Origin of the sequence: Celeribacter sp. (genome assembly GCF_048261515.1) — a bacterium.
Classification (GTDB): Bacteria; Pseudomonadota; Alphaproteobacteria; order Rhodobacterales; family Rhodobacteraceae; genus Celeribacter.
Window position 1 is genome coordinate 115344 of the sequence record NZ_JBLXFZ010000002.1, and the last position, 57671, is coordinate 173014.

Annotated in this window: 46 protein-coding genes and 3 pseudogenes (2 of these 49 cut by a window edge); 29 read left to right on the plus strand and 20 right to left on the minus strand. The window is 57.1% G+C overall.

Annotation, left to right across the window (positions count from 1 at the left end; all coding sequences use genetic code 11):
* The 3 genes in view from ACN0SC_RS05465 to ACN0SC_RS05475 are tightly spaced (at most 14 nt apart) and all read right to left on the minus strand, a layout consistent with a single transcriptional unit that may run on beyond the window.
* Nucleotides 1-1406 carry the 5' portion of an indolepyruvate oxidoreductase subunit beta family protein gene (locus tag ACN0SC_RS05465; protein WP_417248655.1) on the minus strand. 148 nt of this gene lie to the left of the window's left edge, so the window shows 1406 of its 1554 coding nt (coding positions 1-1406); its start codon is at nucleotides 1404-1406; its stop codon lies beyond the left edge, outside the window.
* 10 nt (nucleotides 1407-1416) lie between these two features.
* Entirely contained in the window at nucleotides 1417-3561 is a 2145-nt protein-coding gene (locus ACN0SC_RS05470) for a thiamine pyrophosphate-dependent enzyme (RefSeq protein WP_417248656.1), read from the minus strand.
* Between the two features lie 14 nt (nucleotides 3562-3575).
* The gene (locus ACN0SC_RS05475) at nucleotides 3576-4022 is read right to left on the minus strand and encodes a MarR family winged helix-turn-helix transcriptional regulator (RefSeq protein ID WP_417248657.1); all 447 of its coding nucleotides are present in this window, start codon (nucleotides 4020-4022) and stop codon (nucleotides 3576-3578) included.
* A 428-nt stretch (nucleotides 4023-4450) separates the two neighbouring features.
* Between ACN0SC_RS05475 and ACN0SC_RS05480 the strand changes: the two genes are divergently transcribed.
* Genes ACN0SC_RS05480 through ACN0SC_RS05490 form a run of 3 tightly spaced genes read left to right on the plus strand, consistent with a single transcriptional unit; the run spans nucleotide 4451 to nucleotide 6538 of the window.
* Nucleotides 4451-4876, plus strand: a complete 426-nt coding sequence (locus ACN0SC_RS05480) for a cupin domain-containing protein (protein WP_417248658.1) — start codon at nucleotides 4451-4453, stop codon at nucleotides 4874-4876.
* A 13-nt stretch (nucleotides 4877-4889) separates the two neighbouring features.
* Nucleotides 4890-5732 carry a fumarylacetoacetate hydrolase family protein gene (locus ACN0SC_RS05485; RefSeq protein WP_417248659.1) on the plus strand — a complete coding sequence of 281 codons (843 nt, stop codon included), beginning with the start codon at nucleotides 4890-4892 and terminating at the stop codon, nucleotides 5730-5732.
* Nucleotides 5729-6538, plus strand: coding sequence for an SDR family NAD(P)-dependent oxidoreductase (locus tag ACN0SC_RS05490; protein WP_417248660.1), 810 nt, complete (start codon nucleotides 5729-5731; stop codon nucleotides 6536-6538). Before ACN0SC_RS05485 ends, ACN0SC_RS05490 begins: the two co-directional genes overlap by 4 nt.
* A 54-nt stretch (nucleotides 6539-6592) precedes the next feature.
* Here ACN0SC_RS05490 and ACN0SC_RS05495 read toward each other — a convergent pair whose 3' ends face one another.
* The gene (locus ACN0SC_RS05495; protein WP_417248661.1) at nucleotides 6593-7060 is read right to left on the minus strand and encodes a MarR family winged helix-turn-helix transcriptional regulator; all 468 of its coding nucleotides are present in this window, start codon (nucleotides 7058-7060) and stop codon (nucleotides 6593-6595) included.
* 179 nt (nucleotides 7061-7239) lie between these two features.
* The gene (locus ACN0SC_RS05500; protein ID WP_417248662.1) at nucleotides 7240-8928 is read right to left on the minus strand and encodes an ATP-dependent acyl-CoA ligase; all 1689 of its coding nucleotides are present in this window, start codon (nucleotides 8926-8928) and stop codon (nucleotides 7240-7242) included.
* A 912-nt stretch (nucleotides 8929-9840) separates the two neighbouring features.
* Between ACN0SC_RS05500 and ACN0SC_RS05505 the strand changes: the two genes are divergently transcribed.
* The 7 genes from ACN0SC_RS05505 (at nucleotide 9841) to ACN0SC_RS05535 (ending at nucleotide 19833) form a co-directional block, all read left to right on the plus strand.
* Nucleotides 9841-11346, plus strand: coding sequence for an aldehyde dehydrogenase family protein (locus tag ACN0SC_RS05505; protein WP_417248663.1), 1506 nt, complete (start codon nucleotides 9841-9843; stop codon nucleotides 11344-11346).
* Nucleotides 11347-11382: 36 nt separating this feature from the next.
* Complete coding sequence (locus ACN0SC_RS05510) at nucleotides 11383-12369, plus strand: sugar ABC transporter substrate-binding protein (protein ID WP_417248664.1); 987 nt, start codon at nucleotides 11383-11385, stop codon at nucleotides 12367-12369.
* Nucleotides 12370-12460: 91 nt separating this feature from the next.
* Complete coding sequence (locus ACN0SC_RS05515) at nucleotides 12461-14098, plus strand: GMC family oxidoreductase (RefSeq protein WP_417248665.1); 1638 nt, start codon at nucleotides 12461-12463, stop codon at nucleotides 14096-14098.
* Nucleotides 14095-15711, plus strand: coding sequence for a GMC family oxidoreductase (locus ACN0SC_RS05520; protein WP_417248666.1), 1617 nt, complete (start codon nucleotides 14095-14097; stop codon nucleotides 15709-15711). Before ACN0SC_RS05515 ends, ACN0SC_RS05520 begins: the two co-directional genes overlap by 4 nt.
* The gene (locus ACN0SC_RS05525; RefSeq protein ID WP_417248667.1) at nucleotides 15708-17267 is read left to right on the plus strand and encodes a sugar ABC transporter ATP-binding protein; all 1560 of its coding nucleotides are present in this window, start codon (nucleotides 15708-15710) and stop codon (nucleotides 17265-17267) included. Before ACN0SC_RS05520 ends, ACN0SC_RS05525 begins: the two co-directional genes overlap by 4 nt.
* Nucleotides 17268-17277: 10 nt before the next feature.
* The gene (locus ACN0SC_RS05530) at nucleotides 17278-18300 is read left to right on the plus strand and encodes an ABC transporter permease (RefSeq protein WP_417248668.1); all 1023 of its coding nucleotides are present in this window, start codon (nucleotides 17278-17280) and stop codon (nucleotides 18298-18300) included.
* Between the two features lie 30 nt (nucleotides 18301-18330).
* A complete protein-coding gene (locus tag ACN0SC_RS05535; RefSeq protein ID WP_417248669.1) occupies nucleotides 18331-19833 on the plus strand; it encodes an aldehyde dehydrogenase family protein in 1503 nt (500 codons plus the stop codon).
* Between the two features lie 90 nt (nucleotides 19834-19923).
* On the opposite strand, the gene ACN0SC_RS05540 is transcribed toward ACN0SC_RS05535, so the two are convergent.
* The 6 genes from ACN0SC_RS05540 to ACN0SC_RS05565 form a co-directional block, all read right to left on the minus strand.
* A complete protein-coding gene (locus ACN0SC_RS05540) occupies nucleotides 19924-20388 on the minus strand; it encodes a MarR family winged helix-turn-helix transcriptional regulator (protein WP_417248670.1) in 465 nt (154 codons plus the stop codon).
* 148 nt (nucleotides 20389-20536) lie between these two features.
* A complete protein-coding gene (locus ACN0SC_RS05545; RefSeq protein ID WP_417248671.1) occupies nucleotides 20537-20908 on the minus strand; it encodes an acyl-CoA thioesterase in 372 nt (123 codons plus the stop codon).
* Nucleotides 20901-21329 (minus strand): RidA family protein, encoded by a 429-nt coding sequence (locus tag ACN0SC_RS05550; protein ID WP_417248672.1) that lies wholly within the window; start codon nucleotides 21327-21329, stop codon nucleotides 20901-20903. Before ACN0SC_RS05550 ends, ACN0SC_RS05545 begins: the two co-directional genes overlap by 8 nt.
* Complete coding sequence (locus tag ACN0SC_RS05555; protein ID WP_417248673.1) at nucleotides 21326-21760, minus strand: acyl-CoA thioesterase; 435 nt, start codon at nucleotides 21758-21760, stop codon at nucleotides 21326-21328. Before ACN0SC_RS05555 ends, ACN0SC_RS05550 begins: the two co-directional genes overlap by 4 nt.
* Nucleotides 21757-22500: an SDR family NAD(P)-dependent oxidoreductase gene (locus ACN0SC_RS05560; RefSeq protein WP_417248674.1), complete on the minus strand. Its 744-nt coding sequence runs from the start codon at nucleotides 22498-22500 to the stop codon at nucleotides 21757-21759. Before ACN0SC_RS05560 ends, ACN0SC_RS05555 begins: the two co-directional genes overlap by 4 nt.
* Entirely contained in the window at nucleotides 22497-24782 is a 2286-nt protein-coding gene (locus tag ACN0SC_RS05565) for a bifunctional salicylyl-CoA 5-hydroxylase/oxidoreductase (protein ID WP_417248675.1), read from the minus strand. The genes ACN0SC_RS05560 and ACN0SC_RS05565 overlap by 4 nt, the downstream gene beginning before the upstream one ends.
* Nucleotides 24783-25579: 797 nt before the next feature.
* On the opposite strand from ACN0SC_RS05565, the gene ACN0SC_RS05570 reads away from it, so the two are divergent.
* The 5 genes from ACN0SC_RS05570 to ACN0SC_RS05590 all read left to right on the plus strand — a co-directional run bounded on the left by ACN0SC_RS05570 (nucleotide 25580) and on the right by ACN0SC_RS05590 (nucleotide 29328).
* Nucleotides 25580-27046 (plus strand): amidase, encoded by a 1467-nt coding sequence (locus ACN0SC_RS05570; RefSeq protein ID WP_417248676.1) that lies wholly within the window; start codon nucleotides 25580-25582, stop codon nucleotides 27044-27046.
* Nucleotides 27047-27060: 14 nt separating this feature from the next.
* Nucleotides 27061-27675: a nitrile hydratase subunit alpha gene (gene nthA / locus ACN0SC_RS05575; RefSeq protein ID WP_417248677.1), complete on the plus strand. Its 615-nt coding sequence runs from the start codon at nucleotides 27061-27063 to the stop codon at nucleotides 27673-27675.
* The gene (nthB, locus tag ACN0SC_RS05580; protein WP_417248678.1) at nucleotides 27672-28355 is read left to right on the plus strand and encodes a nitrile hydratase subunit beta; all 684 of its coding nucleotides are present in this window, start codon (nucleotides 27672-27674) and stop codon (nucleotides 28353-28355) included. Before nthA ends, nthB begins: the two co-directional genes overlap by 4 nt.
* Complete coding sequence (locus tag ACN0SC_RS05585; protein ID WP_417248679.1) at nucleotides 28352-28816, plus strand: nitrile hydratase accessory protein; 465 nt, start codon at nucleotides 28352-28354, stop codon at nucleotides 28814-28816. The genes nthB and ACN0SC_RS05585 overlap by 4 nt, the downstream gene beginning before the upstream one ends.
* Nucleotides 28817-28902: 86 nt before the next feature.
* A complete protein-coding gene (locus ACN0SC_RS05590; protein WP_417248680.1) occupies nucleotides 28903-29328 on the plus strand; it encodes an acyl-CoA thioesterase in 426 nt (141 codons plus the stop codon).
* Nucleotides 29329-29530: 202 nt separating this feature from the next.
* Here the strand turns inward: ACN0SC_RS05590 and pbpC are convergent, their stop codons facing one another.
* Together pbpC and ACN0SC_RS05600 are read right to left on the minus strand one after the other, a co-directional pair.
* Complete coding sequence (gene pbpC / locus ACN0SC_RS05595; protein ID WP_417248681.1) at nucleotides 29531-31594, minus strand: penicillin-binding protein 1C; 2064 nt, start codon at nucleotides 31592-31594, stop codon at nucleotides 29531-29533.
* On the minus strand, nucleotides 31591-37068 hold the full coding sequence (locus ACN0SC_RS05600; protein ID WP_417248682.1) for an alpha-2-macroglobulin family protein: 5478 nt from the start codon (nucleotides 37066-37068) through the stop codon (nucleotides 31591-31593). Before ACN0SC_RS05600 ends, pbpC begins: the two co-directional genes overlap by 4 nt.
* Before the next feature lie 360 nt (nucleotides 37069-37428).
* Here ACN0SC_RS05600 and ACN0SC_RS05605 point away from each other — a divergent pair, with 360 nt between their 5' ends.
* The gene (locus ACN0SC_RS05605; protein ID WP_417248683.1) at nucleotides 37429-39645 is read left to right on the plus strand and encodes a sensor histidine kinase; all 2217 of its coding nucleotides are present in this window, start codon (nucleotides 37429-37431) and stop codon (nucleotides 39643-39645) included.
* Here ACN0SC_RS05605 and ACN0SC_RS05610 read toward each other — a convergent pair.
* Nucleotides 39642-40286, minus strand: a complete 645-nt coding sequence (locus ACN0SC_RS05610; protein WP_417248684.1) for a response regulator — start codon at nucleotides 40284-40286, stop codon at nucleotides 39642-39644. The genes ACN0SC_RS05605 and ACN0SC_RS05610 overlap by 4 nt on opposite strands.
* 166 nt (nucleotides 40287-40452) lie before the next feature.
* On the opposite strand from ACN0SC_RS05610, the gene ACN0SC_RS05615 reads away from it, so the two are divergent.
* The 3 genes from ACN0SC_RS05615 to ACN0SC_RS05625 all read left to right on the plus strand — a co-directional run bounded on the left by ACN0SC_RS05615 (nucleotide 40453) and on the right by ACN0SC_RS05625 (nucleotide 43428).
* Complete coding sequence (locus ACN0SC_RS05615) at nucleotides 40453-41316, plus strand: hypothetical protein (protein ID WP_417248685.1); 864 nt, start codon at nucleotides 40453-40455, stop codon at nucleotides 41314-41316.
* A gap of 58 nt (nucleotides 41317-41374) precedes the next feature.
* Nucleotides 41375-42649 (plus strand): surface lipoprotein assembly modifier, encoded by a 1275-nt coding sequence (locus tag ACN0SC_RS05620; RefSeq protein ID WP_417248686.1) that lies wholly within the window; start codon nucleotides 41375-41377, stop codon nucleotides 42647-42649.
* Between the two features lie 92 nt (nucleotides 42650-42741).
* Nucleotides 42742-43428: a hypothetical protein gene (locus ACN0SC_RS05625; protein WP_417248687.1), complete on the plus strand. Its 687-nt coding sequence runs from the start codon at nucleotides 42742-42744 to the stop codon at nucleotides 43426-43428.
* 379 nt (nucleotides 43429-43807) lie between these two features.
* On the opposite strand, the pseudogene ACN0SC_RS05630 reads toward ACN0SC_RS05625, so the two are convergent.
* The 3 genes and pseudogenes from ACN0SC_RS05630 to ACN0SC_RS05640 all read right to left on the minus strand — a co-directional run bounded on the left by ACN0SC_RS05630 (nucleotide 43808) and on the right by ACN0SC_RS05640 (nucleotide 45660).
* Nucleotides 43808-44573, minus strand: a pseudogene (locus ACN0SC_RS05630) (integrase core domain-containing protein).
* Nucleotides 44555-44719 (minus strand): annotated as a pseudogene (locus ACN0SC_RS05635) (helix-turn-helix domain-containing protein); the annotation flags it as partial. The pseudogenes ACN0SC_RS05635 and ACN0SC_RS05630, both read right to left, overlap by 19 nt.
* A gap of 56 nt (nucleotides 44720-44775) precedes the next feature.
* A complete protein-coding gene (locus tag ACN0SC_RS05640; protein ID WP_417248688.1) occupies nucleotides 44776-45660 on the minus strand; it encodes a LysR family transcriptional regulator in 885 nt (294 codons plus the stop codon).
* Nucleotides 45661-45797: 137 nt separating this feature from the next.
* On the opposite strand from ACN0SC_RS05640, the gene ACN0SC_RS05645 reads away from it, so the two are divergent.
* The 9 genes from ACN0SC_RS05645 to ACN0SC_RS05685 all read left to right on the plus strand — a co-directional run bounded on the left by ACN0SC_RS05645 (nucleotide 45798) and on the right by ACN0SC_RS05685 (nucleotide 53631).
* The gene (locus ACN0SC_RS05645) at nucleotides 45798-46214 is read left to right on the plus strand and encodes a RidA family protein (RefSeq protein WP_417248689.1); all 417 of its coding nucleotides are present in this window, start codon (nucleotides 45798-45800) and stop codon (nucleotides 46212-46214) included.
* Nucleotides 46214-46684, plus strand: coding sequence for a RidA family protein (locus ACN0SC_RS05650; RefSeq protein ID WP_417248690.1), 471 nt, complete (start codon nucleotides 46214-46216; stop codon nucleotides 46682-46684). Before ACN0SC_RS05645 ends, ACN0SC_RS05650 begins: the two co-directional genes overlap by 1 nt.
* 73 nt (nucleotides 46685-46757) lie before the next feature.
* The gene (locus ACN0SC_RS05655; RefSeq protein WP_417248691.1) at nucleotides 46758-47744 is read left to right on the plus strand and encodes a TAXI family TRAP transporter solute-binding subunit; all 987 of its coding nucleotides are present in this window, start codon (nucleotides 46758-46760) and stop codon (nucleotides 47742-47744) included.
* A 24-nt stretch (nucleotides 47745-47768) separates the two neighbouring features.
* Complete coding sequence (locus ACN0SC_RS05660; protein ID WP_417248692.1) at nucleotides 47769-49727, plus strand: TRAP transporter permease; 1959 nt, start codon at nucleotides 47769-47771, stop codon at nucleotides 49725-49727.
* A gap of 19 nt (nucleotides 49728-49746) precedes the next feature.
* Entirely contained in the window at nucleotides 49747-50601 is an 855-nt protein-coding gene (locus ACN0SC_RS05665; protein WP_417248693.1) for a fumarylacetoacetate hydrolase family protein, read from the plus strand.
* Nucleotides 50558-51814: an L-2-hydroxyglutarate oxidase gene (gene lhgO, locus ACN0SC_RS05670; RefSeq protein WP_417248694.1), complete on the plus strand. Its 1257-nt coding sequence runs from the start codon at nucleotides 50558-50560 to the stop codon at nucleotides 51812-51814. Before ACN0SC_RS05665 ends, lhgO begins: the two co-directional genes overlap by 44 nt.
* Nucleotides 51815-52582, plus strand: a complete 768-nt coding sequence (locus ACN0SC_RS05675; protein ID WP_417248695.1) for an SDR family NAD(P)-dependent oxidoreductase — start codon at nucleotides 51815-51817, stop codon at nucleotides 52580-52582.
* A 103-nt stretch (nucleotides 52583-52685) separates the two neighbouring features.
* On the plus strand, nucleotides 52686-53357 hold the full coding sequence (locus tag ACN0SC_RS05680; protein ID WP_417248696.1) for a glutathione S-transferase family protein: 672 nt from the start codon (nucleotides 52686-52688) through the stop codon (nucleotides 53355-53357).
* A gap of 121 nt (nucleotides 53358-53478) precedes the next feature.
* Nucleotides 53479-53631, plus strand: a complete 153-nt coding sequence (locus ACN0SC_RS05685) for a hypothetical protein (RefSeq protein WP_417248697.1) — start codon at nucleotides 53479-53481, stop codon at nucleotides 53629-53631.
* Here ACN0SC_RS05685 and ACN0SC_RS05690 read toward each other — a convergent pair.
* Both ACN0SC_RS05690 and ACN0SC_RS05695 read right to left on the minus strand, forming a co-directional pair.
* Nucleotides 53624-54100 (minus strand): hypothetical protein, encoded by a 477-nt coding sequence (locus ACN0SC_RS05690; RefSeq protein WP_417248698.1) that lies wholly within the window; start codon nucleotides 54098-54100, stop codon nucleotides 53624-53626. The two genes, ACN0SC_RS05685 and ACN0SC_RS05690, sit on opposite strands and share 8 nt — an antisense overlap.
* Before the next feature lie 87 nt (nucleotides 54101-54187).
* On the minus strand, nucleotides 54188-56065 hold the full coding sequence (locus ACN0SC_RS05695; RefSeq protein ID WP_417248699.1) for a hypothetical protein: 1878 nt from the start codon (nucleotides 56063-56065) through the stop codon (nucleotides 54188-54190).
* 648 nt (nucleotides 56066-56713) lie between these two features.
* On the opposite strand from ACN0SC_RS05695, the pseudogene ACN0SC_RS05700 reads away from it, so the two are divergent.
* Nucleotides 56714-56872: pseudogene (locus ACN0SC_RS05700) on the plus strand (IS3 family transposase); the annotation flags it as partial.
* Between the two features lie 535 nt (nucleotides 56873-57407).
* Here ACN0SC_RS05700 and ACN0SC_RS05705 read toward each other — a convergent pair.
* Nucleotides 57408-57671, minus strand: partial view of a helix-turn-helix domain-containing protein gene (locus ACN0SC_RS05705; protein ID WP_417248700.1) — the 3' portion only. 39 nt of this gene lie beyond the right edge of the window; only the last 264 of its 303 coding nucleotides appear in the window; its start codon lies beyond the right edge, outside the window — the gene reads right to left on this strand; it ends in the stop codon at nucleotides 57408-57410.

Genomic DNA, 57671 nt, shown 5'->3' on the forward strand with positions numbered 1-57671 from the left:
AATTTCGACAGGCCTCGCGCATGGGTGTCGGAGTAGCCTTTGATCAGGCGGTAGTTGGTCAGAAGCTCTGACGCTAGAGCGCGATCGGTTTTGGCGGTCGCCAAAACCTCGCCAAACCAAGCCGAGACATGGGCCATTTCGTTTTCGTGACGCAGCAGTTTGCGGCGCATCGGGCGCAGGGACGAGATGAACCAGAGCATGGCAAAGCCTGACAGGCTGTCGGTGCGAATACGGCGGCCTTTATCGAACCGCTTGGTGTACCAAGCTTCAAGCCCTTTACGCTTTGCCATCGACTTTCCCAGACCCGCGGGGAGCGTTGTCACAAGCTCTTCGAACCGCGGGTGGAAATATTCGGTCAGGTGCAGCACCTGATCGTCTTTGACCACAACTTCACCTTTGACCCGTTCCATGCGTGAGGCCCGCGTTTTTAGATCGGCCACGCGCAGGAGGTCATCATAGCACAGCGCACGGGCGCAGTATTTTGCGGCGTTGACGCTTAGATCAAAGGTGGCTTCGTCCAATGCGACAGCTTGCTCGACCATGTCGAGATACTCGGCTCCGTAATCGACGTCCTGATAGTCCACGACCTTTTTCAGACCAAGCGCCGCCATATCCTGCACCTCAGCGGGCAGGGCGGTCAGGCGGCTTTCGAGTGCGGACCATTTGGCGCGGAATTTCGCGGGCACCTGAAGCGCGGTGATCGGGCCGGCGGGTTTGGCCTCTTCCTCAACCGGGGCAGGTGCGGCCCCTGTGGCAATGTCGTAGGCGTCCCCGAAGGCCCGAAGCGAGGCTTCGACGCCGCGTCCGGACTTACGGATCACCTCTTCATAGCTTTCGCGGGGGAAAGGCAGAGCCCCGGACCCGGCTAACGCACCAAGCAGAGACGACGAAATCACGGACCCCGCACGTTTGGCAACGGTTTCCATGTCAAAGGCCACGACTGGATCGGCGGCGATACCCATCGCAGCCAGCACTTCGGCCCCATCGGAGCGACCATCACCGGGCGCGATCTTTTCAGACACCGCCGGGATGCGGTGGGTTGAGGCGATCATCGTGGTGCGGCCCGGCGTGACAAAGCCACGCATGATGGCTCGACCGCCTTCCATCAGTTCGGAGGCGATCATGATGTCCACGTCCCCCACGGCGGGCGACAGAGCAAAGACCGGTTGGCGGCCTGTGTCGCGACACATTTCGACGTAATAGATTGTGGCCCCGGTCCGTTGCGCCACACCGGCGACCGAGGTGGATTGGGCGTGGTAACCATTCGCCTCGGCCACATCGGTGATCCATTTGGTCAGGACGCCACCGCCCTGACCGCCGACCGCCAAAGCGGCTAGTGTGATGATTTTTTCCCCATCGGGGCCAGGCGAGCGGCGGGCGATGATCGGTTTGGTCTGCAAGTTCATTTGGATTACCTCAGGCAAAGACAACGCGTTTGGCGTCGCGGCGGCTTTGCAGCCAACCGATGATTTTCTGTCTCCGCGATGCGCGGCGTTTTTCCACGTGGGTCGGGTTCGAAATGATCTGAGCCTCATAGAAAGACGGGCACAGAACCGCCGCATCCGCGACTTCGCCACAGTTGCCGCAGCCAACACAGCTTTGGTCAATCGCCGCCACGGGATCATCGCGCAACGGGTCGCCTGTGTCCTTGACCGACAATGACGGACAGCCGGACAGTCGCATACAGGCGTGGTCACCCGTGCAGACGTCTTCGTCCACGCCAAAGCGCGGGCGCACCACGCGCTTGCCCTCTTTCTGAGCCTTGGCCAGTTCCGGTTTCACGCGGCGCTGTTTGTTCAACATACATTCCGACGAGGCGACGATGACCTTGGGGCCTTCTTCCTCGGTGGTCAGCGCCTCTTTCAACGTGTCGCGCACCTTGGTCACGTCATAGGTGCGGTCGATCTGCCGAACCCATTTGACGCCCATACCTTTTACCGCATCGACGATGGAGTTCTGGGTTTGCTTGGTCTTGTTGTTGGCGCGTGAGGACAGGATGTCCTGCCCGCCCGTTGCGGCGGAATAGAAGTTATCGACGATGACGATCACGTTATCCGATTTGTTGAACACCGCGTTGCCCACGGAGGAGGTCAGGCCGTTGTGCCAGAACCCGCCATCCCCCACGAACGAGATCGAACGTCGTCCTTTCTTGTTCTCGTTATGAAACGCCGCTGCGGACGCCGGGCCAAGCCCATAGCCCATCGTGGTCGCGCCTAGATCGAAGGGCGGCATAATCGAGAACAGGTGGCAGCCGATGTCAGATGAAATGTGGTGGTCGCCCAATTCTTCCTCGACCAGCTTGGTCGCGGCAAAGATCGGACGTTCCGGGCAGCCTGTGCAGAACCCCGGCGGGCGAGCCGGGAGGGTTTGCGACAGATCGGGGATCGCCGGAGTTTCCTCGTTGGTTGCCACCTTGGTAATGGGCAGCATGCCTGGGGCGTGTTCGGTCAGAAACGCGCCGATCCCATCGACCATCACCTGTCCGGTGTATTCGCCGCCCATCGGCAGCATGCCTTTGCCTTCAAGCTTAGTGGTCTTGCCTTGCTTGTATAGCATATGCGCGATCTGCTGTTCGATGTAATTCGGCTGACCTTCTTCGACGATGAGCACTGCATCCTTGTCGTCGCAGAACTCCATGATCTGACTATCGACCAGCGGGTAAACACAGTTCAGAACCAGCATATCCATGTCGGTGTCGCCATAAAGGTTGGCCAGATCCAAACGGTTCAGCGCGCGGATCACGGTGTTATAGGTGCCGCCCTGCACGATCAGGCCGACCTTGCCTTTGGGGTTCCCGAACCGTTCGTTGATGCCTTTCTCAAGGATGAAATCCTTGGCCGCAGGCATCCGTTTGGTAAGTTTTTCCTCTTCGTGCAGATAGGTCGCCGGGGGCAGCACGATCCGGTCGAGGTTTCGGGTCGGGTTTTCCAGCGCATCGGAAACGGTCATCTCAGGCCGCTTGTTGTCGGACGCGGTGAAATGGCCATGGACGTGGCACGACCTGATGCCGACTTGCAGCATCACGGGCGTGTTCGACACTTCGGACATCTCGAAGGCATCGCCTACGGTTTTCACGATGGCGGGCAGGTTCGGGCGCGGGTCCAACATCCAGACCGCTGATTTCATGGCAAACGCATAGGTGCGTTCCTGCATGATCGACGAGCCTTCGCCGTAATCCTCGCCCACAATGATAAGCGAACCGCCGGTCACGCCACCTGAGGCGAGGTTCGACAGCGCGTCCGAGGCCACGTTGGTGCCTACGACGGATTTATAGGTGACGGCACCTCGGATTGGGTAGTGAACCGACGCCGCAAGCATGGCGGTTGCGGTGGCTTCCGAAGCAGAAGCCTCAAAATGCACGCCCAGATCGCTCAGAATCTCCTCGGCATCGGCGAGCACGTCCATCAGGTGCGAAATCGGCGAACCCTGATAGCCGCCGACATAGCCGACCCCGTTTTCCAACAGTGCTTTGGTGATGGCGAGAATGCCCTCGCCAGTGAAGGTTTCGCCTTCACCCATCTTCAATTTCTGGACTTCCTTGGCGAAAGATCTTTCGGCCATTGGTGGCTCCCTGTTTAGAATTCGTGGTGTCGGATGTCGTAGAAGATGCTCAGAAGCATCTTGTTGAGTTGCATCCGTTCGTTGTCGTTCAATGCGCGCAGCATGGTGTCGCGCATGGTCAGCATCGCGGGCCAAGTCGCCTCATAGGTGGCGCGTCCGGCGTCTGTCAGAATAATGGTGCGCACCCGGCTGTCGGCATCCTGCGCCTCACGTCGGATCAGCCCCGCGCTCTCCATCGTATCGAGCGAGCGTGACAGGGTGGATTGTTTGATCACGGTCAGGACGGACAGATCGTTGATCGAGCAGGGGCCGCTTTCGGCCAAGGCCGCCAGCGTCCGCATCTGTGCCACGGTGATCCCGGCGTCCTTCAGCGCGGTCTCCACGCCTTTGTTGTACCGCGCCATGATGCGGTTCATCAGGTAAGGCGTGAACTCTTCCAGATTTTCGGGCCGGTCGATCATTCTTTGCGGTCCTTGGCTTTTGTGGGGCTGCGAGGTGCAGCGGGGCCACAGGGCTGTTTGGGTGCATAAATATGCAAACTCATATTTCTGTTTTGTTCAAGTCTAAAAGGTTGGGGTGCGAGAAATTTTCGGGTGGCGGCGGTGAAATTGTAATCACTGATCTCCTGATCTGACTGAAAAGTTGGCGCCGCAGGTCTGCGGCTTCGACTGTAGGGAGGGAAATATCCATGTTTTACGAGTTTAAATACTGCCCGAGGCAAAGGGGCGGTCAGATTCGTCCTTGTGTCCGAACGGGCGCTCTTCGTCTTGCCTGGCGAGTTGGGTTCGCTCGGCGGAATGCAAAACAACTTGAAATCTAAAATAAAATAAGTCTACAGTGCCAGGAACAGCCAATTCGGCTCATCGGCAATTCTTTTTAGGAGGCTCACATGACCACACCTGTCGTTCCTGTGGTAACCCGCTCTGGCGAGCTTGATGGTGGAACTTTGCAATCCGGAGATTGCGTGCGCTATTCTGGCGTCAGTCCGCAGCACACTCCGGCAACCAAAATCTGGTTCGGGCGCGTGTCCAACGAGCCGGGGCACCGTTCGCCGCCGCATCACCATCAGGAATGCGAAACGGGGGGCTATGTGCTCAAAGGACATGGCCGGATCTACTTTGGCGAGGACTACAAGGAATTCATGGACCTTTACGAAGGCGATTTTGTCTTTGTGCCGCCCTACATGCCGCATGTTGAGGCTAACATGAGTACCACGGAGGAGCTTGTTTGGCTGACCTGCCGGACGCCCGACAATCTTGTCTACAACCTCGAAGAAGTGCCGGATGAAAGCCTCGAAGGCTACCGTCGCCCCTAAAGAAGGACAGACCATGAAATTGCTTCGTTATGGCGAACCGGGCGCGGAACGTCCGGCCATTCTGGATGCCGACGGCCAGATGCGTGATCTGTCCGACGTTGTCTCGGACATCGACGGCGCGGCGTTGTCGCCCGAGGGGCTGGCGCGGATTGCGGCGCTGGATTTGTCCATGCTTGAGGTCGTCGCAGGCACGCCGCGGATCGGGTCCGCTATTGCACGCCCCGGAAAGTTCCTCTGCGTCGGTCTGAACTACGCCGACCACGCCCGTGAGACGGGCAAAGAACCGCCCGCCGAGCCAGTTCTTTTCGGCAAAGCCACAACGGCAGTTTGCGGTCCGAATGACGACATCGAGATCCCGCGCGGTTCGGATCGGACCGATTGGGAAGTGGAGCTGGGCATCGTAATCGGCACCCGCGCCAAATACGTTTCGGAAGCCGAAGCGATGGACTATGTCGCGGGCTACGCCTTGGTCAACGATGTGTCCGAGCGCCGGTTTCAGTCCGAGCGCAGCGGCCAGTGGATCAAGGGCAAAAGTCACGACACCTTTGGCCCCGTAGGTCCGTGGATGGTCACGAAAGACGAAATTGCGGATGTCCAGAACCTCGATCTGTGGCTCGACGTGGACGGCGAACGCCGCCAAACGGGCAACACCAAGACGATGATCTTTGGTGTCGCGCATCTTGTACATTACATCAGCCAGTTCATGACGTTGGAGCCGGGTGACATCATTGCCACAGGCACCCCGCCAGGTGTTGGGCTGGGGATGAAACCGCCGACTTTCCTGAGTGCTAGGCAGGTCGTTACGCTGGGGATCACTGGGCTTGGTGAGCAGTGCCAAAAGATGGTGCAGGCATGAGCGTGGATTTCAACGAATTGCTAGGCGCAATGAATGACCTGACCGGAAAAACCGCTATTGTCACCGGCGCAGCACGGGGGCAGGGCGCGGTTGAGGCAGAGTTATTGGCCACCGCTGGCGCCAGCGTTTTGATCTGTGATGTATTGGAAGAGGACGGCGCAGCACTGGCTGAGCGTTTGGACGGCGAAGGCCGCGACGTTCGGTTTCTGAAGTTGGACGTCACCGAAGAGGCCGAATGGACGGTGGCGCTGGACATGGTGCGCGACTGGACCGGGCGGCTCGATGTTCTCGTTAACAATGCGGGCATCATCAATCGCAAGATTATTGCGGATATGACCATCGCCGAGTGGCGCAAGGTGCAGGATGTGAATGTCACGGGCGCCTTCATTGGGGTCAAACTTGCCTCTCCGATGATGCAGGAAGCCGGCGGCGGGTCGATCATCAACATCTCTTCGAATAGCGCGTTTTCCGGGCATTACGATCCGGCCTATACGGCATCCAAGTGGGCGCTGCGTGGGTTAACGCGCTCTGCGGCGATGGAATATGCGGAACAGGGCGTTCGTGTAAATGCGATCTGTCCGGGTCTGATCGTCACCGATCTGAACCGAGAGTCGCCGCACTTGGGGCCGATGATTGGTATGACGCCGATGAACCGTCCAGGTGAAGCCCATGAGGTCGCCCAATTGGTGCTCTACCTGGCCTCGGATGCGTCAAGTTTTGTCACAGGCGAGGATTTCGTGATCGACGGTGGTTTCACGGCGGGCGCCGCGTATCGACGCGTGGCGCGCGAGACCGGGATTATCTAAGTCGACCCGACTGTAAAACTCTTTGAAAAGCCCTGCTGACCAATGTCGGTGGGGCTATTTCTTGTGGCGGATGTCCAACATGATCGATATCGCCCGCGCTGCATCAGCTTCGGACACATTCGCGAACAACTGGTCAATCCAACCTAAATGCGCAGCTGTCAGTTCGTCCATCAGGTCGCGTCCATTTTGGGAAATCTTGACCCGAAACGCGCGTCGATCTGATTTAAGTTTTTCACGTTCGGCCAGCCCGTCTTTGACAATTCTGTCAACCACGCCCGTGACATTGCCATTTGAGACGACGAGGTGTTTTGACAATTCGCTCATCGTCATGCCTTTGGGGTGGGCGTGCAGGGCAGCCAAAACGTCGAACCGGGGCAGGGTGGTATCGTATCCGGTCCGAAGATTTTCACGCAGTGTCGATTCCACATACCTTACGGCTTTAAGCATCTGTAGCCAAAGCCGGAGCCGATCACGGGCCAGATCGGGGTTGTCGATGCTGTGCTTTTCAGGTGCTGTGCTCACGCGCTATGCCTTAATTAATCTACTCCAACTCATTAAAAGTATTGGTGTGTGGTACAATTGGTAAAGACAAAATTTTCACCCTGCTGTGAAATGCTGTTCGATGATGCGGTTGCGGCGCAAAAAAAGAAAGGCCCGCATGGGGCCTTTCGAATTTATTTCGAAGCCGTAGGAATTCGCTGTCAGCGCTTGACCTTCACGCCCGCCTTTTCTCGATCCCACGCGGTGTCGGTAATCCCTTGTTCGCGCAGCTTGAATTTCTGGATCTTGCCGTTCTCGGTCGAGGGAAGCTCGGTGCGGATGTCCACAAACCGCGGAACGGCGAAATAGGGCATTCGGGTCTCGCAGTGGCGGATCAACTCGACTGGGTCGAGGTTGGCATTATCCTTTAGGATCAGCGCGACCATCACTTCGTCTTCGGCCAGTTCCGATTCCACGGGGAACACCGCAGCTGTGGCAACGGCGGGGTGGCTTAAAATGCCTTGCTCCACCTCATAGGACGAGATGTTCTCGCCCCGACGACGTATCGCGTCCTTGGCGCGGTCGATGAAGCGGAACGAACCGTCGGCGTCGCGGATTACGCGGTCTCCGGTGTGGACCCAAAGATTGCGCCACGCTTCCAAGGTTGCCTCGGGCATGCCGATATATCCGGAGGCAAAGGCATAAGGTGAATCTGCACGCAGAATCAATTCGCCGGGTGTGCCGTCAGGAACTTCGTAATCTTGATCGTCGACCACGCGCGCCTGAAAACCTTTGGTGACATAACCCATCGAGCCAGCCTTCAGGGTGTCGGCTTCGATCTGGATTACGTTGTTCGTTTCCGTCGAACCGAATGCGTCGAGCAGCAGAATGCCGGTCCGTCTTGTAAATTCTGCCTGAAAGTTGGCAGGAACGCCGGGGGCAAGGGCGATCCGGACATCGTGTTGGCGCTCTTCGGGGCTTTCTTCGCGGGACAAAAGCATCGGAACCATGGCTCCCAACAGATAAGTCACTGTTGCGCCGGATTGGTGGAGGGCTTTGTAAAAGCCCGAAACCGAGAAACGGGCAGAGAGGGATTGGGTGCAGCCGAACACCAGAGCTTGGAAGAAACAGTTCAGGGCGTTGGTGTGGAAGAGGGGAAGGGTCGTGTGCAGAACATCACCATCCGAAATCCCAAGCTGCCGACCCGTCGTGATTGACCACCAAAAGAACTGAGCATGGGAGCAGATGACGCCTTTCGAAAGGCCGGTTGTGCCAGAGGTATACAGAATGGCGAGTGGGTCCGAGGGGCGTACCGTCACGGCCTTGACCGGATCGGCAGGGGCGGGCAGAAGGGCAACATCTGCTGGCAGCTCTGGAGCCTTATCGCCGGGCAGAACAAATATGTCAGTCAGCCCGAGCTTGTCGCGTTCAAGTATGGAAATCGAGCTTAGAAACTCCGTATCCAAAATAAGTAGCTTTGCGCCCGAACTGCTTAAGATGTGTTGCAACTGCATGCCGCGCGAAGCGGTGTTGATCGGGACGGACACGGCGCCGATCCACGAAATCGCAGCAATCAGCGACATGAACTCGGGGCGGTTGCCGACGATAATGGCCACGGAATCGCCTGCAGTGATCCCTGCGTTCTGCAGCATTCCGCCCCAGCGAGCGGCGATATCTTGCAACTTGGGGCCGGTGATCAAAGTGTCGCCGAAGCGCAGGAGCGGCAAGTCTGGATTCTGCTCGGCGCGCCGCGCGAGCATGGCAAAGAACGTGCGATCCTTTTCGGAAATCTCCTGCTCCAAAGCGTCGGCACGAGCATGTGCGGCATCGCGATAGGTCTTCGCGGCTGTGGGGTTTGCAAGCGTGCAGAGGGTTTGATCGATGTTGGTGGTTTGAGGAATGGTGCTCAAGGTTAGTCTCCCCGTGTCGGACGGTCATGTTGGATGGAGAATTCCATTGCTTTAACTTTAAAGCATTCGAGTGACTGTGCAAGATGATGCTGTTTGGATTTGGGGCGCCGGCCCGTAATCACGCTAGCAGCGTATTCATCCTGCATGTATTAAAGGCGCTATCGCTTGGTTTCAGCTCACCCTGTCGACCTGTCTTGGATTTTGTGCTCCCAGAATTTGCGGGGGCTACATCCAATCGCCGCTGGGGGTAGGTGCCGATTCTGTTTGGCATTTCGTTGAAGGGAAATCCTTTGGTTGCAGATGGTATATTGCTTTATATGTCAAATTCATGGCCCTCAGGATTTTGCTGACCTCTATCGCGATGTCTTCGGTGGCGACTGACCTGGGCCTGATTGACAAGGGGTGGTTGGCGCCAGCGGATCCATTGCGCTTCGAGTTATGCGCGCCGCTTCGGTTCCGTCTATCATTGGTTGCGATGAATTGGTCGAGTGCGCAGAGGACAAAGGGCTATGCGGAGGCCTTAAGCGCTTCAATGAGTCCGACATTGCCGAGTCATTAGTGAGAAAAGTACCGAGTTCTACAGGATGGATCGCCGCTACTGATTCCGGGCGCACCGTCTGTGAGACGATGCGGCCGGTGTTGAAATTGACTGATCAATGCAACTTTGAGTTCTCGCCAGCAGGCGTATCTGTCATGAGAAGGTTTAATCTTAACACTTCATGGCGCGCTACGTGCCTAATTTTACAGCTAAATCTGGACGCTAATACTTTAAGGATAAAGTTTCTTGCAATCGCGCGGAACCGGTGCTCTTAATCATGCTCAACGGCCGGTGCAGACGCGGACGGCAAAAATGAACCGGTGATGACCCGCCTGTTTGCGGTGGGTGGGTCGAAAGCGACAGGGTGAATTTCTATGAACATGGCAGTTGCCGAATTTCCGAAGATCAACATTCCCGCGGGCAAGTTGCTTGTCGGCGGTGAGTGGATAGACAGCGCGAGCGGCGAGATGATCGATGTGATCAACCCGGCCACCGAACAGGTCTTTGCGCAAATCGCTGCGGGCAATGCTGAAGACGTAGAATGTGCTGTGGCTGCGGCGGATCGTTGCTTTGAGAGCGCTGAGTGGCAAAAGATGCGCCCGCTTGATCGTGGTCGTCTGCTTGAGAAACTGGCCCTGCTGATTGAGGCCGAGGCTGACGATCTGGCGAACCTTGAAAGCTGGGACAATGGCAAACCTTTTGCTGTGTCGCGCTATGTGGACCTCGCGTTCACCATCGACGCGCTGCGGTACTATTCCGGCTGGGCGACCAAGATGGCGGGTGAATATATTGCCTTGTCGCCGTTTGTAGATGATGGCGGCATGTACCGCGCCTACACCGAACGCCGCCCGATTGGCGTGGTGGCGGGCATTACGCCGTGGAATTTTCCCCTGGGCCAAGCCATTCAGAAACTCGCTCCGGCCATCGCGTTCGGCTGCACCATCGTGCTTAAGCCGTCCGAGATTACTTCCCTGACAACGCTGCGTCTGGGTGAATTGATCCGCAAGGCTGGTTTCCCAGCTGGGGCGATCAATATCCTGACCGGCTATGGCGACCCTGTAGGCACCGGGCTGGTCAACCACCCGAAGGTGCGCAAGATCAGTTTTACTGGCTCTACAGTGACCGGCCAAAACATCTTGCGGTCTGCCTCGGATCAGATGAAGCGCGTAACGCTGGAGCTGGGCGGTAAATCCCCAACCATCGTGCTGAAAGACGCGGATATGGCGCAGGCCATTCCGGGCGCGGCGATGGCGATTTTTGGCAATTCCGGTCAGGTGTGTACCGCAGGCTCGCGGCTGTTCGTTGAAGCCGACGTTTATGATCAGGTGGTCGAAGGCGTCGCTGAATTCTCAAAGACACTGAACATTGGCCATGCTTTCGATCCGCAGACCGTGCTTGGCCCTCTGGTCTCGTCGCAGCAGCTGCAAAAAGTGTCTTCGCTGGTCGAAAAGGGCATCAGCGAAGGGGCCGAGGTGCTGTCGGGTGGCGAAGGCTACGGCGACACGGGATATTTCTATCGCCCGACTGTGTTGGGAAACGTTGGCGCAGACGCCACCCTGAGCAAGACCGAGATTTTTGGCCCCGTGGTCATCGCCAACAAGCTTGAGGATGTCCGCGAGCTAAAGGCGGCTGCCAACAACACGCCTTTCGGTCTTGGCGCCAGCGTCTGGACCCAGAACTTGAACAAAGCGCATGTTCTGGCCTCGCAGATCGACTCCGGCACCGTCTGGATCAACACCCATAATATCCTCGATACGGCGGTTCCGTTTGGCGGGGTGAAAATGTCTGGCCTTGGTCGGGAATTCGGCACCGAGGCGATGCACGCCTTTACCGAACCCAAGGCCACGGTCATGCGGCTCGACCCGAAAGGGCTTGAGTGAATTAAGAAAATAAATTCCAACAGGAGAATCGTCAAAATGAAGACTGTAAAAACACTCACAGCGGCAGCCATGCTCGCGGGTACGGCAACAGCTGCGCTCGCGCAGGATATGCCACTGGTTGCGTTCATTTCACCCATCGCCAGCCAGCCGAACTCGGTCATGGCCTCCGAGGTTATGGAAGGGTTGTCTGCTGATCTGGGTTGGGAATATCGCATTCTTGACGCGAACCTTTCGCCCGACCGTCAGGTGTCGCATGTCGATACGCTGATCTCGTTGGGGGCCGAGGTGATTTCCTCTTGGTCACTGGACCCGAATGCGGTGGCTGCGGCCTATACCCGCGCCAATGAGGCGGGTATCCCGGTTCTGGGCATCAACTCCGAAGGTCCGGGTGTGACCAACACCCTTTGGTGGGAATTGAACCTTTGCGTCGAAGGCGGCACCTACGAGCGTCACGCTGCATGGATCGCCGAGCGTAATCCGGAAGCCAAAGTGATCATCATGGGCGGTCCTCCGGTTCCGTCTATCCAAGCCAATACCGCCTGCTTCACCCAAGCTGCCGAAGCAGCGGGCCTAGAAATCATCGGCACAGCTGACAACAACCGTGACAATGCGGCAAACGCGTCATCGCTGGCCTCTGACTTGCTGATCCGTCACCCTGATGTTGACGTGTTCTGGTCCTACAACGACGCTAGCGCCTTGGGCATCTCTGCGGCTGTTATGGCGTCTGGCAACATGGTTTACGCCAGCGATGACAGCGACGGCATCATGATCTTTGGGATGAACGGCGACGAAGAGGCGATTGAAGCGATCCGTCAAGGTCGTCTGACTGGTACATGGGACGCTGACAGCTATGCCTACGGCGTCGGTATCATCAAAGCGATGCAGGAACTGTTGGAGCATCCGGGCGAAGAACTTGATGACGTCGTCGTTAAGTCGATCTTCCAGAACTACACAAACATCGACGAGTACGTGCCGACCATGGAACGCAACTACACGCTCGAAACCGTTCCGCTCTTGGAGTGAACCAAAACCCGCACAGTCCGGCTGGAGCCGGGCTGTGCCTCCGGGGCGCGTATTCGCCTCGGCAAGAAGACAGCATCCTGAGGGGCTGACCATGGCACAAAAGATCGAACCCAAAACCATTATCAATACGGATTACCTCGTCATCGGCGCTGGCTCTGCTGGCTGTGTAATGGCAGCGCGGCTGTCTGAGGATGGCAACAGCAAAGTCACCGTTCTGGAAGCGGGCAAGCGGGATCGCAATCCGTGGATTCATGTCCCCATCGGCTATGGTAAAACCATCGTAAACCCTGATGTGAACTGGCGCTTTGAAACCGAGAAAGGCCCCGAGATTAACGGGCGCCCCATGTTCTGGGCTCGCGGGCGTGTGCTAGGTGGGTCTTCTTCGATCAACGGTCTACTCTATGTCCGCGGCCAGTCACACGATTACGACCAGTGGCGTCAGATGGGCAACTCGGGCTGGGGCTATGACGATGTACTGCCCTACTTCCGCAAAGCCGAGGATCAGGAAAACGGCTCCGACGATTACCATGGCACAGGCGGCCCGCTTCGGGTGTCGAACCTCGTGGAGCGAAACCCGCTTTGCGAAGCCTTCATCGAAAGTGGTGTCCAAGCGGGCATTCCCCGCAATGATGATTTTAACGGAGCGGATCAGGAAGGCATCGGGTATTACCAGCTGACCACCCGCAATGCGCGGCGCTGTTCTGCCGCCGTGGCTTATCTGCGTCCTGCCGAAAAACGGTCAAATGTGCGCGTCGAGGTCGATGCCGTGGTGGAACGGCTTTTGTTCGAGGGCAAACGGTGTATCGGTGCCGAATTCTCGCGGGGTGGGAAAATCACCCGCGTTCTGGCAAGCCGCGAAGTGATCCTAAGCGCAGGCTCGATCAAATCACCGCAACTCTTGCTGATTTCTGGGGTTGGTCCGGCCGAAGATCTGGCCGCGTTGGGTATCGACGTAGTGCATGATCTTCCGGGCGTAGGTGAGAACCTTCAAGACCACTACGGCGCGGTCCTGAACTATCATTCCAGCCTCAAGACCACGGTGAACGATATTCTCGTAAGCCCGTTGAAGCAGGTCAAAGCGGGTCTGCAATACGCGCTGCTGCGCAAGGGTCCATTGACCATTTCGGCGGCTCAGGTGGGTGCGTTCATCAAGTCGAACCCGACCTTGGAAGCCCCGGACCTTCAGTTCCTGTTCCAGACGTTCAGTCAGGACGAATACGACGACGGTCTTCACAAGTTTTCAGGCTTTGCCAATGTGGTTTGCCCCGTGCGCCCGGACAGCCGGGGTTGGCTGAAAATCAAATCGCACGATGCCACAGTAGCGCCGGTGATGCAACCCAACTATCTGGCCGCTGAAACCGACCGCCGTCTGTTGGTCGAAGGCATTAAGATCGCCCGCAAGGTGGCTGAACAGCCCAGCATCGCACAGCATATCATTGAAGAGTTGGGGCCGGGTAAAGACGTACGAACGGATGACGAGATTCTGGCCTTCGGTCGCGAGAAAGGCCTGTCCATCGCGCACCAGGTTGGCACCTGTAAAATGGGCTCCGACCCGATGGCTGTGGTTGATCCGACCCTTCGTGTTCACGGCATTGACGGCCTGCGCGTGGTGGACGCCTCAATCATGCCGACACTCATTTCGGGCAATACGAACGCTCCTACTATCATGATCGCAGAGAAAGCTGCGGACATGATGAAGGCCGAGAACAAAGCAAAGGCGATGGCATGAGCACAGAAACTTATGATTACGTTGTTGTGGGCGCAGGTTCAGCGGGCTGCGTGGTTGCAGCCCGCCTTTCCGAAGATCCGAACACCCGCGTGCTGCTGGTCGAAGCTGGGCGCAAGGACAACGATTTCTGGCTGAAAATCCCGGTTGGCTATGGCCGCACCATCGCGCGCTCGGACGTGAACTGGATGTTTGAAACCGAAGAAAACGAGGCATTGGGCGGGCGCAAGGTGTACTGGCCGCGCGGCAAAGTTCTGGGCGGCTCGTCCTCGATCAACGGCTTGATCTATATCCGAGGGCAGGCAGAGGATTACGACCTCTGGCGCCAAGAGGGGAACTCCGGCTGGGGCTATGACGATGTGCTGCCCTATTTCCGCAAAGCTGAAGATCAGGAAAACGGTGCCGATGAATTCCACGGCACTGGCGGGCCGCTGTCTGTCACAAACCTGACCGAGCGCAATCCGCTGTGCGATGCCTTTATCGGGTCCGCCGAGGCCAACGGCATTCCTCGCAATGACGATTTTAACGGCGAACAGCAGGAAGGCGCCGGGTACTTCCAAGCCACCGTGCGCAAGGGGCGTCGCGCCTCGGCATCGGTCAGTTACCTAGAACCGAACAAACGCCGCCCGAACCTGACGGTCCTGACCGGTGTTGAAGCCGAGAAAGTTCTGTTTGAGGGCCGCCGTGCGATTGGCCTGAAGGCGCATCGGGATGGAAAGCCGGTTGAATACCGCGCGCGTCGCGAAGTGATCTTGTCGGCTGGGTCCGTGAAATCGCCGCAACTCCTGATGCTGTCTGGCATCGGTGACGGCGAGATACTGAACTCCTTTGGCATCGACGTGGTGCATGACAACGCCGCTGTGGGTCAGAACCTACAGGACCATTACGGCGGGCAGATCACATGGAAATGTAACCAGCCCATCACAATGAATGACATCATGCTGAGCCCGACCAAAAAGGTGATGAACGGCATTCGCTGGATCCTGACAGGCAAAGGCCCGTTTTCGGTCCCTGCTGGTCAAGCAAGCCTGTTTGCCCGCGTCCTGTCCCAAAGCGAGACACCGGATGTGCAGTTTTTGTTCCAGACGTTCTCGGGCGGCTACTATGAGGACGGGCTATTCAAATTCTCGGGCTTTGCCAATTTCATCTGCCCGGTCCGTCCGCGCAGCCGCGGGCACCTGACCTTGAAATCCGGACATTTTCGTGACGCGCCTGCGATCCACCCGAATTACTTCTCGGATCCGATGGACCGCAAAATCGCAGTCGAGGGTCTGAAGCTCGCGCGCCGCATTGCGGGCAAAGGCCCGCTGAAGAATTTCGTCATAGACGAGCATCTGCCGGGGTCGGAGATCGCGACGGATGAGCAGATCGAAGAGTATCTGGTCCAGAACGGAGGCTGTGTCTCTCACCAAGTGGGCACCTGCCGGATGGGTCAGGATACGGCATCGGTTGTGGACGAACAGCTGCGCGTGCGCGGCGTCGAAGGGCTGCGCGTCGTCGATGCGTCGATCATGCCGCGTCTGATTTCAGGCAACACCAACGCGCCGACCATCATGATCGGCGAAAAGGCTGCAGACATGATCAAAGCCGAGAAGATTCAAGAGGTGGCTGCATGACACTCACAGATATCGCCCCGGAACACACAAAGGCAACGCCCGCTCCGGGCGATGTCATCGTCGAAGCCAAGGGCGTAAGCAAATCATTTCCCGGTGTGAAGGCACTCGATAACGTGTCGATTACCATCCGCGCGGGCGAGGTTCACGCGTTGACCGGGGAAAACGGGTCCGGCAAATCGACACTGTCCAAGATTATCGCGGGGATGCAGCCGCAGGACGAGGGCGAGCTGTTTATCGACGGTGAGTCCGTCCGTCTGCGCAACCCGTCCGAGGCGATCGAGCGTGGTATCGTGATGATCAGTCAGGAACTGACCCTCGCGCCGACGCTGACCGTCGCCGAAAACATTTTCATGGGCCGTCTCCCCCGCAGCCGTCTGGGCGCAATCGACTGGCGCAAACTATTCCGCGATGCAAAGGGCGTGCTGGATCAGCTGGGTGTCCACGTTTCACCGCGCCAACGGGTGTCGGACCTTGGGCTGGAGCTTCAACAAGAGGTCGAGATTGCCCGCGCATTGTCGTCAAATGCCCGACTGCTCATTCTGGATGAGGCGACCAGTTCGCTGTCTGAGTCAGCAACACGGCGGCTTTTGGAGCTGGTGATCCAAGAGCGCGACAAAGGCATGGCGATCCTGACGATCACCCACCGGATGCCAGAAATCTATGCCGTGTGCTCGACCGCTACGGTGTTGCGCGATGGCCAGTTGATCACCACCGTTCCGATCCCGGAAACCACCGAGGAACAGCTGGTGCGCCACATGGTTGGCCGTGAGATCGAAGACTACTTTGGTAAGCGCGAGATTGCGCGCGGCAAAATTGTTCTTAATATCAACGATCTTGCAGATACTTCTGGCAGCTTCGATCCTGTTACGTTGCAAGTGCGTCGGGGTGAAATCCTTGGCGTGGCTGGTCTGGCGGGATCCGGCAAAACTGAATTTGCTCGGGCATTGGGCGGGGCCATTGGGGCCACCGGCGATGTCAACGTGGCGGGCCGTCTTGTCACATTGGGAAGCCCGGCGTCAGCAATCAAAGCTGGGATCGGCTATGTTCCGGACGATCGCAAAGGCGAGGCAATTTTGCCCGTTCGCGATGTGTCTGAAAACTTTGCACTGGCTTGGCTCGACAACTTGACCAAGTCCGGCTTCGTGTACTTGCGCAAACAGGCGGACGAAGTCGGCAAGAGCATGAAAGACTATGGTGTCGTCGCGGCCAATGCGGGCGTGATGATCTCGACGCTGTCAGGCGGCAATCAGCAGAAAATTGTGCTGGGCAGAACCTTCCGCCGCAAACCGGACGTGCTAGTGTTGAACGAACCAACGCGCGGTGTCGATGTTGGCGCGAAAAGCGAAATTTACCGGATGCTTCAAGACGCGGCCGACGCGGGAGCAGCGGTTATTCTGATCTCTTCCGAGTTGCCCGAAGTTCTGGGGCTTGCAGACCGTATTGCTGTTTTCTTTGAGGGTCGCGTCGCCGCAGAATTTAAGCGCAGCGAAGCCACCGAAAACCTTGTTGCGCATGCCGCGGTGACTGGCGAGCGCATTCTAACCGATCATTCGTAGGACTTGTGACATGACTGAGACGACCGTTTCCCCCACTTCGCCAAAACGCTCGGCCGGCTCGCTCCTGTCGACGTTTTTTCAAAGCCGCTACGCGGGCGCGCTGATCAGCCTGTTTCTGATCTCGCTGTTCCTTGCAATCTATCAGCCCGTGTTCCTGACTTGGCCGAATCTGATGAACATCGTGAAATCGAACTCGGTGGCCTTCATTCTCGCGCTTGGAGCCACTTATGTGGTGATCTCTGGCACGGTTGACTTGTCCTTTGGCTCGGCGACCACAGCCTCAGCAATTGCCTTTGGCCTGTTGTTCGTCAGTGGCATCCCTTTGCCATTCGCCATTCTGGGCGCCATCACGGCGGGCTGTCTGCTTGGCGCAATCAACGGGTATCTCGTGGCCTATGCCAATATTTCGTACTTCGTTGTGACCCTCGGTACCCTGTCAGTCTTTCAGTCGGTCGCACTGATTGCCAATGAGGGCGGCTCGATCTCGGTCTTTTCTCAACCCGGGTTTATGGCCCTGAACCGTTTTGTAAACGGCAATGTGGGGCCGATCCCGACGATCCTCATCTTCGATGCAGTGCTGTTTTTCATCGCTAGTGCCGTTCTGCGGTACACCTCCTTTGGTCGCGCGCTTTATTCTATCGGTTCGAATACGGAAGCGGCCCGTCTGAACGGCATCAACGTTCGCCGTGTGCTTTTGACAGTATTTATCATTTCCTCGCTGACCGCTGGTCTGGCCTCGGTGATCCAAGTGGGTCGTCTGACCGTAGCGTCACCTGAGGTGGACATGAACTTGTTGCTGACCGTTCTGGCCGCTGTGCTGATTGGTGGCACTGCCATGACCGGGGGCGAAGGCGGTGTGCTTGGGACTTTGATCGGCGTCCTGTTCCTCGGCGTTGTGCAAAACGGCCTGACGCTATCCGGAGTGTCCTCGTTCTGGCAGGGCACGTTGAGCGGCGGCATCCTGATCTTCTCCGTCTGGCTCGGTGGCGTGCGCGGCATGTTGCGGTCGCGCCAGCAGGCGAAACTCAAGTAATCGCTCGGCCAACCGGGCAGAAAGTACACAATGACGATTCTGAGTAATGACTTCAGCCTCCTCGGTGAGGGGGCAAAGGCGGCGCTTGGTCGGACCTATGGCCTGCATATCGACGGGAAAGAGGTGCAGACGGCAAAAAGCTATCCTTTGACCGATCCGTCGACCGGCAAAGAATTCGCTCGCGCGTCCGAGGCGGGTGAGGCCGAATTGAACATGGCCGTCGCTGCAGCCAAATTGGCACTGACAGGTGAGTGGAAAAGACTGCGCCCCCATGAGCGGGAGCTGCGCATTCTGCGTCTTGCGGATATTTTGGAATCGCATGTGCGCGAGATCTCCGAGATCGAGACCCTGTGCTCGGGCCGGCTTCTAGCCAATACTTCGGGTGTGGACGTGATGTATTCGGCGCATGTGCTGCGTTATATGGGGGGCTGGGCCACAAAATTGGAAGGCCAGACTATGCGCCTGTCTGTGCCTTACATTCCGAACGGCGAACTGAGCGGATTTACCTTCCGTGAACCGATCGGGGTGGTTGGGGCGATTGTGCCTTGGAACGTTGCGCTTGGCATTGCCGTGTGGAAAATTGCACCCGCTCTGGCGGCGGGGTGTTCCGTCGTTCTGAAACCCGCCCCGCAAACCCCGATTTCAGCGATCCGGTTTGCCGAGCTTGCAATCGAGGCAGGGATTCCTGCAGGCGTGATCAACATTGTGACTGGATCGCGCCCGGAAGTTGGTCAGATGCTGGTGGCGCATAAAGACGTGGCGCTGGTCACCTTTACCGGGTCGACCGAGGTTGGGCGCAAGATTGCCGTGTCGGCGGCCAGCCAGTTCAAGAAATGCAGTTTGGAACTGGGCGGGAAGTCCCCCGTGATCATGATGGGCGACGCCGATGTCGAAGCAGCTGCACAGGCGGCGGCGGTGGCGGTTTTCTCAAACCACGGCCAAAACTGCTGCGCAGGGTCGCGTCTGTATGTTCATCGCTCAATCTACGATCAGGTGACGGAACGTGTGGTTGAGCTGGCCAATGATATCCAGTTGTCTGCGCCTTTGATCCCGGGTGCCACGATGGGTCCCGTCATTGGTCCCACGCAGCAGGCGCGGATTATGAGCATCGTCGACGCTGGTGTATATGAGGGCGCCACGCTTGCTGCAGGCGGCGTTGCGGTTGACCACGTGGGTTCTTACGTTCGGCCCACCGTGCTGCTCGACGTGACCTCGGATATGACCCCGGTTAAGGAAGAGATCTTTGGTCCGGTTCTGGTCGCCACGCCCTTTGATACCGACGAAGAGGTCCTCGCGCTGGCCAATGACAGCCAGTATGGGCTGGGCGCCAGCGTATTCACCAATGACGCGGGCCGCATCCACCGGATGACCCAAGGTCTGGAGGCCGGGTCGGTCTGGATCAACGTACACAACGCGTTGGACGTGGCCTTGCCGTTCGGCGGTTGGAAGGACAGCGGGATCGGCAATGATTTGGGCGAGAGTTCGGTGCTGGCCTACACGAAACTCAAAGCGTCGGTGCATTACCACGCCTGATACATAAATCACTTACGAAACGACAAAGGGCGGAACCCAAGGGGCCGCCCTTTGTGTATTCCTTACGCTGCTGTGACGCGGCATGGGGGGTTATTTCTTGTGGCGGATGTCCAACATGATCGAAATTGCGCGGGCGGCGTCGGATTCGCTGACCTGATCCAAAAGTCCGTCGATCCAGCCAAGATGTTCCTGGGTCATCATTTCGATCTCGGCGCGACCTTTTTCTGTGATCCGTACCAACGAGGCACGGCGGTCGGATTCCAACGTCTGACGTTTGGCCAGGCCATCCGCCACCAGCCGATCGACCACGCCGGTGACATTACCATTGGACACGACAAGGTTCTGGGACAATTCGCTCATCTTCATGCCGTCAGGGTGAACGCGGAGCGCCTCAAGCACATCAAAGCGGGGTAGGGTGGTTCCATACCCTTCGCGTAGCTTTTCTCGCAAGGTAGATTCTACGTGGCGCGTGGCCTTCAGCATCTGAAGCCAAAGCCGCAGACGTTGACGTGCCAAATCTTTGTTCTCGATACTCGACTTCACAGTTAGTTCCATGTGTTTAAACGCGCCTCTTTTAATTCGTTATATTTTACACTTGGAGTATAATCGACGCTAGGTAAATTTGGAACTGTCGCTCTACTGTGTTGAAACTTAGCAATCCTGCCTTGCCGCAGGATCACAAGTATAATCGATTAATTTAGTTTTAAGGCAAGGGGCGCGGTGTGCCATCGGCGTAGACTGCAACCATGGTGACGCTGCTTGAGACGATTTGTTGGGCCGCGCCATCGGGATCTGCAGTGCCGGTCAGGGCCAGATCGAACGATGTGCGCCCTCGGCGAGTTACCTCGGCGGTGATCGTGAATTCCGTGCCGACAGTCAGCGCCGCGTGAAACACCATCTCTTTGATCGACAGGATCAAGGCATCGCCACCGCTGACTTTGCTGCCTGCAAGCCCCGCTGCATGGTCGATTTGAGTCATGATCCACCCGCCATAGACCGGGCCACGCGGGCTGGCCTCACTTGCGGGTGGAACGGTGATCAAAACGGTTCGTGAGGTGGACATTGTCTCAGGCATTGGGGATCACCGCCGTGGCTTCTATCTCAATCTTTGCTTCGTCTTCAACCAACGCGACGACCTGTACCACGGCCATCGCCGGAAAGTGGCGACCAATCACGTCACGGTAGGCTTTGCCTATTTCTTTCAGATTGGCCTGATATTCCTTTTTGTCGGTGATGTACCACGTCAGACGAACCAGATGCGCGGGCCGCGCGCCGGCCACGTCCAGTACGGCAACGATGTTTTCCAGTGTTTGCCGGAACTGGCCCACCATATCCAGGTGTTCCCATTCTTGCCGTGCGTTCCAGCCAACAAGCCCACCCGTGAACACCGTGCGGCCTTCTGCCAATACGCCATTGGCATAGCCTTTGGCTGGTACCCAGCCATCAGGTTGGAGAAACAGGTGGGGAATTTCGGCGGTCATCGTCTTGTCTTTCATTCTGTCATCTCCGGTGCCGTCTGAAAACGCTCCAGCTGGGTACGCAGGTCACCCGGCCAAGGCGCGGCACGCCCGTTGGCCGTGGAGGCATGAACCACTGTGGCGTGGCAGGTGAAACGGGTTTGTCCCGCGCAGGTACAGGTGATTGCGAAATCGACCGAAGAGGTTCCGATCCGTTCCACAAGCAGCGTGAGCGTAAGGGTGTCGCCGAGACGCGAGGGCGCACGAAACCGGGCCTCAATCGCGCCAAGTGGGGTGCCAAGCGCACCGTCCGTCAACAGCATGCTTTCCCAGCTATGACCTAGCGCATCCGAGAAAAAGCGTTCGGTCAGGGCCGAAATCATCTCGAAGTAGCGGGGGTAAAAGACAATGCCTGCAGGGTCGCAATGGTTGAATTCGACCTGTCGGGTCAGGGTAAAAGGTGATGTCACGTTTCGCCCCCTGACACCGAAATCGCCTGACCGGTGATCATGTTTGAACCCGGCCCGCACAGCCATGTGACGACCTGCGCCACGTCTTCAGGCGGCACCAGTTTGTGCATCGGGTTGGTGGCTTCCAGTGATGCACGAGCCTCTTCGGGCGAGCGCCCGGTCTTTTCGACGATGTTGGCAATCGAGCGTCCGGTCATTTCCGTGTCCAGAAAGCCAGGGCAGATCGCGTTGACAGTCACACCTTTTCGCACAAGCTCCAGTGCAAGCGATTTGACCATGCCAATCACGCCATGCTTGGCCGCCGCATAGGGCGCGACATAGGGATATCCTTTCAGCCCGGCGGTGGAGGCAATGGCGATCAGCCGCCCCCACGGTTTGCCTGACATCGCCTTGGCCCCTTCGCGAAGGGTCAGAAATGTGCCTGTCAGGTTCACCGATATCATGCGCTCAAAGGCGGTAAGCTCGGTCTTCACAAAAGAGGCGCTTTCCGAGGCCCCCGCGTTGGCGACCACGATATCGGGGTCGGCCGCGGCAATGGCTTTGATGACCGCGGCTTCGTCGGTGATGTCACAGACGACGGCGGTAATCCCCGGATGTGTCGCGGCCACAGCCGAGAGCGACTCGGCCCGGCGTCCGCAGATGGTGACCTGTACCCCGGCTTCGGCCAGAGCGGTGGCAATCACCGCTCCAACACCGGAACCGCCGCCGGTCACAAAGGCTGACGTGCCGCCAAAGGTCATTGCGCCATAGCCTTTTCGCGTTCGGCCAATGTGATCGCCTGACGTCGACCGCCCTCGTAGGGCGCGGGCCACTTCTGCTCGTTGTCGCCGAGTTCGACCGAGGCGTGCAGGGTCCAGTAGGGGTCGGCAAGGTGCGGACGCGCCAAAAGGACAAGGTCGGCACGACCCGCCATAAGGATCGAGTTCACATGGTCCGGCTCGTAAATGTTGCCCGCCACAAGGGTGGGGGAGTTCAGATCGTTGCGCACACGGTCGGCAAAAGGCACTTGGAACATGCGGCCATATATCGGCTGTTCACCTTTGTCGGTTTGACCGGACGACACGTTGATCGCGTCGGCCCCGGCGGCCTTGAACAGCGCCGAAATCTCGACGGCCTCTTCCGGCATCACGCCCGTGTCGCCCATCCAATCGTGGGCCGAGATCCGCACGGTCATCGGCTTTTCTTCCGGCCAAGCGGCGCGCATCGCGGCAAACACTTCCAGCGGGAACCGCATCCGGTTTTCCAAGCTGCCGCCGTATTCGTCGCTACGTGTGTTGGTGATCGGCGAGATAAAGGACGCCAACAGATAGCCGTGTGCCGCGTGCATCTCGATCATGTCGAACTGGGCCGCAGCGGCGGCTTTCACACTGGCCACAAATTGATCGCGTACCATATCCATGTCGGCGCGGTCCATTTCCTTAGGGACCACGTTGCCCTCCATCAGGGGAATGGCTGAGGCCGACAGAAGCGGCCAATTTTCACCTTCGGGCAGGGCTTTGTCGATGCCGTCCCATGCCAGTCGCGTCGAGCCTTTGCGGCCCGCGTGACCGATCTGCGCACAGATTTTCGCGTCAGTTTCAGCATGAACGAAATCGGTCAGGCGCGACCAGAGAGGCACCTGTTCCTCACCAATGCAGGGGCAGCCGGGCGTGATCCGGCCTTCCATGCTGACGCAGAGCATTTCGGTAAAGACCAGCCCCGCTCCACCCTTGGCGCGTTCGGCGTAATGTACGAAATGCCAATCGTTCGGCATGCCGTCCTTGGCTTTGTACTGAGCCATCGGCGATACCACGACACGGCAGGATAGATCCATGTTGCGCAGTTTGAACGGCGCGAACATCGGGCTGCGGGTCGAATTACCACCAGCCTGCTTTTGGAACCACGCTTCTGCCGAGGCGAGCCATTCCGGGTCGCGCAGCCGCAGGTTTTCGTGGCTGATACGCTGCGAGCGGGTCAACAGTGCATAGTTGAACTGCATCATGTCGAGGTCGAGGTAACGCTCGACTTCTTCGAACCACTCGGTCGAGTTGCGAGCGGCCGAGGTAACGCGCACAACCTGAAGTTTGCGTTCGTCCTGATAGCTTTGCAACGCGGCGTCCAGCGGTTTGCCCGAGGACAATTCATCCGCCAGCATGATCGCGCTTTCCATCCCCAGTTTGGAGCCGGATCCGATCGAGAAATGCGCGGTGGCCGAGGCATCGCCCAGCAGTGCGACATTCTCAAAATACCAGTTTTCACAGGTCACGCGCGGGAATTGAATCCACGCCGAGCCGCGAATGTGGTTGGCATTGGTCATCAGGCGATGACCGCCCAGATGCTTGTCAAAAATCTTTTCGCACAGCGCGATGCTGTCGTGCTGGTTCAGCGTATCAAAGCCGAACGCCTTGTAGGTTTCTGGCCCGCATTCCACGATGAAGGTCGCGGTGTCGTCGTCGAACTGATAGGCATGCGCCCAGATCCAGCCGTGTTCGGTCTTCTCGAAAATGAAGGTAAAGGCATCGTCGAACTTCTGATGCGTGCCGAGCCAGACAAAGTGGTTCCGGCGCATGTCGATTTCCGGCTGGAACTTGTCTTCGAACAGGCTCCGGGTTTTGGAGTTCAGACCATCGGCCGCAACCACAAGATCGTTTTCTGCTTTAAGCTCGGCAATCCGCTCGGGCGTGACGTCTGTCTCAAAGGACAGGGTGACGCCCAGATCGCGTGCGCGCTCCTGAAGCAGCAGCAGCATCTGTTTGCGCCCGATGCCGCAGAACCCGTGACCGCCCGACGTCATCGCCTCGTCGCCGCGCACAACTTTTACATCGCCCCAATAGGCAAACTTGTCGCGGATCATCCGCTCGGACACGGGATCATTGCCTTCGAAGTTTGACATAGTCTCATCTGAAAGCACGACGCCCCAGCCGAATGTGTCGTCGGCTTTGTTGCGTTCGTACACGGTGATGTCGTGCGTGGAATCGCGTAGCTTCATGGAAATGGCAAAGTAGAGACCCGCAGGGCCGCCACCGAGAATGGCAATTTTCATCGTCGCGTCCTTATTCGGATACAGGTTTTGCGCAGAGCGGCAAAGTATTTCATGTTTGAAGTTATTCATGGGCGCGCGGCGTGTCAACTCGCATCTGAGCAACTAATCCATCGAGGCGCTAAGCTCGCTCGTTTTTTGAGCGATTGGCTGAACTTTGCGGCGACTTATTTTCCTGTGGCGTCAGGTTCTTGGTGGGGTCATTGCTTGAGGTTCGAATTGGGTGCGATTTTTGGCTCCGGTGAATGTGCCAGGATGACGATTTAGTGCTTTAGGGTTTAAGTAGATTTGATTGAGAATCAACTTTTCTTAGGTTTTTTGGCGCAGGCGGGTGTCGCGTCGGGTTGCGGATTTCTGCTAGTGCAGTCCCAGTGTCCTATGAGTTGGGCTTAGGGCTGTTACAGTTCGCAGGGCCGCTAATCAGAATAACTTATTGTGAATAATGGGAAGTGTGGACGGGTCGCGTTTGGGGTGTGGGTTGGGGCTCGCCAGAGGGGGATCTCTTAAGGTCTATGAAGATGAACCGAGACGCGTTTCGTAAGGCAGGTTTGATATGTAAAAAAACTTGACATATGAAATATATTTTGACATCCGTTACGTTCAGCCCATTGTGGGTGAGCGCTGTCAAAAGACCTGGTTAGCGAGTTTCAATATGAGGCAGAGCGAAGGTGTTCTTGAGGTATCAGTTGGGTTCGATGTGTGCGTGTCGTTAAAGGATTTGGATGTCGTGTTCAGTCTGACCATGCGCGGCACGAGTATCCGCGTTTAGTTAAATCTTTGCTTTAGCTTTGAATTATTTTGTGGCGTTTTCGACGAAATGCGCTCATGCGATCAAGGAGAAACGAATGCCTCATTCAGTTGACCAAATTGTCGATTTAAGTTTGACGGAAGTGGCTGAAAAGCTGCGGATCGGTGAGTTGCGTGCCATCGAGGTGACCGAAGCAGCGCTTGCTCGGTGCAATGCCTTGAATCCCGACAACAATGCGATGATCACAATCTGTGACGACCGCGCGATGGCTCAGGCAAAGGCGGCGGATGATCGTCGTGCATCGCGACAAAATATGGGACCACTACACGGGGTGCCGATCACGATCAAAGACATCTTCGACATTGCCGGACTTCCCACAACTGCGGGTCTTCCGCCCCGTTTGGATCATGTCGCCGAGGGGACCGCAACGGTTGTGCAACGGCTCGAGGCCGCTGGCGCTGTGGTGCTTGGCAAAGCCAATGTGGCCGAGGGCGTTGCGGGTAAATATCTTGATCCGTTCGGAGAGCCGCATAACCCGTGGAATGCGGACTATTGGGGGGGCGCGTCCTCGGGTGGGAGCGGAGTCGCTGTGGCAGCGCAGATGGGCTATGGCTCGATCGGGTCCGATACTGGCGGATCAATCCGAATGCCGAGCACAGTGAACGGCGTGACCGGCTTGAAGCCCACGTGGGGCCGGGTCAGTCGAAATCAGGTGTTCGAACTGGCCGGAACTCTGGATCACGTTGGGCCGATGGGTCGCTCTGCTGAAGATATTGCGCGGCTTTATCAGGTGATCGCTGGACGAGATGATGCCGATCCGACCAGCTTATTAGATCCGGTTGAGGGAGCTTTGGCCCGACTGAATAATGGCGTCAAAGGCATGGTCATAGGGCGCCCGACAAGTTGGGTGTCCGATGGAGTCGATCCGCAGTTGATCGCAGCTTTGGACGATACGCTGGCCAAGTTCGCGGAAATGGGGGCAAAGATCGTCGAGGTCAGTTTGCCTGACAATTCCACGATCGTGGATGACTGGTATGATGTGTCATGCGCCCAGACGGCTGTGGTCCATGAAAGCCTGTTTGAGCAAAACCGAAACAGCTACTCGGACTCGCTCGCGAGCACGATTGAGTATGGTCAAAAGCTGTCGGCCACCGCGTTGCAAAAAGCCCAGACCCGGCGCGATGCGTTTCGCGGACGTTTGAAGCGGAGCCTTTTGTCGGTTGATGCTGTCTTGATGCCCGTGCTGCCATTCACGGTGCCGACACGGACAGAGATGGATGAGATGGACAAAGATACGATCTTTGCGCTGCATCGTTTTGTCTGTCCGTTTACCATGAGCGGGGTTCCGGCTTTGGCCTTTCCCGTCGGTTTTGATCGCGTAGGGTTGCCGCTCGGCTTGCAACTGGTTGGCCCGCATTTGTCCGAAGCAACACTGCTGCGCGTGGTTCATGCGTACCAGTCCGTGACGTATCACCATCTTGGACGCCCGCCGATGTCGGCAGGTGTTGAAATCGCCTAATGGGAGACACATCCATGTCCGACGACCACACGGCTCCGCCCGAAGACCTCGCCTTGCGGGTCAAATCGCTCGAAACACTCCTGACCAAACGCGGTATGATCAAGGCCGAAGCAGTCGACGCCTTCATTCAGTATTATGAAACCGAAGTCGGCCCACGCAATGGCGCCAAGGTGGTGGCCAAGGCCTGGACCGATCCGGCGTTCCGCGAGGCTCTGATCGAGCATCCGGGCGAAGCCTTGTCAAACCTTGGGTTCGCTGGGCTGCAAGGCGAGGACACTCTGGTCGTCGAGAACACTCCAAAGGTACACAACGTGGTCGTTTGCACCTTATGTTCCTGCTACCCGTGGCCGCTCTTGGGGCTCCCGCCGACGTGGTACAAAAGTTTCGCCTACCGGTCTCGTGTGGTGCGTGAGCCGCGAGATGTCCTCGCCGAGTTCGGGCTGGACGTGCCGATGGACAAAGAAGTGCGCGTGTACGATAGCAACGCCGAACTTCGGTATTTCGTCCTGCCAGAGCGCCCGGCGGGCACCGAAGGGTGGAGCGAGGAGGCGTTGGAGGCCATCGTCACCCGCGATTCCATGATCGGAACGGCCATCGTGCCGGATCAAAGCGTGGAGGCAGGAGCATGAATTCAATCGCTGACATCGCTGGGATGCATGGTTTTGGTCGGGTCATTCCGGAAGGGCAAACCAGCCCTGCCGCTTATGCGCCGTTTTCTCACGACTGGGAGCGCCGGACACTGGGGATTCAGTTTTCGATCATGTCGGCGGGCCTCTGTGCGCCGGACAAAATTCGCTTTGTCACCGAGAGCATTCCGCCGTTAACTTACCTGAACAGCAGCTATTTCAAACGGTGGCTGATCACCGTCGAGGATTTGCTGCTGGAGCTGGGTTCTGTGACAGAAGAAGAACTGGCGACCGGCGAAACGAGCCGTCCTCCTGAGGTTTGTGATGTGGATACCGCTGTCGCGCGGACCGTTGTGGAAGAGGGAGGCTCGGCCCGGATCTCGCCCGAAGTGGCGGGGAGGTTCCAGGTTGGCGACCGTGTTCGGGCGCGCAACATCAACCCGTCGGGGCACACACGTTTGCCGAACTACATCAAGGGTAAGCTGGGCACAGTGATCATCGATCACGGAACCTTTGCCTTTCCCGATACTAATGCCATGGGTCAAGGACCGAAACCGCAGCACGCCTATTCGGTGCGCTTCGCGTCGCGTGAGTTGTGGGGTGCAGATGGCAACGATGTGGATTCTGTTCAGATAGACATGTTCGACGATTATCTCGATCTGGCCGAGGAGGTAACCCCATGAATTTGCCCGAGATCATGGAACACCGAGCAGCCTTTGGGAAACCGTGGCACGCCAGCGTTTTTGCGTTGGTACTGGCGCTGCATGAAGAGGGGCACTTTGACTGGGCCGAGTGGGTCGCAGCCTTTGCAGCCCGCCGTGCCGAACCCGACGCGGATGGCGTCGGCGTTGAGGATGGCTATTACAGCGCGATGCAGGAAACACTTGTGGCGTTGACCGAGCAAGCAGGGGCTTTGAAATCGGTTGAAGTCGCGGCAGTCGCCGAGGCCTGGCGCGGTGCCTATTTGGCAACCCCGCACGGGCAGCCGATTGAATTGTCCGATGAATGCTTTGCCGCGAGTCTGATCGATCCGGTGGCGTCAGCCGCGAGCCGTCCGGCCCATGATCATGAACACCACCACCATCACCATGGCCACGGTCATCCTAAGCCGGAGCCCTTAGCGGTTTTCCCTGCGGTGCGGTAACAGAGCGAGCGTCAGCTTGACGCAATCGCCTTAGGGTAAAAATAATCTCAGCGGCGCTCGTCGCACAACGAATAGATAGGACTTCCATGCCCTTTACGATTTCAAAACCCATGCGTTTCGGTGACTGCGACCTGACGGGGATCGCTTACCACCCTGCGTACCTTTCCATGCTCGTCGATGTGAATGAGGCGATGTTCGCCTCCTTTGGTGTGCCGTGGAAAGAGCTAATGTTCGAACGTCATCTCGGGCTGCCGTCGTTGAAGATGAACATCGAGTTCAAAAAGCCGGCCAAGTACGGAGATGTGCTGGATTTCAACGTGCATGTACGCAAGATCGGCACATCGTCTCTGGATCTCTACACCATTGTCACGGTCGATGGAGAGGTGATCTGGACGATTGAGCAATTGATCGTGATGACCTCGACCAAAACCCACGCATCTCACCCCTGGCCAGACGACTGCCGTGAAGGTTTGTCGCGGTATCTGCATCCGGAATTGCTTGAGACTGGCTGAACACAGCGTTTGCGAAGGTTTGGACGGGGCGTGCTCCAGTGCGCTCCTTTGCTTTCACGACATTTGCTTTAGGTGTAACCAGAACAAGCTCGCGGGACACTTGTGGGGCTACTGTTGCTTTTCTCTGAGGGGGGGCGTAAGGGGGCTTGCTGTTGTGTGCTCCTTGCGCTTGGGCTGCGACCTTGATCGCCTTTCGCAGGGATCATGGCGTGGGGGTGACGCCAATTCGCACACGGTCTGATCGGCCCGTTGAGTCGACCACCGAGATGGTCGCAAATCCAGTCGCAAGCGGTGGCAATGTAACTTCGCGTCTACGTGCGCCAATGATCACGGGGCGTCCGTCCAGTAACACAGTGAAAGGCGGTGCGCCGTCACGTAGTCGCAAAGTGAGCGGTGCGCTGTCGAGGAGCAGCGTGGCCCCGTCTGGCGGGAAGGTCAGTTTTGGTGCATCCGCGTGGGGTGCAAAGGTTGCGCCACGCGGGCGGAACCGTTTTAGCGGCGCGGGTAGTGCTGCGTTTTCGACCAAGAGAACATCGGATGGGGGCGGGGACAGCGGCGTGCTTTGCGGGGCGATCCGTTGGAACACGTCGAACAACAACGGGGCGGCGACATCAGCACCAAAGGCGCCCGGAATGGGGGTGCCATCAGGGCGCCCAAGCCAGACGCCGACCGTATAGCGCCCGTCAAACCCCAAGGCCCATGTGTCGCGGTGGCCATAGGACGTCCCCGTTTTATAGGCGATTTTGCCCAAGGGTTGTCCCGCAGGTGGCATCAATCCCGCGAGGATATGTCCGACCTGCCATGCGCTTGCAGCACGCACCACTTCGCGGCCTTCGCGGGGAGTGTCCTCGGCCAGATAGTGAAGCGGTATCGGTGTGCCACCTCGCGCCAAGGTCATGTAAACCTGTGTCAGTCCTTCGAGGGTCATCCCCAGACCGCCAAGCGCCACCGCAAGTCCGGGGGCATCGCTATTGGGCAGCGCGGTTTGCGCTCCGCTTTGGCGGAGGGCGGCGATCAGGCGGGCGGGGCCGAGGGCTTCGGTCAGCGCTACGGCGGGGATGTTGAGCGAGAGTTGCAGGGCTTCGGAGACGCGCAGCTCGCCACGATACATGCCATCGAAATTTTGCGGAGCATAGCTGCCAAAGGCGGTCGGGCGGTCGTCGATCAGGGTTTCGGGATGGGCCAATCCGTCATCGAACGCCAAGGCATAGATCAGCGGTTTGAGCGTCGAACCGGGTGAGCGCAGCGCGCGTGTCATATCGACAAATCCACCAGGCCGATCCCATCCTCCTGAGCCGACCGTGGCCAGCACTGCGCCTGTCTGATGGTCGGCCACGATAATCGCCACGGAGCTTTGCGGATCGCGGCCAGCAAGTGCTTGCTGCGCTAGAGGTTCCAATGCGGCTTGCAGGGGTGCGTTGATCGTTGTGCGCAGGACTGGCGTATCGGGGGATTCATGGTGGAGACGTGCAGTTAGATGAGGGGCGAGCGCGGGGAAGGCGTGGCGATTGCGGGGCAGGGGTTCGTGTAGCGCCGCATCGGCATCGTCTTTCGTGATAATTCCCGCGCGCACAAAGCGCGTGAGGGCGGCTGCGCGTGCGGCTTTTGCGGCCTCAGGGTGACGGTCGGGGCGGCGGCTTTCGGGTGATTGTGGAAGCACGACCAGAAGCGCGGCCTGCGCAGGGGTCAGCCGGTCTGGTTCCTTATCAAACCATATGCGAGCCGCCGCTCGCACCCCCTCGATATTGCCGCCGTAGGGGGCAAGCGTCAGGTAGAGTGAGAGAATATCGGCCTTGCTCAACTGCGCTTCAAGCGCCAAGGCCACACGGATTTGCCGCAGCTTTCCGCGCCATGATCCCGTCCCGCTGTCTTCCAGAAGTCGTGCGACCTGCATCGTCAGGGTCGATCCGCCCGAGATGATTTCACCGTGTCGCACCGCCTGTGCGATAGCTCGCAGCATGGCCAATGGATCAACGCCGTGGTGGGAATAGAACCGCTTGTCTTCATAGGCGATGAGCATCTCGATCAGGTGCGGATCGACCCGTTCGGGGTCTGCCGACAAACGCCAACGCCCGTCCTCTACTGTGAAGGCCCGCAGCAGGCGGCCATCGGCATCCAGCACCTCGGCGGAGGTCGCGGGGGTGAGGGAGGGCAGTTGAGTGTCCGCCACCCACGTCCGCGCGAAACCGACCAATCCCACGAGGCCCGCCACCAGCAAAACTGCGGCGGTTAAAATGCCAATACGCGCCGCGCGGGACCGCCTCATGGCGTGACGATAAAGCGACCCGAAGCGGTATTCGCGTTATACTGAGGGCGGTACATATCCGTGACCGCTGCCGCGGGATGATGATAGTCGCCCGGCGTAATCGCGCGCACCACATAGGCCAATCGGATCGGTTGCCCGTCCTGTCGGTTGACCTGTGCAAGGAAGCGGTCGCTGCGGAACTCGGCATGTTCCGTATAGGAGGTTTTGAGCCATGGCATCATGGACATATCACCCGAAGAGATCAGATGCGGATTGTCGATCTCCAACCCCGCTGGCAGCGGATCGTCGATCATCAACCGCCCGCTGAGGTCGTCCGATGGCGTCACATCGAGCACGACAACAAGCCGTGTGCCCTGTTCCACAGGCCCCTCTATGGCAGTGCCCTCGGGCGTGAAATAGCGCCGCGTCATTGTGTAGCCGTAGCCATCCGCCTCCACCGAACCGATTGGAACGCCGAAGGTGGTCAGGGTGATGTCGGTGTCCTCCGCGCTCGTATTGCGAATCTCAAGCGGTGACAGGCTAGCCCCGTCCACGACACGTTGCACAAATCCGCCCGACATTGATGCGCCATTGACGGTCAGCCCATCCGTGCGCGGATCGTCGATCAGGCTATGCGCGGCAAGAAGTCCCCATGCCATTTCCTGTGTCGAGCGGGGTCCATCATGGCGCGAAATCATCCGCGTCAGGGCCTCACGGTCCACCGCGTTGCTTCCTGCTTCGGTCGCGAGGCTCAGGATCGCGGCGGCATCGCGAAGGGTGCTGCCGTAATCGTCGCGCCACACCCCGCGTTCGCTGTCGTTGGCGAGGCGCATAATGTTGCGACTGGCGAGGGTGAAGAGACGGTCCGCTCTTGGCTGATCCCCATAAAAAGCCAGTGCCGCGCCGAGTTGGGCTTGTGCCAGAGGCGTTGCGAAGTCTTCCGCCTTTTCATCGGCATAATAGCGCAGATCACCGATCCGTGCCGCGCCTTCACGCGCCAGAACCATCAAGCCATAGGCCAAGGCTACGCCGCCACCATTTCGATCCACCTCGAAATCCGAGGCGTAGGAAATCTCATTACGCAGATTGTCCATTGCCGTGCGGAAGGCATTGTCCGGCATATCGACTCCTTGCAATTTCGCGCGTGACAGGAAGTCACTCACATAGGAGGTAAGCCAGAAATCACCACCTTCAGGTTGCCACAAGCCAAAGGCCCCGCTGCTGCTTTGTCGTGTCAGGATACGTTTCACGGCCTGTTCGAGGCGGTCGTCAACATCCTGCGTTTGGGTCATCCCGATCGCATCTGCCACTTCGTCGAAATACAACAGCGGCATAGCGCGACTGGTGAGTTGCTCGGTGCAGCCGTAGGGGTAGCGGTCAAGACCGCGCATCAATGCAGGGACGTTGAGTTGCGCCAATGGTCCCGCGCTGATCAGTGCGGAGCCCGTGCCTTCGCGCAGGTCCGTGAACACATCGCGGGTGAGTGAGAAGGTATCGCCTGAGGCCAATTCAAAGCGGCGGGTTTGCGAGATCTGCGGATCATAGACTCGCACGGGCACATGCAGCGTTTTGGTCAGCACCTTGCCCGCGGGCGTAGTGAGTGTGACCGTCATCTCGTAATCACCAGAGATGCGCGCAGACACAGGTATCCGCAGCGCGGTTTTGCCTTTCTCGGTGAGCGAGATTGTCGTGGGGATATCCGCACCCAGATCAAGGCCCGCGACCTCAATTGTCAGAGGCATGTCTCCCGCAGGCCCTTCGGTGTGAACAAACTCCAGTAGCATTTGCGTGGTGTCGTCGGGCGCAAGGAAACGTGGTAGGCTTGCCGTCACCACGACAGGATCACGCACGATCACATCGCGTTCTGCCTCGCCCACGGCTTCGTCGCTCCATGCTACGGCCATCAGCCGCACCGTGCCGTTGAAGGACGGAATGTCAAAGGAGACTTGCGCCGTGCCATCCGCGCCGATTTCCACGGGGCCGCTGAAATAGGCGACCAGTTCTTCCGTTGGGGGTGGAGCTTGGCGCTGCAACCCGCCTGTGGCGTCGCCACCAGAACGGATTTGTCCCATTGCGCCGTTCATGCCGTCGATCAACCGCCCGTACACATCACGGATTTCCACGCCGAGGCGGCGCTGGCCGAAGTAGTGTTGTGAAGGGGAGGGGGTGTCAAACCCTGTCAGGTTCAGCACTCCGAGATCCACAGCGGCCACGGTCACATAGGCGGGGCCCGTTGCACCCTTCATATTCACCGTCACGGGCAGAGGCCCGCGTGGGTCGATGACCTCATCGGTGTCCAGAGATACGGTGAGCGCGCGCTTGCCGGGTTCAATCTTGGCATAGACCAAGCCGAGTGCGCGGGCGGGACCGATCTTTGCCCCTGCATCCATTGGGCGGATGGCCTGTACGGTGACATAGGCGCCGGTTCCCCAGTCTTCGGTCACGTCAACGGGAATAAGGTTCTCGCCCTTTTTCACGGCCACCGATTGGGCCGCAATAAGGTGGTTGGACATCACCGCAATGAGCGCTGTGCCATCATAACGTGAGACCAGTCGCAGTTTGGCCGTATCGCCCACGTCGTAGGTTTTGGCGTCGAGGGACATGTCCAATGTGTCTGGGCTATCGGCTCCTGCGGGGACATACCACCCCGCCGAAAACGCGTAGGATGTGGCAACATATTCGCCATCGGTGCGTTCCACGACCATTTCGTATTCACCCCAGTCGACCTGCACTTCTAGTGCGACAGGGTCCGTATCTGTGGTGAGATCACCAGTGGCAATCGGTGTGCGTGTTGTGGTGACATCCCAATCCCAATGACCATCGGCCTGATACCACTGGTAGTGGCGTTCCAGACGGTTCAACGTCCAGTGTATATCCATCGGCGCAGGCGTTGCATCCTGTGCAAGACCGACCACTTTGAACCGCGCGGTATCGCCTTCTCCGACAAGGCCGTCAAATTCGGGACGCAAGCCGATGACGGGTGTGTCAAGGGCGAGCATACGGGTCATCTTTCGCTCAACAGGACGGCCCGAGCCTTCGGCAACCCGTGCGACAACTGTGGCTTCGACCAGATGGCCGTTGGCTGTGAGGTCAGGCAATTCCAGCGGGACCGTCGCCTGTCCTTGAGCATCGGTCGTCACCCCGTTGCCAAAGCCGTGCATCACCGAGCTGAGCGGTTCATCATAGCGGCCGAAATGATATTTGGGCCATGCCTCAAGTCCTTTTGCCTGAGACAGGCGCACGGTGCCCTCGACCCCAAGTTCACTCGCAGGTGCGCCGAAGAGATAGTGCGCATCAACGGTCAACGGCGGTGTATCGCCCGCACGGATTGGGCCATCTGGGAGCGAGAGAGAGAAATCAATGCGTTCGGGCAAGAAATCCTCGACCAAGAGTGACGCGGAGGTGAGTGCGGGGGCTTCCAGATCAGAACGTAATTCCAAACGCCACGTGCCACGGGCGACACTGGTGCCAAGCGGCAGGTCAAAGACATGCCCGCCTGCAACGTCCCCCGTTGAGAGAACGCGAGAGTATTCGACGCCATCCGGGCGTGTCAGGATCGCGGTCAGCGGCAGGCCGGAGAGCGCCGCCGCGTTTGTATCGCGCAAAAGAACTGTTGCGTGGATGGTCTCGCCCGGACGGTAGGCGTCGCGGTCGGTTGCAAGGAAAGCATCAATCGGCGGGGCAGGGGGCATCCCTTCGACCCCACGATCCGACAGGTCAAAAGCCGGATCGGTCAGCGAGAGAAACACCATATCCTCAGGCGCCTCTTTGGGGCCCGTTTGCGCCAGAAGCATTGCGGGTGCTGCGCTATCCGTGCCGTGTGTGAGACCCGCCTCAAAAAGGGCATGTCCTTCGGCATCTGTTTGGGTCGTGGCCAGAACATCGTTCGCCCGCGACAAGAGTTCGACCGTCACGCCGGATTTTGGTTTCGCGTCATTCAGGCCGCGCACATAGACGTGTAGGCCGTCTGTGCCTGAGAAACTGGTCAGGCCAAGATCGGAGACGACGAACCATTGCAGCGCGCTTTGAGAATAATCGCGATCATCATCAGGCACAGCTGCCGCAAGCGCGTAGATACCAGGGGCGAGATCTTTCATTGACCCGTCAAGCGGCAGGCGCGTAACCATCGTTTTGTTCAGCGTGTTTTGGACATCTGCCTGACCCTGCCAGATCACGTTGGCGAAATTGTTGCGGAAGTCTTTTTCCCTGTAATCGGAGAGCGTCCGCCCGAAATGTTCCTCGCGGATTGCGGAAATCAGCGTGCGATCACTGATCTGGTATAGGCTCAGGTCGAGATGGTCGAGATTGACGGTCTCGACGGGCAAGCCCGCCTCTGGCATCCGCGGTAGAACATAGGCACGACCCGGAAACTGGACAGAGGGTGAGCGGTCACGGACATAGACTTCAAGCGGGACATCACGGGCGAGTTTCTCGCCATTTTCGTCAGGCAGACCCTTGCGGAAGGTAAAGGCATAGCGCGCGCCGTGTGCCACTCCTTCGATACAAAGCGAGCGGCCCTCGGCGGTGACGGCAAACCCTGCGTTGGTCGCTGTGTCGGGCAGGCTGACATAGTTGCTATAGTCAACGCCAGCAGAGGCCAGAGACTCGCTAAATTCGACACAAACTCGTGGCAAGGCAATGTCGCTGTCAACGTCACTGTCGATGATGCGGAACCCGTAGAGACGTTCGGCGCGGGCAAGTTGCTCGGCGGTGCTTCCGCTTGGGGCAAGGCGTTGTGCCAAGCGCAGAGTGGGAATCTGCTCGCGGCCCCGATCATTCATTTCCAGTGATTGGCTGAGAATTACAAGTGCTGCGGCGCGGCCCTGATCTGTACTTTGGCGAAGATAGGCGTTGATGGCACTTGGCAAGATTGCATTGCGCACCGCGCGCTGACTGTTCGCAGAATGTTTGTTTTGGACCATAAGATTATAGGTTTGTTGGGACAACCTCGCATAATGGATCCACATGTCTGGCTCGTCCGATAGAGCGACTGCGATGCCGAGCCAGTTGTACGCCGCGATTGTGTCGTCATAGGACAGCTTGGTTGCATAGGCTTCGCGCGCGAATTCCAGCTCCCAAATTCCCGCATATGTCTGCGCGCCGAGCAATTGTGTTTGACGGCGGGCCGCATCAAAATCTCCCGCACGCAACCAATCCAGCTCCCCCGCACGCAGTTCCGCTAACTCGTGACTGGCCTGTGGTATGCGGCGCAACTCGCCCGAAATCGCACCGTCATAGACGGTTTGTTGCCCGACTGCCGATTTCAGAAAGCATGAGGCGCTGCGGCTATTGAACGTGAAGGCTTCGCACTGCGCTTCATTCAGACAAGCTCGCTGACAGGCATCCAAAGTGGTGTCGAAAAATGACTTTAAGTCATCCCCGTAGAAATCCACATTGCGGGTGAGGAGGACTTGCTGCGCGGGCAGCGGCGACTGCGTGAAACCGGCGGATGTGAAAGTGAGCAGAACAATGAGGGCGGCGAAAATACGGCGCATAAAGACTCTCCTGAAAACGACCGATTCAGGTTGTCATGTGGGTGGCCTCTATGTCAACGCAGCGCCGATGTCATTGCGTTGAACAGCGATACACGTTCGGGTCTGGCGCTAGATCATCGAAGACGTGATGTGTGTATTGAAAATACTAATTGCTTAATTGCGCGTGGCGAACCTATTGCAATCAAAGCGCCTTTTCGACTGTAGCCCTGCGCACCCACTTGACCTGCGCGCAAAACGCAGAAAAATTGATCTTCATATCTGTGAGCGTTTGATGAGGCGATACTTTGTTTTTTCCGAGTTCTGCGAAGAGTTCTTATACGTGGTGCGTCTCTGAACGCTGCTGCCGATGCAGGGCATTCAATGCGTTTCCTTAGTCCATTGGCCCTCGCCGTTTCTGTGATGCTCGGCGTCTTGGTCAGCGCGATCATCGTGCTTTGGCTGGCGGTGTCGCAGCCGTCTCTTGGGCTGGATTTTTCGATCCCCGATGGAGGCAGGGGCTTGGTCATCCCGGCTGTCGATGATCCTGAACTGGCGGCGCTGTCGGGTGCGCGATTGGTTGCAATCGGTGCTCAGGGTGAGCCTCCCATTGCCATCACTGGCAAAACCCTCCTCGAAGAGCCTGACAAGCTCAATGACGGTGCGCTGATCCGTGGCTTTCGCGAGGTACAGGGGCGTATCCACTCGCTTTTGTCCAATAGCGCCGTGGTTCTCTATTGGAGCCGCGATGGCCGAGAGGGCGAAACGACCGTCGAAGTATATCCGACGCGCCCCGTCACCGACCTTCCCTTAGGATTCTGGGCGCAGCTCGTGACGGGAGCTGCGGGCGTGATGATCGGCGGATGGATCTGGGCGCAGAACCCGAAGCGGTTAAGCCACATCTTTCTGTTCCTGACAGGGATCGGGCTACAGGTGTCCGCCTTTTCCGCGGCACTCTATAGCGGCCGCGAGTTGGCGCTTTCCGCGCGGTCATATGAGGTGCTTGCGCCGCTGAATGCGGGGGGGGCGCTGTTGTTCGGGGCGGGACTTGTCGGACTGTTCTTGCGGTATCCACGACCGCTTGCGCCCGCTTGGGCGAGTTGGCTGCCGCTGCCGTTGCTTTGTCTCCCGCTTGCGCGCGAGATCGTAGTGGGGGGTGGCAATTCGGTCATCTATTTGCATGGGCCGATAGTCGTGGCACTGACGGCGATCCTGATTTCTCTGGTGGCGCAGTGGATTGTGGCACGCCAAGACCCTGTTTCGCGAGCGGCGCTGAAAGTCATCGCACTTGGCGTCGTTATGGGCGCGGGGGGATTCGTTGTGACGACGACACTTCCTGCGCTCCTGGGGCTGAACTCCCACGTTTCCCAAGCGCATTCGTTCCTGCTTTTCTTATTGGTTTTCGGCGGTGTAGCCCTCGCGGTGCGTCGATATCGGTTCTTTGACCTTGAGCAGTGGTCTTACAAGCTGATGTTCTATATCGGCGGCGCGCTCGTCTTGATCCTGTTGGATGCTTTTTTGGTCTTTGCGCTGTCGGTGGAGCGCCAGCCCGCGTTTGGCGTCGCGCTTTTGGTGGTGACGCTCGGATACTTGCCGTTGCGCGACACGTTGAAAGATTGGGTGTTCAAGGGGCGCAAGGACAATCTGCCGCTCACACATCTCGTTCGGGCGGCGGACGGGATTGCCCTGACACGCGATCGGCACAAGCAGGAAGACCTGTGGCGCGATCTGTTGCAGCGCGAGTTTTCTGCGCTATCCGTTGACCCCGCAACACCATCGGGTGCAACGGTCGCCCTTGTCGAGGATGAGGGCGCGGCGATGATCATTCCTGCGGTCCCGCCCTTGGCTGAGGTGCGACTGCGCTGGAAAGATCTGGGGCGGCGCTTGTTTTCCTCGCGTGATGCCGAAAAGGCGCAGGATATCGTAACGATCCTGACGCAGATGGTCGAGGCGCGGCAGGCATTTGTTGCTGGGATGAACGAGGAGCGCGAACGGATTACGCGCGATATGCATGACAATATCGGCATCCGATTAACCACGGCGCTCAGTCAGTCCGATGTCGCAAACAAGAACGATCTAATCCGGGAAACCTTCTCCGACATTCGGAAAATACTCAGTCACAGCGACAATGGCACGCCCTCGTTGGGGGATATTCTGGCCGATCTGCGTGTCGAACTTACCGGATACCTCGATGCGCAGGGGATCGCATTCGACTGGCCCCTTCACGATCATAGCGACCAATGCCCGTCCCCGGGTGTGGCACATGCACTGCGGTCCATGTTGCGTGAGAGCGTCCACAACGCCGCGCGTCATTCGGGGGCGGATTGCGTGCAGGTCGGAATTGAGATTGGCGACGCGGATTTTCGCGTTTCAGTGAGCGATACAGGGCGAGGTCATGGGGCCTCTGGTGCGGTGGAGGTTCCATCTATAGGCGAGGGCGGGAACGGGCTTGCAAATCTGCGTCGACGCGTTGCCGATGTCGGAGGGCAGGTGGCAATCACACAGCACGAGGGTCAGGGCTTTACCATCATCGCGACCCTGCCGTTTACCGCACGGTACAGTGGAAATGAGCACTCGGATGACGCGGTATCGCGTGACTAAAGCAGTCCAAGCCGCGCGGCATGTATCGCCGCCTCGGCGCGGTTGGAGATTCCGAGCTTGCGGTAGATGTTCTTGATATGGGTGGCCACAGTACTGTCGGCCACGCCGATCTGGTCCGAGACCTCAGGGATACGTAGCCCGCGTGCGATCAAGGATAGAACCTCGCTCTCACGCGCGGTTAGCCGCTCGTCTGTGTCAAACGCAGGCGCGGTGCGGCGGAAATGCTCCATAATACGCCGCGCAATCGAGGGAGACAGGACGGGCACACCCGTGATGATCTGCTCCATGTGAAGTTTCCACAAGGCTGGCGGATCGGTCTTGAGCAGGTAGCCAGAGGCCCCCGCGGCCAAAGCGCTGACCACGGCCGCGTCAGTGGCCATGACCGTGACGATGATGCAGATCGTATCGGGGCTTACGCGCGCGGACTCGCGTAAAAACTCATGGCCTTCGCCATCGGGCAGGTTGAGGTCAACCAGCGCAAGATCGAAGGTGCTTTTGCGCAATGTGGTCTTGGCCGCATGAATAGTGCCCGCTTCCGTCACTTCGGCAGTCGGAAAACACGAATGCACCAGTTCGACGAGATTGGCGCGCATCTCGGCGTTATCTTCAATAATGAGGATATTGCGGATTTCCTCCGACACTTTGGCTTCCTTTTGCTCCCGTATCCTGAGGGTCAGAATAGTTCGTTGCGCCGACAATCCTCTCCCCTGAACAGAGGATATTCCTGTCTGAACCCGTTCGCTAGTCATTGGATAGTTTTTCTAAGCGCGGTGCTGTTTGTGCGCGCTCTCAAAGGGATTGGGGACCATGACACTATCCAAAACACATATTCTCGCCGCGCTTGTCGCTGCCACTGCACTTTCCGGCTGTTTGTCATCGGGTGGGGGTGTCACGACACCGCCTTCCGCAGGGGGGAGCACGGGTGGCGGCTCGACGGGCGGTGGCAGCACAGGTGGCGGTTCGACCGGTGGTGGCTCGACAGGTGGCGGTAGCACTGGCGGCGGCTCAACAGGAGGCGGCTCGACGGGCGGCAGCACTGGCGGTGGTTCTACGGGTGGTGGCAGCACGGGCGGGATAACCGTTGCAGAGTTCGACGCGGAACTCGACCGCATCAAAGCAGTGAGTAATTCTCCGTCGCTCCCGAACGCGATGACGGCGCGCTATGAAGGTGCGGTTAAGATGACAGGCGCCGATTTCTCAAGCGGCCTGCGCACCTACGAAATCCTCGGGGATCTCGCGCTTGATCTTGACTACACAACGGGCGGTGGCGTCGGCAATATGACATCCGTCACAAGTGTGGCAGACGCTTGGACGGGCGGGGTCAGCAACCTGCGCGGGACTGTGACAACCGCCGGAATTGGCGGCTCGACAACCGATGATCTGAACATATCGGGCCGTTTGGATGTGCAACCCCAAGGATCGGGGTACAACAATAGTGTGGTCTACAGCTACCCGCTGGCCCGCATGAATGCGTTTATGGATGCATCGGGCATGGTCCTTGAGGGCAAGAATGTCTCGGGCGTCGTCGGTTTGGTGGGGACCTTCAAAGGCGACGATCAAGAGTATATCGATATGAGCAACGGCATCAATGCTCCGCTGACCATTGATGATGGTGGCGGCGCCTCGCATCAGGTTAACTTGTTGGGCGGTGGCTACGCTGAAAAGCAATAAGATGCATTCCCTTAGACGAGGATTGAAATGGCGCGGGCTCCTGAGGACAGGGGCCCGCGTGGCGTGTTTGTGCGCGATTTTGGTCGGTGGCACAGCGGCAGCGCAGGCGCTCTCGCCACCTGAAGCCGTGCGCAATCTGGTGCTCGCGGGTGACTTGCAGGGGGCGCAGGCCGTATTGCAATCATGGTCGCCCCAGACCCGCGATGAGGAAGCGCAGCGCTTGTGGCTTCTTGCTGTGGTGCATCGCGAAGCGGGGCAGCCCGCGCAGGCCTTGGCCGCCTTGGAGGATCTCGTGGCCCGCCGTCCTGATGTCGCGCGGTTTCGCCTTGAACTGGCTGATACGCTCGTAAAACTCGGACAACGCGAGCGGGCGGCGTATCACTATGATTTGGCACGGGGCGGGCAGTTGAATGCCGTGCAACGCGATCATGCCGCAGCGCAGGCGCGCAGCATGGACAGGCCAAGCCCGTGGTCGGGCTCCTTCAGTATCGCGGTGGTGCCGTCCTCCAACCCCACGCGCAAAACGCAAGAAGAGACCATTGATCTCGGCTTCGGCTCGGCACCGCTTGATCCCTCGTCGCGCGCCAATCCCGCTACGGGCGTGGAGATCCAAGGCGGGTTGGCCTATGCCCATCAGGTCTCGGATACCCTACAGATGCAGGTCGGTCTGAATGTTGACGGCACGTTTTATGATGGCGCAACACCCGATGACGTGACGGGCATTGTGGACGCGAGCGCCATTGCCCTACTGGGGCCGAACACGCTTCTCAAGGCCAGCGTGAGCTATCAAGAGCGCTACATTGACGGCGCTTTCTATTCGCGTGGACAGGGGTTTGCCTTGCATACGATCACGCGACAAGGGGCATCGGGCCGTCTCGGATTCGGGGTCGCCGTCACGGATCTCACCCATCCGACATGGCCCGGGGGCGACGGTTTGCGGTCAGTTGGATACCTCAGCTATACGCACGCGCTGTCATCGACCACGAGCCTGCGGGGATCGTTGAAATACGAGCGCACGGATGCCACCAGCCCTGAAGTCGCGGCGACCGCTTGGGAGGTCGGCCTCGGCGCAAGCCATGTGTTCGCGGGCGGGTTGACGATTGACGGGGATCTACGGGTCAAAACCAGCACCAATGACGGGCCGCATGGGCTCTTTGGTGTGGTGGAGCATACACGGCGAGATACGCTAACGGTTCAGATGCGCCATAGCGAAATATCATGGGGCGGTTTCGCACCCTATGTCGAGTTTGTTGCCGAACGTCAGCACTCCAACATCCCCGTCAGCACATACGATGCCTTTGATGTGGGCTTCGGCCTGACGCGGCAGTTTTAAGTCTCGCACTCCCTTATTCGGGGGAGAGACAGGCAGGGGGTCACACGGCATTTTGCAACCACCAGATTGGGGAAACAACGGTGGAGAAAACCATGCCTTATTCCAACTTGCCGCGCCTCGGAGCCGCTCTTCTTGTTTGCACTGCCATTGCGGGGTGTAACACAACCACAAGCGGCGGCGCCGTTGGTGGCGGAGGAAGCGGCGCGGGGGGCGGAGGCTCTTCGAGCTATCAGGCGAATTTCGATCGGGTGACGGGGATCGCGCCGACGTCCGACATGCCGACGTCAATCGACGCCAAGTATCAGGGTCAGTTGATGGTGGAGGTTACCGATACGCAAGAGATCGTCGGCAAGGTCATCGCAGATCTCGATATTGACGTGAACTGGGCCAGTGGTCAGGTGAACGATCCCCTGTCGGGCGGTGCCTCAAACGTCAAGGTGAGCGATGGCCAAGGCGGCGCCTATCAGGACGTGGCGGGCACCTTGAGCGTGAAGTCCTCGGGCAACCTCATAAGCCGCAACGAGATTCCGGAAAGCAACATCGGAGGGCATAACATTCCCGCAACGCAAACGGGGTCGTTTGTTGCGGGGCTTGAAGGTGATCTGACCTTTGATGGGGAGGTCGTGGGGACCGATGTGGCGCTTGTCGGCAACTTCCTCGGCTCTGGCGGCAATGCGGTTGCCGGTTCGGTCTCGGGTGGTCTCACGGATAAAGACGGCGGCGGTAACCCGACGCTCTTTGACGGTACCGTCGGCGGCTCGTTCTATCTCGAGCAGTGATCCGCGTGTGATGTGGCGCGGGGCGGTTTGGCTGTTTCTGCGCCCTGCCCAGACGCGCTGCGCGTCAGCATTGGGTTTCTGTCTGGCCGACGCCTCTATGGCTGGGAGACAAGATGGAAACCCGACAGCTGCGAATGCGACAACAAGCGGCGCGGTCGAGACCTTGATACCTGAAAGCACTGGCAAGTTTTGGGACGCCAACTGGTCTTCTGGCGATGTCGAAGCGCCCTCGGTGCGCGTGGGATATCGCATCCCGCGTTTGTCATGACAGCTGCTGTAACGTGCGCTCCCCTGACCGAAAGCCGAAACAGAGCAAGAGAAGTGGCCACGGAGTTTTGGACCAGTGTAACCTGGACAAGCTCTCGGGACACTTGCGGTGTTACTGTAGCTTGTCTCTGAGAGCTTCGTAAGGGGGCTTGCCGATGTGTGCGCCGTGCGGTCTGGCGAAGTTGTAAAACCGTTCCCATTTGTTGAGTTTGGCCTCGAGATCGACGTCACCTTTGTAGCTGAGTAGCTGATAGAATTCCTGCTGATCAGATCGGTGGGATCGTTCGACTTTATCGTTGAGCTGAGGTGTGCCTCGTTTGATGTAGGCGTGTCTGATGCCGAGATCTTCGACATGCCAATGGAACTTGGCTTGGAACTCATAACCGTTGTCTGTTCGAACCTCGCGAATACGGAATGGGAACTTTTCGATGATGTGGTCAATGAAGTCGATGGCGTTTGCTTGAGTGTGTCTCTCGTAGATCTTAAGGGCGCGAACTCTGGTCGCATCGTCGATCGCGGTGTATTGGAAACGACGAACCTTTTTGCCGCCTTTTCCTCTGAAATTCAAAAACTTAACGTCCACTTGAATGTGATGCCCTGGTACCTCCTTTTGATAGCGTTTGGTGTGCAGCTTACGCATTCGTGTGCCTCTGGGCTGCCGGTTAAGACCGTTGCGTTTGAGAATACGGTAGACACCGGCATCTGAGATTCTGATTCAGTGATAGCGCGCCAAATACCAGACGACCCTGATTGGCCCGAGGTGATATTTGCGGCGCAGATATGGGACCTTTTCTACGATCTCTGGCGGCGTTTGGTTGGCTGGATTCTTTGGAATAGATTTGGCGTTCTTCAAGCCAGCTTCGCCATGCTTTTGATATGCTTCACGCCATCTATAAAAACTTGACCTGCCTATCCCGAAATATCGACAGGCCTTGCGGACATTGCCGATCTTCTCGGCGTGTTGGAGCACTTTAAGCTTGCGTTGAATGTCGCGTTCTTCGTTCGTCATAAATACTTCCTCCATCCCAAATCAGGGAGTTTAAAGGAAGTGTCCCGAGAGTCCGTACATATCTACACAGCTCAAAAGTCTTCTTCTAGGGAGCCGAGAAGCATTTTGACAGGCGGCGCTAAAATTCGTGTGCGCTTAACGCAGAGTTCAGTCATGTAGCCGCTTTTGTCTATTTCGGTAATAGGAAGAGCCTTGAAATTCACTGACGGACTTCTGTCCAGTGCCTTCGAGTGTGGCAAAATACCGAGTAGACCAGTGGTCTCTATCATGCGGCGTATGAGTTCCAAAGAATTCGATTCGAAAGCGATTTTGAGCTGGACGCCTGCGCGATCACTTTCGTCTTCGATTAGTCGGCGAATTCCAAAACCTGTGCTTGGTAGGATCGATGGGAATTTTGCGATCTGCTTAAGTGTGACATGATCTTCACATGAAAGTGGGTGATCTCGGGGTACAACCGCAGCTAGATGTCCGGGCCGCCGTTTTACAATATTTAGTTCTGGGCGATCCGATATACCGAAAGTAATGCCAATGTCTGCAGTTTCTGAAAGCAGGGCTTCGACCACTTGCTGTGCATCAAGGATTTCGATTGCTACTTGCACCAATGGGAAGCGGACAAAAAATCTAGCGCAGTTCTCGGCGAAGATGGTATTGGCTACACCTTCAACCGATGCCACTCGAACATGCCCGCGCTGTAAGTCGTTCAGGTCATCAATGTCTGACTTTACCTGGGAGATGCTGTTGAAGATGCCTCGCACCCGAATAGCGAGTAATTCTCCTGCCTCGGTTAGCCGTACACCTCGAACGCTACGTTCAAACAACTGTGCGCCTAGATCATACTCTAAGTTTTGAATTTGGCGGCTGATTGCTGAAGCCGCTACGTTTAACTTGTCTGCAGCTCGACGAAAAGATCCACAGCGGTTCACTTCGTCAAAGTACTTAAGAGCCTGAAGATTCATCGGATTTCCTGCATAGTATAGATGACACTTTGTGTGGGTGGTCTAATTTTGGCAACGATTTTGTGCCAAAAATATTCTTTTTTTTAGGGCAAGTCTAAGGTCTAGTCGATGGTGAAACGGAAAAGGTCCCGGTTGGGATGGAATTGGTGAAAGAAAAGGTCGAGATGTCCAAAAAAACCGTCTTCTGCGATAAGGTTGCAACTCCCCGCGCGCCGCATGGTCACGCTGCCAAGGTTGGCAATCTTGTATTTGTCTCTGGCACGACTCCGTTCGAAAAGGACCGCAGTATTGCGGTTGGCAATTTCCCTGCGCAGATGCGCCAGACTATGACAAATGTGTCCAATATTCTCGAAGAGGTAGGCTCTTCGCTCGACAAAGTGGTGAAGGTCAACGTTTTCCTCGACCGCATTTCGGACTTCCAAGAAATGAATGAGATTTATAAAGAGTTTTTTGGAACAGATCCGAGTGTTTGGCCCGCTCGTACGACCGTGCAGGCACGGCTTCCAGTAAAGGACTTTCTTCTTGAAATCGAATGCGTGGCTGAGGTCGAGTGATGCGCATTGAGAACCGCCTTAAGGAGTTAGGGATCTCTCTTCCCAATCCGCCGATCGTCAAGGCTGCACCGCATTTGGTGCCCGCTGTCCTGACTGGCAACTTATTGTTCTGCCAAGGGGCAATTGGCCATACGAACGGAGTGTTCCCTTATACTGGTAAGGTGGGCGGTGAAGTGACCGAAGAGCAGGCGCGTGAATCTGCACGGCTTTGCGCGATCAATCATTTGGCGCAGGCAAAGGCTGTTATCGGCGACTTGGATCGCATTACCAAGGTTGTGCAGCTTATCTGCTACACAAACGGCGTACCAGGATTCGAGCGCGCTCCATATGTCACAAACGGCGCTTCTGATCTTTTGGTCGACGTCTTTGGCCCCGAAATAGCTGCAATGGCGCGTGTTAGCCTCAGTGTTCCCGATCTCATTTACACAGCCCCTTGTGAAACGGTCTGCCTGTTCGAAGTGGAGACTTGATCAGCGCCGAGCGCACTATTGTTTGCCGATAAAATAAAAAACTGAAATCAAACACCAACGGGAAAGGAAAATCATGAGACTTGGAGTAACTATCCTAACTGGCGCAACTCTCTCTTGCGCAATCGGCACTGGAGTAATGGCGCAGGAGGAAGCGAGTCTTTCGCTCGCTGGGGCGCAATCCTCGGCTTACGTGTTGGGGGGCGGATTGGCGGAAGTTGTGAACGCATCAAGCGATCTGGTTTCTCTGTCAGCTCAGACGTCCCAAGGGTTCAGCGCAAACGTTCGTCTGGTAAATGCGGGCGATGCAGATTTTGGCCTCGCGGCTGCTCCGAGTTTTTACGAAGCACTGCGCGGCATCGGCGAATTCAAGGAACCTCATGGCAATATCCGCGCGGTCACTGGCGTTTGGCCGGCGATGCTGCATTGCGTAGCTTACGAAAGCACAGGCATTGACAGTGTTTCCGATCTGGCGGGCAAGCGAGTAAGCCTTGGCCTTCCCGCGACTAGTGGTGCGGTTGTGACCGAAGCTCTGTTGCAGGCCGCGGGTGTTTGGGATGATATTCGCCCGATCTTTCAGAACCCGAGCCAGAGCGCGGATGGCATGCGTGACGGGCGCATTGATGTCATGTGCGCCAACAGTGGCGGTCCATTTCCTGCTTTCGTAGGACTGGCCAGCGGAGGGACATTGGAACTCATCCCTTGGGACGCCGAAACTTTGGAAGCCGCTGCGGAGATGATCCCTGGGCGTAGTGTTGGCGTGATACCTGCTGATACCTACGACTGGCAAGCCGAAGATGCGCTTTCGATCGGGCACTGGACCTTCCTGTTTGCGAACGAGAACGTGCCATCCGAGATCGTAACGGATATTCTCGACATTATGCTTTCGGATGAAGGGCGTGAGACGCTCTTGACCTACGGTAGTGGTTGGAACGCGATTCCGGACAATCCTCTGACTGACACGTTGAGCACTGTCGGCTTACCGCTCCATGACGGTGCAGTGGCCTACTGGGAGGCTCATGGCGTTGAAATCCCCGTGATTGAAAACGCTGCAGACGAGTAACGCAATTAGCGGGCGCCATCACGAATGGCGCTCGCGAAACTCACAAGAGGTACTCAGTTGTCCGCGATTGAACAAACCATGAAGCCATCCATCTGGCGTCGGATTTTTGCGCCGGATATGCCTCCTCAAAGATCTCTGACGGGAATAGTAAAATGGCTGGTATTCGCTGTCAGCGTAGCATTCTCACTTTTTTATATTTTTGCGGCCTTCCGTTACGTTGACGTGTCTATTTTCTTGTCAGCCTTTATCGGGTTTACGGGATTTCTGACCTTTCTCATATTCCCGGCGTCGTCGCGGTCATCACAATGTCGCCCGAGCCTGCTGGACTGGGGCCTTTCGCTGACCACCATCGCCTTTTCGGTCTATTATGTTATTTCTTATATGGATCGCCTGATGAATGCAGGTGGCAGCATCGGTAAGGTCGAAGCCGGTTTTAGCCTCGCGGCAGTTATTGTGTGCCTAGAAATGTGTCGACGGATGCTGGGCCCGATCTTGCCGACCATCGCTTTGGTCCTAGTTGCGTATAATCTATGGGGGCCATACTTTCCCGACATCATCGCTCATGAAGGCATAGCGCCGGAGCGGTTCTTTAGCTACGCCTTTAGCGAAGAGGGGATATTTGGGGTCGTTACCTCAACGTTTGCGACCTATGTCTTTCTATTCATTGTCTTTGGCACGTTCATGCAATCCTCGGCCATTGGACAATTGTTTATTGACCTAGCTTTCTCGCTCTTTGGACATAAACCTGGAGGGGCGGGGAAGGTCGCCGTTGTAGCGTCGGGCCTTATCGGAAGCGTCCTCGGCAGTGGAGCTGGCAACGTTGTCGTCACTGGATCGATCACAATTCCGCTGATGATGCGCCATGGTTTCAAGCCGAAGGTCGCTGGTGGGATTGAGAGTGTTGCATCGCTTGGCGGCCACCTCATGCCTCCGATTATGGGGGGGACGGCGTTTGTCGTCGCGGCGTTTACTCGGACCGATTATGGCACAATTCTCCTAGTCTCGTTGGTGCCTGCGATATTGTATTACCTGTCGCTGTTTATGACCGTGCATTTCCATGCCATCCGAAACGACATTGGCGGTCTCCCTAAGGATGAGCTGCCAAAGTTCTGGGAAGTGTTGCGTAAGGGCTGGTTCCTATTGACCCCGGTTATGCTGCTGATCGGGATGCTTATTGCGGGGTATTCAGCTTACTACACTGCGGTCATATCAACTGTGGCCATCATTCTGGTGAAGTTTGTCAGTGACCCGCGCTCATTCAGAGTTTTCTGGATTTTCGAGACTTTGGCTGCAGCGGCAAGAAGCTCCCTGATGGTTGGCGTGACAGGCGGAATTATGGGGGTGGTACTCGCGGGGATGCTGCTTCCAGGGTTGGTTCTGAAGTTTTCGTCTCTCATCCTGTCTTTCTCGATGGGCTACCTACCGTTGCTGATCCTGTTGATCATTCTGGTGAGCTACCTATTCGGCATGGGGATGACGGTGCTTGCTTCGTACATTGTACTGTCGATCGTAGCCCAGCCCGCGATGTTGGAATTTGGCATTCCGCTTTTGACAATCCACATGATGCTGCTGTGGATCAGTCAAGATGCGTCGATTACTCCACCATTTTGTATCAATTCTTTCGTCGCGGCAAATATCGCGGGTGCGAACCCGATGCAGACGGGCATGGTTTCGGTATACCTTGGAAAGCCGCTGTACATCATTCCGGTGCTGTTTGTTTACACGCCGATGTTGATGGATGGGCCTTGGGCGGAAGTTCTTGCTACCTGGGTCAGTAGCGCGTTCGGCTTTGTCGCGCTTGCTGCGGCGCTGGAGGGTGTCATACGACGAAACGTGACGTCTTTACAAAGGATTGCTCTGTTTGTCTCGGCAGTTCTCCTGTTCTGGCCAGGGTTCGTCACGGATGCGGTAGGGGCATTGTTGCTCGCGGGTATCTATGCATTGCAACGGCTTCCCGAAGCCGGGGCGCGACACGCCGACTAATCAATTCACGGAGACTGTTATGAAACTATTGCGCATTGGCGAGCCAGGGCGAGAAAAGCCCGCTATTCTGACCGACACTGGCGATTACGTCGATATCTCGTCGATTATTCCTGATATTTCTGGCGATAGGCTCGAACCCGAGAGTTTGGCACGCATCACGGCGGCAGATCTGTCGAAACTTCCTGTCCTGTCGCCCGATAGTCGAATTGGTCCTTGCGTTGGGGGCGTCGGAAAATTTCTCTGCATCGGCTTGAACTATTTTGGTCATGCAAAGGAAACCGGCCTCGCTGTGCCCGAGGAGCCAGTATTGTTCCACAAGGCGACGACCGCCATATCTGGATCTAATGACCCAATCCAGATACCCAAGGGCTCCACCGCCACTGATTACGAAGTTGAGTTGGGCATCGTAATTGGCCGGACCGCTAAATATGTCTCTGAAGAGAACGCATCGGACTACATTGCTGGTTTTTGCGTGGTCAACGACGTGTCCGAACGCAACTTCCAGAAATTTCGGGGGGGGCAGTGGACGAAAGGTAAGTCCGCGGACAGCTTTGGTCCAATCGGTCCTTGGCTTGTCACCAAAGATGAGGTCGGTGATCCTACCAGTCTTGATCTTTGGCTCGAGGTGAATGGAGAACGGCGGCAAACGGCATCGACCTCTGACCTGATCTTCAAGCCGGATTTCATTGTCCATCATCTGTCGCAGTTTATGACTTTGGCTCCTGGGGATGTGATCGCGACAGGAACACCTGCGGGAATCGGATCCGCCATGAAGCCAGAGCCGAAGTTCCTAGCTCCTGGCGACGAGGTGGTTTTGGAAATCACAGGTCTTGGGCGACAGTGCCAAACTGTTCGGGCCTATGATGGCTCATAAAATGTCACCTTCCTCGATTGATCTATGTGTCGTTGGCGGTGGCCTTGTTGGCCTTGCAACGGCAATGAAATTTTTGGAGGCAAATCCAGGACGCAGTGCTTTGGTTCTCGAAAAAGAGGACGCGCCTGCGCGCCACCAGTCAGGCCGCAACAGCGGGGTCATACACGCGGGTGTCTACTACACACCAGGAAGCGTGAAGGCGCGACTGTGTCGACAGGGCCTTGTCGAGACCAAGGCTTTTTGTACGAAGCATGATGTTGAGTGGAGCGAATGTGGCAAATTGATTGTCGCAACCAATGCGCAAGAGCAGGCACGTCTGGATGCACTGTATGTCCGTGGGCGGGAAAATGGTGTGCCGCTTCGCCAAGTCAGTGCAGGCGAATTACGCGAGCAAGAACCGCATGTGCGCGGCCTTGGCGCGATCCTGAGCCCTGAAACGGGGATCGCGGACTATCCGGGCATGGCTAAAGCGATGATCCAGCGGATATCCTCATTGGGGGGCGAGGTGCGCTTCAATAGACCCGTTATCGCAATCCGTGAGGAGGCGGACGTGGTCGGGATTGAAACTCCAGACGAAACGATTAAGGCCGCCCAGATCGTTGCTTGCGGCGGGCTTCAAGCTGACCGATTGGCGCGGATGGCTGGGTTGCGCCCTGATTTTCATATTGTGCCTTTTCGTGGCGAGTACTTTCAACTCGCTCCAGAACACAGCGATATTGTGAAAAGCCTAATATACCCCGCTCCCGATCCGATGCTGCCTTTCCTCGGAGTCCATTTGACGCTGATGATTGACGGATCGGTAACGGTCGGCCCGAATGCGCGCGTCGCCTTCGCGCGCGAAGGGTATGGGAAATTCTCGGTCAATCTACGAGATGCCGCTGATTTCGTTGGGTTTCCTGGGTTTTGGCGCTTTGTTGGGAAACATACGGGAGCCGCCATGCACGAAATGCGCATATCGCTTATGAAGGCAGCCTACCTGCGGGAAGTGCAAAAGTACTGTCCTGAACTGACGATATCCGACCTGAAACCATATCGCGCTGGACACCGCGCGCAGGCCGTTGACGCCAAAGGGCAGGCTATTGATGACTTTCATTTCCTTGAGACGGCGCGGATGCTCCATGTCTGCAACGCTCCGTCACCTGCGGCCACATCGAGCCTCCCTATCGGAGCTTTTGTCGCCGCCAAGATCACTTCTGCAGCGGAGGGCCTGTGAATGACCTATCAGAAGGACATGAACCTTGAGGGGAAAGCAGCCATCGTCTTTGGTGCAAGCCGTGGGCTTGGGCAGGCTATTTCGATCGGGTTGGCCGAGGCGGGTGCAGATATCGCTGGCGTCGCGCGTTCGATAGAGGCTCTTGCGGCAACGGAGGTCGAAGTAACAAAGGTAGGGCGCCGTTTTGAGCCAATTTCCTGTGAGGCGACAAACTCTGTCAGCGTCAATGATGCTGCGTCCCATACAGAGGCGCTTTTTGGCAAGATAGATATACTTGTGAACTGTGTTGGCGGAGCATTGGCGCGGCCGATTCAGGCGATGACAGACCGCGATTGGCAAAACGCACTGGAATTGAACCTCTCAACCGTTTTCTATGCCTGCCGTGCTGTTGCGCCGATCATGCAGCGTGGGGGTGGTGGTTCAATCATAAACATCGCCTCAACCGCTGGGCACAGAGGGCGCCCTGGAATTGCCAGCTATTCTGCCAGCAAGGCGGCTGTGATCAATCTGACGAAAGCTATGGCGGTGGAATGGGCGGATCAAGGTATCCGCGCCAATTGCATCAGCCCAGGCCGGTTCTTGACCGATGCGACGGCGGCACGCATGAACGATCCCTTGCAGTATGAAGAATTCGTTAAGCTCGTGCCGCTTCGGCGGATCGGACAACCAGATGAGATGAAAGCGGCCGCAGTCTGGCTGGCGAGTGATGCCTCTGCATTTGCAACGGGAACCGAATTGGTTCTCGATGGAGGGCAAACGCTCAAATAACCTAAGTAAGACCTTCACATACTGTGGGGCCTTCCACTTTTTATATTCTGACAAAGCAGGAAAATCGAGCCTGAAATGGCCGTATTGTGCGGGGAAGCAGTCGATGAGAAATATAACCTTATACTCGTATCCAGGCGCTTGTTCACGCGTTACAATGTGTGCTTTGGAGGAAGCGGGGCTGGCATATGATACCTGCTGGATAGATGTCACAAGTCAAGAACAACACTCGAAGGAATACCTTGCGCTAAACCGCAAAGCCAAGGTTCCCGCGTTGGTCGTGGGCGGCCAAACACTGACTGAAAACGCTGCCATCCTACAATACATCCACCAAATTTCCCCTGATGCGGGACTGTTACCAACCACAGGATCAGCACTCCTTGATGCACAGCTTGTTAGCGATCTAATGTGGTGTGGCGGGACGCTTCATCCGATGGTTCGCCAAATTCGCGCACCACAAAAATGGACGGTAGAGGCCGATGCGGCGTCTGGTATTTGTGCTGATGGGATGGCAAAACTAGCGTACGAAAGCGCCTATATTGATGCTCGCATTGCGACCTCAAAATGGTGGTATGGTGATAAGTGGTCCATTGTAGATGTTTATCTATATTGGGTGACAAGCACTGCTGGGAGATCGGGTTTCTCTCTTAGCGCCTTTCCCGCCATAAGAGAGCACGCAGCCCGCGTGAGGGAGCGACCATCTTTCCAAAGGACTGTGGCTCATGAGGCGCTCGCCGCAAAACGGGCGGGAATCCCGGTGGATCCTTCAAGTTTCTGAAGTTTTTGGCTAGAGGCTATCGCGTACATCTTGCCAAATCTGAAGGCAGCGGTTGCTGGACAGATTTGAGGATTTGAATAGGGGAGGATTTCTGGTTCATCTGATCGATTAGGAGATAGAGATGACGAAGGAGCCGACAACTTTGAAAGATGTCGCCGACAGGGTGGTGAAGAACATCCGTCGTAAGACTGGCCAGATGTATTCATCGGAAGAGAAGATCCGCATCGTTTTGGTTGGTTGGGCTTATCGTGTCTTTCTTATGGGCATCACGTGACGGGGACAGTTATCACGATTTCGTCGTCAGTCGGAATTTTGAACAAAACGAGTTCACTTTCGTCGCGCTCGTCGCAAGTGAAAGCGACGAGATCGCGGGTTGCGCGGATCATGTGGACAAAGGGGGTTTCGACCACTTTTCCGCGATGCCCCATTGCGAAACTCTCAGCGACATCGAGATCGGTGGTCCACGCCAAGCCGTCATGGCCAGCGTACTGCCCACGGTAGAGCCGTACGATCGTGTCCGGAAGATGTGCAACAAGGTGCTCGGGGCGCGCATGACGAAACCGCGCAAACAGAGGTTCGAAGCGGTCGTAAGGAATGTCGTCGAAACCGCACCATTCTTCGGATACTGCGCTCCAGAAAATACCTCCCTGATCGTCGCTCAGGCCTTCGCCCCAGGTTGCAAAAACTTTGGCGCGCTCGGTGCTATTGCTCAACTTGAGCTGCATTTTAAGCTCGTTCAACATGTGTTCTCAGTCCTTTCTACAAATATGCAACATGTGGTGCAGACCGGCACGAGGTTACTCTCACGCCCGTCGATGCTTTTGAAACCCTCACATCAGCCGCGGCAGCTTTTCGATTGCGTCCCGCTTCACACGAAGAGGCGTCTCGTCACGGTAGGTTGAGGTGTTGATGCTCTCATTCCCATTGCTATCGATGTGACCCACCAGATCTGTGCGCGTGACGTCATGGACGTCATGACAATGCAGGAGCGTGTGATTGACGTAGTGGCGCAGGCTATGGATGCACAGCTTGCGGCGGTTGCCCTTGAGCGCAATCGTCATCGACTTGCGCCAAGTGTCGTCAAAGCGCTCACCGAATTTCTCGACCGACAAGGCGAGGTCTTCCGTCGTCGCCCGTTTGCTTCCTTTGCGCGGGACGGGAACGACATCGGGGAAGAGCAGCGAATGGCCTTTCTTGGTAATGGACGCCGCATATTCCATGATGCCCAGCTCGATCAGGTGGGAGTGGATGGGCACCAAGCGTGTCAACCTGTCGTCTTCATGGCAGTCTGCGGCTTCGCCCTTGATCCCACGATATACATTTGCCTGGATCACAAAGGTTGGGATATCGTCGATGATCTGAACATCCGATGCCAACATTCCGGCAATCTCGGCGCGTCTTGCGCCCGTGTAAGCCAAGATGAGCGGAATCCAGTATTTCCCGTCTTTCACGATGGTTGTTCCAGCGTCATGACGGCGGCCTTCGGAGCGCGCGCCTGTCCACAGAGTGTGGGTGAACAGTTGGCGTGCTTCTTCAACGCGGAACACAGCGCGGGCCTTGTGCTTGTTGCGAGAGGATTTCTTCTTCGGCTTCAGTCCTTTGGTTTCCAATGCGGGCAGCGGGACGCCTTCTGCTCGTGCGCGGGCAATCAACAACTCCATGGACTTCACGTGCCGACGTGTCGTGCTGGATGACAGTCCGCGCTCATTGGGCGCGACATGCCGTGCGTTCAAATACACCTCGTCAATCGTGCGATGCGCGTCTTTGTCGGAGCGCATGAAGCTTTTCGGAAACTTCTGCAAACTGTCGGCCCAGTGGGTCAAATGTGCCTGCTTGATTTCCGTGATATTAGTAATGCCGGTAATGAACATGAAGCGGCGAACGTCAGCCTCGCGCGCCTTCGCGACATCTTTAGTCATGTCGTTTTCAACTGCCGTGCGATGGAACAGATGGGCGATATCGTCGGACCAGGTGTCGGGCGTTGCGTTGAGCGCATCTTCCTTTGACGCTGAAAAGTGAATTTCAAGACTTTTCATAGTCTTGCAGATTTCTTTTGAAGCTTCACGTGAGGGTTGGTCAAGTTGTGTTGTGACTGCCGCGGGAGCCGGCTCGACCTGCGCAGAAGGTTTTTCTTGCAGTGTGGTCACCGGAGGCGGTGTTTCCTCATGCGTGGCGGGTTCAGGTGCAACGGCCCGCTGGATCGGCGGCGTCTCGTCGCTGTTTTCGGGGTGCGAAACGTTAGGCAGGCTATCCACCTGAACTGTTTTCAACGCCTCTAAACGTGCCCGAAAATGTGCTGCGCGCAGCTGTGCGATATGTTCCTCGTCGTTGAGAGTGTTTCCAGTAAGCGACGAATAAATTGAGCACAGATGGTGCCGTCTCTCTTTGGAAAGTGCCTTATTTGCTTCAACTTCATACAAGTGCAAGACGGTTTCCAGCGTCTGCTCGTCCCATTTGGGGTCAATTTGATCCATTGGGAATTTGCTACGGATACCGCGCTCAAGGAAGCTCTTATAAATAATAGGGAGGAGCGTGAGACTACGTTCGTTGTGGTCTGAGAAGCGTCCCCACATACGGGCAAAATCTACCTGGCGGTTCAAGTCAGACGTGCATTTTGCGAGATAGAACTGGAAATACTGGCGTACGGTCGTTTCCGGCAGGGCGGGTTTAAACAAAAGAAAGGCATCAAACATTTTGGTGAACTCCATCGTAAGTCGTTCAACCCATGTATGCGCAAGTTTTTGATCTGTCGTCCCCAAGGCCACTAAAATTGGCGAAGAAGATGTGGATAACTTTGGAATGCGGCGGCGAAAGTAGAGCCGGTCGCGTTTGCAATAGAGGTATTTTCGGTGTGTCACAGTGGACCTCAATGTTGAGGCCATCGGCGGAAAATGTGGGCTACAACCAGTGTTTTGTGAGACCTGTGTGAGACGCCTGTGAGACGAATCTCGAAAAATCGCCGAAAGTGATCGGAGCTATTTTCGTTTTCTCTTCCATATCAACACTTTAGGGTTGCTATGGCTCCGGCGGTAGGGGCGGGCACCTGTCAGCAGTTCCCGTTGAAAACAAGGGAAATATTCTCCGAGTCCGCATCAAATTCGGCGGTGTGTCATAAAATGTGCCGTATTCAGTGCACCATGTCAACGTGTGCACAACACCTTGCTAAAAAGCAAAATCAGGAAAAGGATTCTGGAACGGGGACAACAGAGAGGCAAACAAAGTACTCTCCCTAATCATGACACGTTTTCCGTTAGGGATTGTCTGGTTGCATGAATGACGTGTCACGAAGAATGTCGGAGAGTTTGTTTTTTCTCAGAGAGGGTTTGTTGCTCATCGTAAACACCAAGGAGTGGGCGATGAGAAAGGCAACGACGAGCCCTGGCGAGAAGATCGTCAAAAACATCAATCGAGCCACCCGCAAGCATTATTCATCTGAGGAGAATATCAGGATCGTGCCGGATGGCCTGCGCGGCGAGGACAGCATTGCACAGCTGTGCCGGCGTGAGGGCATATCTCAGGTCATTACCAGAAAGAGTCTCGGAAGGGCTCCCGTGAATGGGTGAGATACAAGGGATATCCAGCCAACAACCCAAAACCACCGCGCCTGCGCTGATGTGAAAACAACAAGCTGGGCGTGAAAATGCTGAGAGGGCTCAGTTGCTGGCAGCTGCCCATCCTGACAGTCGTGGATCGAGACGGAGCCAAGCGAGCCCAGCGGATCGCGGACCGGACCAATAAGACGATCCAGAAAGCCCTGGACCCCGTAATATCAGCCGACGCTGTTCTGTGCAGTTATGCTCTGCGTGCATATGGAAATTTCGCCAGCATGAAGGGGCTGGAACACTTCGTGGTCGGGTGGCGCCAAGGGCAAGGCCAAGGCGACCGCCTCGCACCACATCCAGAACGTCAATTCCCTGCATTCGAGATACAAGGACTTCATCCAGCAGTTCAAAGGGCAGGCGTCAAAGTATCTGTCAGTCTATGTGGATTGGTTTGTCGCTCGTCAGTCTCTCATTTCGCCCTTGGAGGCGTTCCTGCGGGCGTGAGGGGTCAGGTGATGGCTTCAATGCCCTTGCGGTCGATCACATCCAAAAGGCGCACAGAGGGCCCACTCGGAGAGCGGTTTCCTTGCTCCCATTGAGCGATCGTATTGCTGCCAACATTGAGAAAGGCGGCAAAAACAGCCTGACTCATTCGTGTTTTCTTGCGGATGGCCTTGATGTCCTTCGCAGCAAAGGTCCGCGGTTCAGGCAAGCACAGCTCGTCCATCACCCGCATGGTGATGTCGTCCATGGCGCCGACATCATGCAGATC

What these genes read in the sequence shown, in the direction of transcription:
- nthA (WP_417248677.1), top strand. Translation starts at nt 27,061, where the DNA reads ATGTCCGACGACCACACGGCTCCGCCCGAAGACCTCGCCTTGCGGGTC.
- ACN0SC_RS05530 (WP_417248668.1), top strand. Translation starts at nt 17,278, where the DNA reads ATGACTGAGACGACCGTTTCCCCCACTTCGCCAAAACGCTCGGCCGGC.
- ACN0SC_RS05535 (WP_417248669.1), top strand. Translation starts at nt 18,331, where the DNA reads ATGACGATTCTGAGTAATGACTTCAGCCTCCTCGGTGAGGGGGCAAAG.
- ACN0SC_RS05520 (WP_417248666.1), top strand. Translation starts at nt 14,095, where the DNA reads ATGAGCACAGAAACTTATGATTACGTTGTTGTGGGCGCAGGTTCAGCG.
- ACN0SC_RS05660 (WP_417248692.1), top strand. Translation starts at nt 47,769, where the DNA reads ATGGCGCTCGCGAAACTCACAAGAGGTACTCAGTTGTCCGCGATTGAA.
- ACN0SC_RS05540 (WP_417248670.1), bottom strand. Translation starts at nt 20,388, where the DNA reads ATGGAACTAACTGTGAAGTCGAGTATCGAGAACAAAGATTTGGCACGT.
- ACN0SC_RS05690 (WP_417248698.1), bottom strand. Translation starts at nt 54,100, where the DNA reads ATGTTGAACGAGCTTAAAATGCAGCTCAAGTTGAGCAATAGCACCGAG.
- ACN0SC_RS05490 (WP_417248660.1), top strand. Translation starts at nt 5,729, where the DNA reads ATGAGCGTGGATTTCAACGAATTGCTAGGCGCAATGAATGACCTGACC.
- ACN0SC_RS05695 (WP_417248699.1), bottom strand. Translation starts at nt 56,065, where the DNA reads ATGGAGTTCACCAAAATGTTTGATGCCTTTCTTTTGTTTAAACCCGCC.
- ACN0SC_RS05560 (WP_417248674.1), bottom strand. Translation starts at nt 22,500, where the DNA reads ATGACCTTTGGCGGCACGTCAGCCTTTGTGACCGGCGGCGGTTCCGGT.
- ACN0SC_RS05565 (WP_417248675.1), bottom strand. Translation starts at nt 24,782, where the DNA reads ATGAAAATTGCCATTCTCGGTGGCGGCCCTGCGGGTCTCTACTTTGCC.
- nthB (WP_417248678.1), top strand. Translation starts at nt 27,672, where the DNA reads ATGAATTCAATCGCTGACATCGCTGGGATGCATGGTTTTGGTCGGGTC.
- ACN0SC_RS05645 (WP_417248689.1), top strand. Translation starts at nt 45,798, where the DNA reads ATGGAATTGGTGAAAGAAAAGGTCGAGATGTCCAAAAAAACCGTCTTC.
- ACN0SC_RS05480 (WP_417248658.1), top strand. Translation starts at nt 4,451, where the DNA reads ATGACCACACCTGTCGTTCCTGTGGTAACCCGCTCTGGCGAGCTTGAT.
- ACN0SC_RS05640 (WP_417248688.1), bottom strand. Translation starts at nt 45,660, where the DNA reads ATGAATCTTCAGGCTCTTAAGTACTTTGACGAAGTGAACCGCTGTGGA.
- ACN0SC_RS05650 (WP_417248690.1), top strand. Translation starts at nt 46,214, where the DNA reads ATGCGCATTGAGAACCGCCTTAAGGAGTTAGGGATCTCTCTTCCCAAT.
- ACN0SC_RS05590 (WP_417248680.1), top strand. Translation starts at nt 28,903, where the DNA reads ATGCCCTTTACGATTTCAAAACCCATGCGTTTCGGTGACTGCGACCTG.
- ACN0SC_RS05625 (WP_417248687.1), top strand. Translation starts at nt 42,742, where the DNA reads ATGCCTTATTCCAACTTGCCGCGCCTCGGAGCCGCTCTTCTTGTTTGC.
- ACN0SC_RS05505 (WP_417248663.1), top strand. Translation starts at nt 9,841, where the DNA reads ATGAACATGGCAGTTGCCGAATTTCCGAAGATCAACATTCCCGCGGGC.
- ACN0SC_RS05665 (WP_417248693.1), top strand. Translation starts at nt 49,747, where the DNA reads ATGAAACTATTGCGCATTGGCGAGCCAGGGCGAGAAAAGCCCGCTATT.
- ACN0SC_RS05515 (WP_417248665.1), top strand. Translation starts at nt 12,461, where the DNA reads ATGGCACAAAAGATCGAACCCAAAACCATTATCAATACGGATTACCTC.
- ACN0SC_RS05685 (WP_417248697.1), top strand. Translation starts at nt 53,479, where the DNA reads ATGACGAAGGAGCCGACAACTTTGAAAGATGTCGCCGACAGGGTGGTG.
- ACN0SC_RS05585 (WP_417248679.1), top strand. Translation starts at nt 28,352, where the DNA reads ATGAATTTGCCCGAGATCATGGAACACCGAGCAGCCTTTGGGAAACCG.
- ACN0SC_RS05485 (WP_417248659.1), top strand. Translation starts at nt 4,890, where the DNA reads ATGAAATTGCTTCGTTATGGCGAACCGGGCGCGGAACGTCCGGCCATT.
- ACN0SC_RS05545 (WP_417248671.1), bottom strand. Translation starts at nt 20,908, where the DNA reads ATGCCTGAGACAATGTCCACCTCACGAACCGTTTTGATCACCGTTCCA.
- ACN0SC_RS05475 (WP_417248657.1), bottom strand. Translation starts at nt 4,022, where the DNA reads ATGATCGACCGGCCCGAAAATCTGGAAGAGTTCACGCCTTACCTGATG.
- ACN0SC_RS05510 (WP_417248664.1), top strand. Translation starts at nt 11,383, where the DNA reads ATGAAGACTGTAAAAACACTCACAGCGGCAGCCATGCTCGCGGGTACG.
- ACN0SC_RS05655 (WP_417248691.1), top strand. Translation starts at nt 46,758, where the DNA reads ATGAGACTTGGAGTAACTATCCTAACTGGCGCAACTCTCTCTTGCGCA.
- ACN0SC_RS05525 (WP_417248667.1), top strand. Translation starts at nt 15,708, where the DNA reads ATGACACTCACAGATATCGCCCCGGAACACACAAAGGCAACGCCCGCT.
- pbpC (WP_417248681.1), bottom strand. Translation starts at nt 31,594, where the DNA reads ATGAGGCGGTCCCGCGCGGCGCGTATTGGCATTTTAACCGCCGCAGTT.
- ACN0SC_RS05605 (WP_417248683.1), top strand. Translation starts at nt 37,429, where the DNA reads ATGCGTTTCCTTAGTCCATTGGCCCTCGCCGTTTCTGTGATGCTCGGC.
- ACN0SC_RS05680 (WP_417248696.1), top strand. Translation starts at nt 52,686, where the DNA reads ATGAGAAATATAACCTTATACTCGTATCCAGGCGCTTGTTCACGCGTT.
- ACN0SC_RS05470 (WP_417248656.1), bottom strand. Translation starts at nt 3,561, where the DNA reads ATGGCCGAAAGATCTTTCGCCAAGGAAGTCCAGAAATTGAAGATGGGT.
- ACN0SC_RS05615 (WP_417248685.1), top strand. Translation starts at nt 40,453, where the DNA reads ATGACACTATCCAAAACACATATTCTCGCCGCGCTTGTCGCTGCCACT.
- ACN0SC_RS05600 (WP_417248682.1), bottom strand. Translation starts at nt 37,068, where the DNA reads ATGCGCCGTATTTTCGCCGCCCTCATTGTTCTGCTCACTTTCACATCC.
- ACN0SC_RS05675 (WP_417248695.1), top strand. Translation starts at nt 51,815, where the DNA reads ATGACCTATCAGAAGGACATGAACCTTGAGGGGAAAGCAGCCATCGTC.
- ACN0SC_RS05550 (WP_417248672.1), bottom strand. Translation starts at nt 21,329, where the DNA reads ATGAAAGACAAGACGATGACCGCCGAAATTCCCCACCTGTTTCTCCAA.